Source organism: Martinezella miluonensis, assembly GCF_900094545.1.
Taxonomy (GTDB): Bacteria; Pseudomonadota; Alphaproteobacteria; order Rhizobiales; family Rhizobiaceae; genus Rhizobium; species Rhizobium miluonense.
The window spans coordinates 56,395-106,606 of record NZ_FMAH01000020.1 but is presented as its reverse complement, the minus strand read 5'-3'; the positions used below and the strand labels follow the sequence as shown (position 1 = coordinate 106,606).

Below are 50,212 nucleotides of genomic sequence, written 5' to 3'. Positions count from 1 at the left end.
GACTCGATCCAGTCGGGCGTCGGCAAGCTGGTTGACGCCAACATGGAACAGGAATCGAGCAAGCTGTCGGCTCTGCAGACGCAGCAGCAGCTCGCCGTCCAGTCGCTCTCGATCGCCAACTCCTCGAGCCAGTCGATCCTGTCGCTGTTCCGCGGCTAATAGGAAGCGTCGGCGTCCACCGCCGGCTGAAATACGCAATGACGACTTCACCGCGCCCTCCCTGGAAGGCGCGGTTTTCTTTTTTATTGGCCAATTACGTACCGCCAAAGATGATGTCGTCGGCCGCGCTCGCCGGATCTGATGTGGTCTGATTTTGTTAACTTTTGTGGCGGCATTAACCTTTTATTAACGCTATTGCTGTCAGTTGCAGCTAACGCAACGGTTGGTTAACCACTCCTAAGAGCCGGTTAACAAGCATGAGGCTGATCTCCGTTCCCGGCCACAGACCGGAATGTCCCTTCCAATTTCAGCCACAAGGGGCACCTTCAATGACCAGCATCCTGACCAACGTCGCGGCTATGTCCGCGCTCCAGACCCTGCGCTCGATCAATAACAATCTGCAGGATACCCAAAGCCGCGTTTCCTCCGGCTATCGTGTTGCCAAGGCATCCGACAACGCTGCCTATTGGTCGATCGCGACCTCCATGCGTTCCGACAACAGCGCGCTGTCCGCGGTGTCCGATGCGCTGGGTCTGGGTGCCGCCAAAGTCGACACCGCCTATACGGCGATGAGCACTGCCCTCACCGTCGTCGGGCAAATCAAGGACAAGCTCGTCGCAGCGACCGAAAACAGCGTCTCCAAGGGGGACGTGCAGCAGGAGATCTCGCAGCTTCAGCAGCAATTGGAAAGCATTGCCCAATCGGCCTCCTTCTCCGGTCAGAACTGGATGTATGCAGCCAATGGCGCCTCGGCCTCCGTCGTTTCCTCCTTCGTTCGCAACAACAACGGCACGGTTTCCGTCAACAGCACCAGCTACAGCTTCGATACCGGCTCCCATGGCAACGTCATGTTCGGCGCAAAGCCCAGCGGCGCGCTCGATACCAGTTCCGGCATTCTCGGCAGCAAGCAGACGATCGGTAGCAACTCCTATTCCGTCTTCAGCCTCGACATCACCAACATGACCAACGGCGATATCGGCAAGGCGATGAATCTCGTCCAGGGCGCGCTCAACTCCATGACGAGTACGTCTTCTCAGCTTGGCTCGCTCTCGACGCGTATCGACCTGCAGACCAACTTCGTCTCCACGCTGCGCGATACGATCGATTCGGGTGTCGGCAAGCTCGTCGATGCGAATATGGAACAGGAGTCGAGCAAGCTGTCGGCACTACAGACGCAGCAGCAGCTGGCAATCCAGTCGCTGCAGATTGCCAACACGAGCGCACAGAACGTGCTGTCGCTGTTCAAAGCTTGATCGGAGCTTGCGTTAAGATAGCGCGGCGGCATTTCTCTCTTGTCGTCGCGCCCAGGCTTTTGTTAACCTTACCGATAACTGATTTGTAGTTTTTGCGCAGGAGCTGGCTCCCGACTTTCCGCAAAGCGGGAACTGCATCTTGTTTTAGCGACGGGCCGCGCTGGGATATTTATTTCCCGCTGGTGGGCATGAGGCCAATCGTTGCTGCCGGATTTGCCCGGTTTGCCAATCCCAATGGAATTACGGATTTTTTAGATGAGCAATGTGACGGCGAATGCGGCCACGTCTGCGGCGTTGATCGTGCTGCGTGGAATCAACAAAGACCTCGGCGTCGCGCAGCAGCAGGTCTCATCCGGCTTCCGCGTCCAGAATGCGAGCGACAGCCCCACCTACTGGTCGATGGCGAACACCATGCGCTCGGACCAGAGCAGCCTTTCCACCATCAACGATGCGCTTGGCCTTGGTTCCTCCAAGGTCGATACCGCGTCGACCGCGATGGATTCGGTCGTCAGCCTGCTGACCAAGATCCAGTCCAAGCTCGTTTCGGCAAGTGAAGCGGGCACGAACAAGGATGCGGTCAACTCCGATATCCAGCAGCTCAAGGACCAGTTGCAGGCGGTCACGCAGTCGGCAGCCTTTTCCAGCGAAAACTGGCTCTACAACACCGGCGAGCAGCCCAGCACGCAACAGTCCGTGATCAGCAACTTCACCCGCGGCGCAGGTGGCCAGATAAGCCTCACGACCATCGGCTATGACAGCTCCCAGACCCTGATGATCGATACCTTCGATCCCAGCCGGGGATTGTTGACGAAGAATGTCGACGCAAGCGCGCTCGGCGCATCCGGCAGCAGCTCGACGCCTCGCAACTATTATCTTCTGGCTGCCGATGCCGGCACGCCGCCGGCCGGCGGCACGGAAATCGCCATCTCCAGCACCACGACGGACGCCCAGCTTACGGACATGCTCAATGTCACGAACTCGCTTCTGAAGTCGGCGACCACGGCGGCTTCGACGCTGGGCATGATGAAGTCTAATATCGACGACCAGTCGAACTACATTTCCAAGCTCAGCGACACCATCAAAAGCAGTGTCGGCGATCTCGTCGATACGAATATGGAAGAAGCGTCCGTGCGGCAGTCCGCGCTGCAGACGGCGCAGCAGATGGGCGTTCAGGCATTGTCGATCGCCAACAGCATGGCGAGCAAGGTGTTGATTATCCTTCAGTCGAAGTGATGTCGGGCGGCATTGCCGATCCGGCCGTGCCGCCCCGCATTCATCCTCGCACAAGTTTGACTGCCTACGGTCCAGCGCAGTGGCATGGTTGCGCCGTTTGCCGGAGATAGTCGTCATCTCCGCAGAGCGCTGCCAGAGGACGGAAACCGGAAGCGTGATGATCGACGTTTTGAGAATGGGAAATGATCGGCCCTCTTGTGGCATCTACCGCCAGCGTCCTACCGACGCAAACGAGGAGATGCGCGCTTGAGCTTGACACTATCCCGATATCTCAAGGATTTCAGCGCCGAACAGACCCCGCCCGCCGACTTCTCGGACACGGTCTTTGCGGAGCCGGCGGAATTTCCTGAGCCCGCCTTGGAGCCGCCGGTCGATGTCGAGGCCGAGCGTCGCGCCGCCTATGCGGAAGGGCATGAAGCGGCGACGCAGGATTTGTCCCAAAAGCATCAGGCAGAGCTCGATGCCGTGACCGCTTCCTTCCGCGCCGAAATGGATGCTCTTCGGGCGCAGTACGAAGAGCAGGCGGCACAGAAGATCGCTGCAGATTTGGCCCGCATCGCAACGACGCTTGGCCAGGCAATCAGCGCGGACGCCGCAGCAGTCCTTGCGCCGGTCATGACTGAAACCCTGACGACGAAGGCTGTCGCCGACCTCTCCGACTTAGTCAGGACGGCAATTCTGGATGGCAGCGCCGGCCCGGTCTCGGTGAGCGGTCCGCGCCATCTCTTCGAGGCCCTTGAAGCCCATCTTGGTGAAGAGGCTGCTTTCCTGCGCCACGTCGAGGTTGAGGATGTCGATCTCACTGTCACGATCGGTGAAAGCGTTCTTGTGACCCGCATGTCTGCCTGGGCTGCGGGCCTGAAAGAGATTCTGAAATGAGCGACGGCGATCAAAATCAAGCAAAGCATGAGATCATCATCGTCAAGCGCCACGGCGGCGGCGATCACGAAGGCGGCCATGGTGGTGCGTGGAAGATCGCCTATGCCGACTTCATGACCGCCATGATGGCCTTCTTCCTCGTCATGTGGCTGGTCAATGCCGCCAACGAGGAGACGAAGGCCTCGGTCGCTTCCTATTTCAATCCGATCAAGCTCGCCGACGAGAAGCCGACCGAGAAGGGGCTCAAGAAGCCTGTCGATCAGGCTCAGGGCGAAAAGAACCAGCAGAAGTCGGACAAGCCGCAGGACAGGCCCAATGACGGCAAGTCGGCCAAGACCGGCGAGGATCTGACGTCGACATCCGGCGATCAGACGAATTATTCCGAAGCCGATTTCTTCGAGAATCCCTACTCGGTTCTGGCCGAAATCGCACAGGAAGTCGGCCAGCAAGCCAATGTCAGCGCCAAGGGCGAGGGCGGTGCTGCGCAGTCCGGCCCGGCGACGGGTGCCGAAGGCGGTCAGGCCTATCGCGATCCCTTCGATCCGGATTTCTGGACCAAGCAGGTTCACGTTTCCAGCGCGTCGAAGATGGCGAACGAGGAACAGTCCGCCAAGTCGGATCAGTCACCCAAGGGGGAGGTTATCGCCCTGTCCAAGGCGACTGCTGCAGACAGCGGCCAGCCGGCGACGCAGCCGCAGACCCCGGAACAGCAGCCGACCCTGAGCGAGCAACAGGCTACCGGACAGCAGGCCATCGGCAAGCAGCAAGGCAAGCAAGCACAGCAGCAGGTCGCGAGCGCAACCGAACAAGGCACTGCCTCGAGCTTCCAGGATAATGCCGCCGCCTCCCAGGCCAAGGACACCCCGCCGACGAAAGCCCAGCAGCAGGAAGCCAAGGAACTGCAGCAGGAAATCCAGTCGCAGATCGGCGGCATCGCGGGCCAGCTGGCGGAGGGTCTTCAGGTAACGTCCGTCGAGGGCGGTTTGCTGGTAACGATTTCCGATCAGAGCAACGACCCGATGTTCAACATCGGCTCTGCCGTGCCGCGCCGGGAAATGGTGCTGGCGATGGAAAAGATCGGCAAGGTTCTGGCGGAGCGCAAGGGAGCAATCCTGGTCCGCGGCCATACCGACGGACGCCCCTATATGGTCGGCGGCCGCAATGACAACTGGCGTCTGTCGCTCGACCGCGCCCAGAGCGCCTACTACATGCTGACCAGTGGCGGCTTGGATGAAAAGCGGATCGCGCAGGTTTCCGGATTTGCAGACCGGCGGCTGAAGCTGCCCGATGATCCCTTCAACGACGCTAATCGCCGCATCGAGATTCTGATCGTCAGTCCGTCGAGCCAGGCTACGAAGGACCCCGTGAAGCCCACTACCCAGACCCCGGCCAAGCCGGCGACGGAAAAGGGCAAGCCGGGTCAAGGCAAGCAGGGATAGGTCATGGCGCGCAAACAGCATCGTCATCGTCTTGCGCTTGCGCTGACCCTCGGCATCCTCGTGCCGGGAGGCGCTCGTGCGGAGGGGCAGGACAACCTGCCGCTCTACAAGATGCTGCGCTCGCTTGAATTCGTGCAGGATTCCGTTGTTGCGGGCGATAGCTCGGCTGGAGAGATGCAACGCTTTCTGCTCGCCACCATCGATGCCCGCCTGCGCAATGCGGATAAATCCATCTTTGAAGATACCCGCAATGTCGATGCCGCACTGACCTATGCGATGAGCGGCGGCAATCCGCAAACGCTCGAATATCTGATGTCGCGCGACGTCAACGGCAATTTCGACAATCGCGTTGCCGATATTCTCCGGAAGTATCTCAACGGCAAGGGACTGCTGGTCGTCAACACGCTTGCCGATATTGCCAGGGAATACCGCGACAAGCCGATCGGCCCCTATCTTTCGCTGGTCGCCGGTAATGTCATGTCTGGCAAGAATGTCACGGCGGCGTTGAAGCTCTACGATTGGGCTCGTCTGCTGGCACCCGGCACGATCGTCGAGGAATCCGCGCTGCGACGCTCGCTTGCCCTAAGCACCGATGCGGGGCTCGTCCCGATGGGGCTCGACTATGCGCGGCGTTATACGAGACGCTTCCTGCATTCCCCCTATGCCAGCCAGTTCGCCGACCTCTTCGTTCAGCTGGCGGTGGATCACGATTCAGACATCAAGCAGCAGGACATCATCGACATCCTGTCCTTCATGGATCCGCCCAGGCAGCGGGAGATCTATCTGCGCATGGCGCGCCGCGCGGCGATCGCCGGCAAGTCCGATCTCGCAGCGCTGGCCGCCGGCCGTGCCCAGGCCATATCGAACGATGGCGGCGATGCCTTTGGCGCTTTGGCAGGCTTCTATGGCGGTGTCGCCGGCATATCGACGCCAGGTCTGGAAGCGGCGATCGACAACCTCAATCAGATGCCGGCCGGAGAATTGAACGCACGGGATCGCGCTCTGCGCGATGCTGCCAAGGCCGTCGCACAAGAGATCTTGCGAGCGCCGGATCCTGCAAGCCTCGGGCAAGGCAATGTTCCTAACCTGCCCAATCAACAGAATACTGAACACGATGCTGCTGTGACGAATCAAGGGGGAGGCCAATCTCCCACCACGGCGGGTGTTGAGCAGGGAGCCGCGGCAAAGGCAGCTCCCGCCCCGGAGAAGGGGAGGCAGGAGGCCGACTCTTCGTTCAACGCATTCGTCACAACGAACCGCTCGAAGCTCGATGCCATCGACGGTCTGTTGAAGCAGGGAAGTCATTGATCATGAACGACATCGGTGTATCCGGCGCCTCTTCCGGGGCGGATATTCTTGCTGCCGCCAAGGGCGCCCGCTCGTCAAAGCAAGACGAGGACGGCAAGGGCTTTCTCGACGCACTGACCAGCTCCCGCGGCAACGGGCGCAGATCGTCCGGCACGAATGCTGGCACTGGCAAGGCCGGGAATGCAGGTACTGCCGACAGCAGCAATACCGACAAGGACGCAGCGGCAACGAAGTCGGCCGAAAGTTCCGTGGCGAATGGTCTTGCCATCGACGAAAGCGCCACCATCGGAGCCGGAATGATCGATACGACTGCAGCCAATCTTGCAGGTCTCGCCGGTCTGCCGAAGGGGACGAAATCTCCGGAGGGGACCGATGCCCTGTCGCTGGCGAAATCATTGATGGAGCTTCAGAAGGCCGCTTCGGGCCCGGCTCCGGCGGACGCCGGTGCTGCGGCGACCGATCCGGCGGCGACCATGGCTGATACCGGCAAGGTGCCGGCACAGACCCGCGCGGCCGCTCAGCTTGCCGAGATCGTACAGCAATTGACGGAAGCGGCAACGCCAGGCGGCAAGCCGGCGCCAACTGACGGCAATGGCAAGACCCCGGTGAAGGGTGACAAGGATGCAGCCACCCCTGCTGAAGATGGTAAGGTCGCGCCTACGCAAAGTGGCCAGGCTGCGCCCACTATCTCCGACGCCTTGTCGCTCCTGAATATTCCTCAGGCCGCCGTCGCGGCGCAAGGCACACCAACAACAGCGGTCGGGCAGGCTTCTCGCGATACGAAGATCCAGGGCACGGTGCCTGCCAATGCCACGCTGAAGGACGACGCGACGGACACTATGCCGGCGCCGCAGGAAGACGGCAAGGTAACGGATACAGCGCAGACCTTTCGGTTGACGCGCGCAGACGGTCGAAACGGCGCGCTCGACATGTCGATCGCCAAGCGCGGTGACGATGCGGCAGATGTCACGGTAGGCGTTGGCACAGGCGGCGACGCACAGACCGTGACCGTCCTCGATTCCCGCCGCTACCTCGGGCTCGCTGCCAATTCCAATTCGGCGCTGGTCGCCGGTTCTTTAGCGGGTGACCGCGAGTGGTCGGCAGCCATGCAGCCGGGTTCGGCGCTTTCCAATGCTGCGAATCTCACCAGCACCGGCAAGGTCGTCAACACGCTCAAGATCCAGCTCCGCCCCGATAATCTCGGCGACGTTACCGCCACCATGCGGCTCTCCGGCGATCAGCTGAGTGTCGATCTGAAGGTGCAGACGGGCGAGGCCTACAGGCAGCTGCATGCTGATCAGAGCCGCATGGTCGATGCGCTACGGGCTCAAGGCTATCAGGTCGATCACATCACCGTCTCGCTGGCTTCCAATGCGGATCAGCCATCGGACAGCGGGCGGCAGTCCGGGTCGAACCAGTCGCAGCAGCAATCCCTGCCGAATCAGGGGCAGGGCGGTAGTGCAAATCAGCGAGGCCAGAACTACTCGGGACAGCAGGCAGGTGAAAACAATGGCAATCGCAGTTCGGGTGAGCGCGGCGTGGAAGATGGCGCCGCTGGTGGCGTTCAGCGTTCTCGCTCTGGCGCCGTTTACCTCTGAGGCATATGCCTCGGGGAATCCGGCACCGCCTGACAATGGTGCAGCCGGCCTCTGCGAGCGTGAAATCCAGTCGGCCGCAGTGAAATACGGAATACCGGAGGGAATTCTTTACTCGGTCGGCTTGACGGAGACGGGACGCAAGGGATCGCTCTATCCCTATGCCCTCAATGTCGAGGGACGGCCGATCTTCCCTCCGTCCGAGAATGCCGCTCTGCAGGTTTTTGCTGCTGCACGGCAGAACGGCGCCAAGCTTATCGACGTCGGCTGCATGCAGATAAACCAGTATTTCCACGGTGAGAATTTTACGTCCGTGGCTGCAATGTTCGACCCGCGCAGCAACGTAGAGTATGCTGCCAAGTTTCTCCGCAATCTCCATGACAGGCATGAAACCTGGACGATGGCGGTAGCAAGATACCACGCCGGACCGAACAACGACCCCGCCCAGAAGGTCTATGTTTGCCGCGTGATCGCCAATCTGGTGGCCACCGGTTATGGCAAATGGACGCCCAACGCGGCTACCTTCTGTCGGAATTAAACAACTCGCAGGTTGTATTGCCCGCCCGGTTAGCTGACGCTAACCGATGCGATGCGGTTGACTGCCACCAGTTTGCCCAAAATGTACGTGTTAACGATGAGCTAACTAACAGCTTTTTTATCGGTGTGAAATGAAGATGACCTACTAGATGTAGTGCAAATCGCACCCATATGGTTAATCAATTATTAATTCCCGCCACTCATTTCCGACAGTTGTTCGTGATTCGCCCGATTCGTACCCATAGGTCATCGAAACACCACACTGATTCGGAGGCGGACGAATGATCGTAGTGGTTGATGAGCGAGAGCTCGTTAAGGACGGATATACATCACTCTTTGGGCGCGAGGGCATCCCGTCCACGGGATTTGATCCACGCGAATTCGGCGAATGGGTCGCGACGGCTGCAGAGGGCGATATTGCTGCTGTTGAAGCGTTTTTGATCGGTCAGGGGCAGCATGTTCATGAGCTTCCCAGGGCGATTCGCGACCGGACGACTGCACCCGTCATCGCCGTCAGCGATCAACCTTCGCTGGAATCGACGCTTGCACTCTTTGATTGCGGCGTGGACGATGTCGTGCGCAAGCCCGTACATCCTCGCGAGATCCTGGCACGGGCCGCGGCGATCCGCCGGCGGCTCAAGGCTATCAACAACTATACGGATATCGGACCGATTCGCGTCTTTGCTGACGGTCGCGATCCGGAGATCAATGGCGAGATTTTTGCGCTGCCGCGACGGGAGCGCCGCATCCTGGAATATTTGATCGCCAACCGCGGCCGCCGGGTGACGAAGACGCAGATCTTCAACGCCATCTACGGCATTTTCGACGAAGAAGTCGAAGAAAACGTCGTCGAAAGCCATATTTCGAAGCTGCGCAAGAAGCTGCGCAAGAAGCTCGGCTTCGACCCCGTCGATTCCAAGCGCTTCCTCGGCTATTGCATCGACTGGGACTGAGCTTTCCAGTCGGCTCCTAGCCTACAGAATTCGGCCATAAGCCCGGGAATCCAGCGATTCCCGGGCTTCTTATTTGCGAAGATGCGCAGCAGTAGCCGGTACCTTATGGTGCGTTGTTCCTTACCGTCTCCCACCTCGTCAGCGTTGCGCGAGGGTCTCAAGTGGCACTCTGCGGGGTGATTTCAAGATGATCGGTCTTTTGTCCTCTCAGACAGCTTCACGCAAGGCCCGCCACCTACTCTCAGTCACATGAAGGATAACAAGGATTCCAGATGAGGAATTTCGGCAGCATGAGGACTGTGATTGCGGAAGGGGATGTGCAGACGATTCGTCTGGGCGCCATTTCCAACATCGCCGCGCATGCGAAGCCGGCTCATCGTGCAGTCCTCGCATTCCAGAGTGCTTGCAGACGGTCGTTTCGGCTCCAATCCGGTGCTTTGGCGGGCGATGCAAACGACAATCCGTTCAACTCCGCCGGCCTCATTCTGATGGGCTATCCTGACACATCCGGCGCGCCATCGGCCGATCTGCGGCGCTAAAACGAATAGGGTATCGAGTCAGTCATGTCGCTCACAACAGCTCTCAACAACGCGCAGGCAATATTCAACAATACAGGCACGCAAAGCAGTGTCGTGTCGAACAATATCGCCAATACGAATAATTCGGATTATTCGCGTCGACAGGCGATATTGACGACCAACATGTCCGGCGCGCAGGTGGTGAAGATCGCCCGCAGCGAAGAGCCGGCATTGCAGACGGCATTTCTTGCCAACTCGTCGTCGGATTCGGCACAGCAACTGCTTCTGAAAGCCTACAGCAATCTTCAGTCTACAACGATCGGTGGCAATAGCAACGAGATTGCGCCCTCGACCTACCTGACCGCCTTCCAGACGGCGATGCAGACCTATTCGGGCTCGCCGTCCAGCACCACGGCGGCGAAAGCTGCCATCAATGCGGCTCAAAGCCTGGTCACGTCGCTGAACAATGCCACGACTGCGGTGCAGAACGCGCGCACCGATGCGGACAAGCAGATCAGCTCCGACGTCGATACGCTGAATGGCCTGCTAAAGCAGTTCAAAGACGCAAACGATGCGGTGAAATCGGCGACGACGACTGCCGGACCGACGTCGAGTGCTACCGCCGATGCGCTCGACCAGCGCGATTCGATCTTGAAGCAGATCTCGCAGATCATCGGCGTGACGGCGGTGACGCGTGGCAACAGCAACGACATGGCGCTCTACACCTCGAGCGGCACGACCCTATTCGAAACCATCCCGCGCACGGTGACGTTTCAAGCGACCGGTTCGTATACGGCCTCCACGACCGGAAATAGCGTCTACGTCGACGGTGTCGCGCTGACTGTCGGCCAGGGTGCAGCGACAACGGCGCAAGGCAGCCTTCAGGCGGCACTTCAGGTTCGCGATGATGTCGCGCCCACCTATCAGAAGCAGCTCGACGAGATTGCTCGCGGCCTGGTGACGACCTTTGCGGAATCAACGAGCTCAGCCAGCCCACCCGTAACGAAGGCGGCAGGCCTATTCACCTATCCGGGTGCGACCACATGGACCAGCGGCACCGGATTAAGCAATCCGACGATCGTGACCGGCCTGGCCGGCTCCATCACGCTCAACGCGGCTGCGGTCACAAATCCGACCCTGCTGCGCGATGGCGGCATCAATGGCACGGCTTACATCACCAATCCGAGCTACGATCCGTTGAACCCGAGCAAGCCGCTGGACGCCGGCTATTCGACGCAGCTCGATGGCCTCATCACCGCGATGAATACGAAGATGAGCTTTGATAGCCATGCCGGTTCTGATACAAATGCAACCCTCATGAGCTACTCGGCCAGCTCTGTCGGCTGGCTCGAAGGCCAGCGCAGCACGGCAACGACAGCAGCGGAAAATACATCCGCAGCTCTGTCGCGTTCCTCGGGCGCCTATTCGAATGCAACCGGCGTCAGCCTCGACGAAGAGCTGAAGCTGATGATGGATATCGAACAGTCTTACAAGGCTGGAACCAAGATATTGAATGCAGTCAATGCGATGCTTCAATCGGTATTGGATATTGCGAGCTAAGCCATGAAACTTTCTTTCATTTCGAGCCAAGCCATTCAGAACGCCATGCGCCAGACGATCCGTCAGGCGCGCAATGAGATGACCGATGCCTCGACGGAGGCGACCACCGGCGTTTATGCCGACATCGGTGTCGCGCTGGGCAGCAACACCTCCCTCAGCGTCAACCTGGGGAGAGAAGTCTCGCGCATCGATTCCATTCTGGGCAGCAACTCGATTGCGAACCAGCGGATGACTTCGTCGCAGACGGCTCTGACCGGCATGAGCTCGCAGGCACAGAAGCTCATGGATCAGTTGGTGGCATTGCGCGGCAACACCGACAGCAACAGCATCGCTCTGAGCCAGCAGCTCGCCACATCGACCTTGTCGAGCGTCGTTGCCTCGGCCAACGTTATGGTCAATGGCGAATATCTTTTCGCCGGCACCAACACCGACGTGCAGCCGATGACCGACAAGTCGGCTACGACGAATACAGCGATCAAAAACGCGCTGGCGACGTACGCTACGACCAAAGGTGTGACCGTCGACAAGCTCTCCGGAGCCCAGATCAAGGATTTCATCACCACCACCGTCGAGCCGATGTTCACGACCGATGCTAATTGGGCGAGCTGGTCGAGCGCATCGGACCAGAACATGACGAGCCGGATCAGCAATACGGATGTCGTCGAAACCTCGACCAATTCGAATTCGGCCGGCATGCGCTATCTGGCGCTCGCCACAAGCGTCACCAACGCTCTGATGAGCACGACGCCGGCTCTGAGCCAGGATGCAATGAGCGCGGTTGCCGACCAGGCCATCAGCTACTCGCGCCAGGCAATTGACGGATTGAACAATCAGGCAAGCCAGCTCGGCCTCTCGCAAGCGCGCCTGTCTGACGCGAATACGTCGCTGAACGCGCAGAAGACCATTCTCACTACCAACATAGGCGACTTGACGGGTGTGGATCCCTATGAGGCTTCCACCAAGGTCAGTAACCTCCAGACACAGCTTCAGACCGCCTACACCATTGTCTCCAAGATCCAGCAGTTAAGTCTCGTAAATTACCTTTGATGATCAAAGGGAAGGAATGACCAGGAAGGATGCATGAATGTATCAGTTCTCATATGCGGAAGTCATGCAGGATGCAGTGGCCGACGCCAAGGAGCGAGAACGACAAGTTCTGGACCGGTCGATAAATCTTCTTTCTGCGGCCCGTGATGCGGAGAAGTACGGCCGCGAAACGATCGAAGCTCTCTATTATACGCGGCGCGTATGGGTGAGCTTCGTCGAGGACCTCAAAAGTCCGGAGAACCAGCTCAATGTCGAACTGCGTGCCAACCTAATCTCGATCGGCATCTGGATTCTGAAGGAGTGCGATCGGATCCAGCGGCGCCAGTCGGTAAATTATCAAGGCATCATAGATGTCACCACCATCATCAGGGATGGACTTAAATGAAAAGTACGCTTCGTATATCGCTCAAAGCCGGGGAAAAGATCTTTATCAACGGGGCCGTTCTGCGCGTCGATCGCAAGGTTGCTCTGGAGTTCCTGAATGATGTGACATTCCTGCTTGAGAACCATGTGCTCCAGCCCGAGGATGCAACGACTCCGCTGCGCCAGCTTTATTTCATCGCGCAGATGATCCTCATCAATCCGGAGGGCAAGGATCAGTCGACGGCGATGTTCCGCAAGTCGATCGTCATGCTGCTGTCGTGCTTCAACAATGAGGAAGTGCTGGCCGAGCTGAAGCGCATCGATGGCCTCGTCGCCACCGGCCGCGCCTTCGACGCGCTGAAGGCGATCCGCGGGCTCTATCCGGTCGAGGACAATATTCTGAACAATCAGGAAATGCCGGCGGCCACGATCGAGCATATCCGCCGGGAGATCGCTCCATGGCAGCGGTAAACGCCGTTACCGGCGCGAACGGCAGCTCTTCGAGCAACTCCTCGAACACAGCCGCAACTGCCGCCACAAGCGCTACCCTGAACTATAATAACTTCCTGCAGCTTCTCATCGCGCAGATGAAGAACCAGGATCCGACGAGCCCGATGGACGCCAGCCAGCAGATCTCTCAGCTGGCGAGCTTCTCCCAGGTCGAGCAGCAGATCCAGACGAATTCGCATCTGCAAACGGTGCTGCAGAACCAGTGGATCTCGCAGGCGTCCGATTATATCGGCAAGCAGATCATGAGTGCCGACGGCAAGACGACGGGTACCATCAAGGAAGTAACCGTCTATACGGACGGTGTCATCGCCCAGACCAATGCCGGCGACAAGATCCTGATCCAGGCCGGCGTAACGATCGCTCCTGCGGGCACGACCATTGATACGCCGCCCGCTTCGACGGATACTAGCAGCAGCGATTCGTCGAACACGGGTTCGACCGGCAGCTAATGAGTAGCCGCTGAACAAGGGATGACGTGCCATGAATGAAGCCGATGCGTTGGATATCTTCCAGGCGGCGATCTGGACGGTGCTTGTGGCTTCCGGTCCGGCGGTTCTTGCCGCCATGGTCGTTGGTCTGGTAATTGCCTTGATCCAGGCATTGACGCAGGTGCAGGAAGCGACATTGACCTTCGTGCCGAAGATCGTTGCCGTCATGGTGACGATCGGCGTCACGGCTCCCTTCGTCGGTTCGCAGATTTCGATCTTCACCAATCTCGTCTTCTCGCGAATCCAGTCAGGGTTCTAAACATCAGATCCGATGGCCGAAACGGCTTTCGGATCACGCGCTTTGCCGGCATAAGCCATTCTCGCGCAAGCTTCGCCTTCTAAAGATCGGTTCGAATAGGGCAGGCGGGTCAGCCGTTTGCCTCCTCTCATGAAGAGACGGAAACCGGTCGATGGCACAACCACCCGCACTAGCACTCCCAAAAGCTAATCCTAGCGTCCGTGATATCGGGTTCGCCCTCGGTATCATGGTCATCCTTTGCGTGCTGTTTCTGCCGATCCCGGCGTTTCTGATCGACCTCGGACTTGCCTTTTCGATCGCGCTTTCGGTGCTGATCCTCATGGTAGCGTTGTGGATCAAGAAGCCGCTGGAATTCTCGTCCTTCCCGACGATCCTGCTGATCGCCACGATGACTCGTCTGGCGTTGAATATCGCGACGACGCGCGTCATCCTCTCGCACGGCTATGAAGGGCATAATGCTGCCGGTGGCGTCATCGCCGGCTTTGCCAGCCTGGTGATGTCGGGCGATTTCGTCATCGGTCTGATCGTCTTCATGATCCTCATTACCATCAACTTCATCGTCATTACCAAGGGTGCGACGCGTATCGCCGAAGTCGGCGCCCGTTTCACCTTGGATGCCATCCCCGGCAAGCAGATGGCGATCGACGCCGATCTGTCGGCCGGCCTGATCGATGAGAAGGAAGCACAGCGCCGGCGCCGCGAGCTTGAAGAGGAAAGCTCCTTTTTCGGCGCGATGGACGGTGCTTCGAAATTCGTGCGTGGCGATGCGGTCGCTGGCCTTTTGATCACCTGCATCAATATTTTCGGCGGCATTATCATCGGCTATTTCCGCCACGGCATGCCGATCGGTCAGGCAGCGGATGTCTTCGTCAAGCTCTCCGTCGGCGATGGTCTGGTTTCGCAGATGCCGGCGCTTGTCGTGTCTCTCGCAGCCGGCCTCCTCGTTTCGCGCGGCGGTACGGCCGGCTCCACCGACCAGGCTGTCATCAATCAGCTGAGCGGCTATCCGCGCGCGCTTGCCGTCTCGGCCGTCCTGATGGGCATTCTCGCCGTGATGCCCGGCATGCCTTTCCTGCCTTTCGTGTTCCTTGGCGGCCTGCTGGCTTCCGGCGCTTGGTTCATTCCGCGCCAGATCGAAGCCGAAAACAAGCTTCGCCGTGATGCCGAAGAGCAGAAGGTGATGCAGACGAAGGAGATGGAGAAGGATTCGGTCAAGTCCGTTCTGAAAACGGCCGAGATCGAGCTGGCCCTCGGCAAGATCGTCTCCACCCGCCTGCTTGGCGCCCACCAGGAGCTCGCCTTCCGCGTCGGCAAGATGCGCAAGAAGTTCGCAACGCAGTATGGTTTCGTCGTGCCGGAGATCAAGGTGGTCGACGACATGGCCATTGCCGACAAGTCCTATCAGATCCGCATCCACGGCACGACGATCGCCTCCAACATGCTGCGCGTCGGCGAAGTACTTGTGGTCACCGGCTCTGGCCGCAGGCCGACCGTTCCGGGCGACGAGATTCGCGAACCCGCTTTCGGCATGCCTGCTGTCTCCGTCCTCGAAGCGTTCGTCGACGATCTGAAGCGCGAAGGCTTCCAGCCGATCGACAACGTCTCCGTCGTGCTTACCCATATGAGCGAGGTTATCCGCAACAACCTGCCGGCGCTTCTCTCCTATAAGGACGTGAAGATCCTGATCGAGCGGCTCGACCCGGAATATAAGAAGCTGGCAGACGAAATCTGCTCCTCACATATGTCCTATTCTGGCCTGCAGGCCGTGCTCAAGCTCCTGCTTGCCGAGCGCGTATCTATCCGCAACCTGCATCTCATTCTCGAAGCTGTGGCCGAACTTGCGCCGCATGTGCGCAAGACCGAGCAGATCGTCGAGCATGTGCGCGTGCGCATGGCCCAGCAGCTCTGCGGCGATCTGGCCGACAATGGCGTGCTGCGTGTCCTGCGCCTCGGCAGCAAATGGGATCTGGTCTTCCATCAGGCGCTGAAGCGCGACCAGAAGGGTGAAATCGTCGAATTCGACATCGACCCGCGCAGCCTCGAAGAGTTCAGCGAGCAGGCAGGCAAAGTTATCCGTGAATACATGGACAGAGGCATGCCCTTCGTTCTTGTCACGTCGCCGGAAACGCGCTCCTATGTGCGCATGATCATCGAACGCCTGTTCGCGACGCTTCCGGTTTTGTCGCATGTGGAGTTGGCCAAGGGGATCGAGATCAAGATTCTAGGTTCGATTTCATGATAACTGACCCCCAGGGGACCATTCTGGCGCTGTTCGTCGCCTTCTGCCGCATCGGCGGCTGCATAATGGTACTCCCGGGGTTCTCGTCGGGCCGCGTGCCGACGCAGATAAGGCTGCTTCTCGCCGCGGCCCTGTCGATGGCCATTCTGCCGCTGCTCTGGAACACGATCTACCCGGCGGTGGCGAACAGCGGCGCAAGCTATATCGTCTTGATCTTCACGGAGACGATCATCGGCCTGATGTACGGCATGATGGCCCGGATCTATACGCTGGGCTTGCAGTTTGCCGGCACGGCCATCTCGATGCTGATCGGCTTCAACGCGCCGGCCGGTGCGGATTTCATCGAAGATTCAAGCGAGACTTCGTTGACCAGCTTCATCAGCTTTTGCGGGCTGATGGTTCTCTTCATCCTGGATTTTCATCATTATGTTCTCCAGGCTCTGGTCGATTCCTATTCCGTCATCCCCTTTGGCGGCCATATCGAGCCGCGCGCCGCGCTGATTTCGATCACGGATACGCTGGCAACCACCTTCTTCATCATGTTGCGGTTGTCGAGCCCGTTTCTGCTTTACGGTCTGATGTTCCAGATTTCGATCGGCTTCATCAACAAGCTGGCGCCGCAAATTCCGATCTATTTCATCTCCACGCCGTACCTTTTGATGGGTGGCTTGTTCATGCTCTATTGGAGTATAGCGGCGGTGATCAATCAATTCTCCAATGCGTTCCTCACCGTCTTCAACGGGCATTAGTCCATGAGCAGTATGGCCGACAATCACATTTCCGAAGTGGCCGGGGACAGTCGCATGGTGGGCAGGTAGGCGATGGCGGAAAGAAACCGTTCTGAAAAATTGAAGCGCCTCGTCGCGGTGCAGCGTCATCTGGAGCGGATCGCCGAGAACGAGCTTGCGGATACCACACGCCAGCGCCTGGAAGTGACTGAGTCGATGGAAAGGGTCATGGATGCCATCGGCTCGGTCGATCCCGTGCACATGGCATTCTCCATCCATTATGCCGAACGCTACGGCCGCCTGACAATTAAGGATCAGCAGCTGGAAGGCATCCAGACGATGATTCAGATGAAGGTCCAGCAGGAACGAACCAAAGCCGAACGGCTGGAAGAACATATGAAGGACGCCCGCGCGCTCGAAGCCCGCGAGGCGGATGACAATGCGGTCTACGACGTCATCGACCAGCACTTCGCCGGCGCAACGCCAGCCTCCAGCAAGGTTCAAAATTCATAATCGCCACAATCATGGAGCATCGGGTTGCCCGCTTGCTCTGACCGTTTGATTCGACATGCCCCGCGATCGTTGCATCGAGTTTTTTGGGAGCGTGCGATAGCAGAAGGAGACGTGACGTGGCTATTTCGCCTCCGAGTGATTTGGTCCTTGATGTCGTCAAGGCCGCCAATCCGGCCGATGTCGAGGTTGCTCAGGCCAAGCTCGCCGCCAACAGAGCTGCCTTTGCCGCCACCAGCCTGGCCGAAAACGGCAATGGTTTCGGTGCGACTGTCGATGCGCTGAACAGCGCTGCAACGCAGGCCGGCCTCGGCAACGCCAATACGCATGCCGCGCAGACGAAGGTGCCGCAGGCCTATCGCAAGTTCGAAGCCATGGTGCTGCAGAACTTCGTGAAGAACATGCTGCCCAATAGCGAGACGCTCTACGGCAAGGGTTCGGCCGGCGAGATCTGGAAGGGCATGATGGCGGAGCAGTTGGGCAATACGCTCGCCAAGGACGGCGGCGTCGGCATCGCCGAGAAGATGTACAAGGAACAGGTCGACAAGATGCGCAACAGCGGCGTCGTCAACGCAACGACCGATGAGAACGACAAGAAGATGGCACTCAGCGCCATTACGGATTTTCAACGCAAGACGCTTGCGGCAACTGACGCCACCGACGGCGACAGCAGCATTACCAATCATAATACGCTGACGTCCCAGAAAGCATAAGCGAGGTAGCAACATGGAAGTGATGTCACAGGACTATCGGATCAAATCCGTCCTTGGCCGTCTGGAGATGATTATCGACAACGAGAACAACCGGATCGGCACCGACCCGGAATTCGATCTGAAGGTGTCGAACGCTCACAAGAGCCGCTGCCTTTACGAACTGTCGATGCTGTTTCGCGATACGGAACCGGCGGATCTCGCCGTTGCGCATGTCGAGCAGCTACATGGGCTGAAGAAGAAGCTGGTGGTGAATGCCCGCCGCGTGGAGGCTCATCTTGAGGCCGTGCGCGCCGTTGCCGACATTCTGAAGAATGCCGTGCAGAATGCCGACACCGATGGCACTTATTCGCAGGAACAATTCCGCGTCCGTGAGGCCGGATGATCAAGCTCGTGCTCACCGGCCTTTGGGTCTGCGCGGTAACATTGGCTTCGGTCTATTTTTCGGTGCAGACGGCGACGGCGCCTGCGATCAGCCCTGATGATGCCAAGAAGGCGCAGCAGGAACTGGTCAAGGGCGAATCGATCAATGTCCCCGTTATCGCCAACGGCCAGGTGACCGGCTATTTCCTCACCCGCATCTCCTTCATGATGGAGAAAGGCAAGGCATCTGCGCTTCAGATACCCTTGCCGGAACTGACGACCGACGAGCTCTTCTCGCTGTTGGTCGGTAACAAGACGATCGATATCGGTCACGCGCAGAATTTCGACGTTGCGGCTTTTCGCAGCGATCTGAAAAAGCGGATGAATGAGCGGCTCGGCGGCAACTATGTCGCCGAGGTCCTGGTCGAACAGCTCGACTATCTCTCCAAGGAAGAGACCCATGGCGGGGAAAGCATCGGCAAAAGGACGGTCAAGCCGGTAAAGATCGTGCAGGACGCCGCAAAGAGCAAGGTTCCAGCCGAGTAGTACCATATTGATGCGCCTTGCTGCATCAGTGGCCATTCCGGGCGAGGAGCGGCGGCCAGCGGTCTCTGCTATGCTTAAGAAAAGCTTGCTGCATTCAGATAATTGCAGCTTTTTATCCTAACAGAAGCTTGGGATTGCTTCGCTATAAACACCTCCTAGCAATGCCTCTATCGTCGCCGAACCGGTGACCAGCATAGGGGCAGGAGCTTGCATTACCGGCGCCTGTCGTGTCGACGACGCCGGCAGGAGGTTGTTGGATTGAACAAGGTTGCTGATTTCGCCGCCATCGCGTCACGCCGCATGATCTTCGATCTGCCTGTTTGCGATCTCAATTGGGAAGATGCGCTGCCCTTCGTCAATGAACTCGCGTCCCTGCCGGTCGGACAGACCTCGATCTCCTTCGTCAATGCCCACAACATGCTGGTGATGCTGCGCGATGAAAGCTATCGCGAGGTGCTGGAGCGCAACCTTGTTCTGCCCGATGGCGTCGGTCTCGATATCGCTTCCCGCGTCGCCCATGGAGAGCCGTTTCCCGCCAATCTGAACGGCACGGATTTCGTTCCGGCGCTGTTGACCTTCATGGAGCGGACGAAACGCATCGGCCTGCTGGGCGGCCGTCGCTCGGTCGTCGAAAAGGCGGCGGAAAAGCTGCGGCAGCACGCGCCATGGCACGAATTCATCGTTATTTCCGACGGCTTTTTCGATCCGGAGAAGAGCGATGCCGTCACGGCGGAAATTAGCCAGCAAAAGATTGACGTCCTGATCGTCGGCATGGGAACCCCCTTGCAGGAAAAATGGGTTGCCGAACATGTCGGACCGCAGCATGCGCGGCTGGTTCTGACCGTGGGCGCGCTCTTCGATTTCGTCTCCGGTACCGTGCCGCGTGCGCCAGCATTGGTGCGGGCAGTCCGCGGCGAGTGGCTGTTTCGCCTGGCCTTGGAGCCGAGCAGACTATGGCGGCGCTATATGGTCGGCATACCGCTTTTCTTCTATCAGGTCGTCCGGCATCAGTTCGGCCGCAAGGAGCGGATCGATCGTGCGGAAATGCCTCAAGCGAGGCCACGCCTCATACCGCCAAACAAACTGGCGAGCTGACGCTGCGGGCACAGGCGTTAACCCTTTCTTTGGTATGAAAGTTTAGAGTGGGTTAACCATTTGCGTCGGTCTCTGACCGCGCGTGCGAGATGATCCGCCATGTTTGAAAGCAAAACCGGGACCGGATTCTACCCTGACGAGGCGGAAACCTTCGAGGTTTCGCAAAGGTCGGGTAGGCGTGCTATTTCCGATCGCATCGACGATGACTTTCGCGGTCGCATTGGTCTGCGCGCGGCCAATTCCGACGACCCGCGCGATGCCGAGTTGCGCGCGATTCTGCGCAGAAGGCTGAATGGCGATCCCTATCCGGTATCGGGTGGAAAGACGTTGCAACCGGGAGAAGTTCCGCAGCACCAACCACTAGCCGAACAGATCGGCAGTATCTTGAGCCATCGGTACGGGGAGCGCGAACCCGCAGCCGGTCCGCCATCGGAGCCGGTCCCCGATCTGCTGGAATTCGTGCCCGACCTGCTTGAAAACGAGCCGCTGCAGCAGTTCTCCGAGCCGGTTCTTCCCGATCCGATGCGCCGCCGTCGCAACTGGTCCCTCAGCATCCGCTCGCTGGGCTTTGTCGTGGCAACGGCGCTGGCAGGAGCGGCCATTCCGACAGTGCTCGCGCCGCCGCCGCTTTACATGTCGCAGGCATTTCTGCATGCCGAAGGCGAGGGCAGAGTACGTCAATCCGTGCTGGACATAGCGGCGAAATGTGCAGTCGCTCCATCAGCGCTTTCCGATGTCGTCGCCAGGCTGAAGCTTGATCGCGATCCGGAATTCACCGGCAGCCGCGCGGGCGCTGTCGGGGTCGCCATGGAGCTGCTGTCGGGCAACGGCAGTGCCTCGGATGCGCCGTCGCGCGCGCAGGCAAATCTTCGCAGGAACGTCACTGTCGGCATCGACGATGCGACCGGCCTCCTGCGGCTGACGGTCATGTCGGGCGATCCGGTCAGGTCCGCCGACATCGCCAATCGGCTGGCGGTCACCACCGTCTACGATTCTGCCGTCGCGCAGGTGGCCGCAACCTCAAGCGCCGGCGATACGGCAGGCGGTCGCAGCCGCAAGGAACTCGATCGCGCCTCGGCCGCGCTCGCTGATTTCAAGGCGCGTTACGGCGAAGACAAGATCGCAGCCGCCTTGGCAATGCAGGACCAGCGCCGGCAGCTGGACAGTGAAATCAAGGCGGCGGATATGGCGGTGCGCAGCGCCCGGGCAAATGCGTCCGCGGCCAAATCGGCGACGCCTGCGTCCCTGCTGAGCGGTGCCTTGCCGGCAGATCTTGCTCCCGCCGGCTTCGATGATCTGCGCAGCCGCTATAGCGCCGCAAAGGCGCAGCTCGCCCAGCTTTCGACGCAGCTCGGCCCTCGCCACCCTCGTCTGCTTGCGCAGCAGGCGACGGTGGACGATCTGACCTCCAGCATCCGCAATCAGCTGCAGCGGCTCGTCGTCAGCAGCGACGCAGCGCTGAAGGCTGCGCTTGAAAAGCAGGGAACTCTTTCCGCGCGGATGACCGCTCTCAGTCAGAAGAGCATCGATGTCGATATCGTCCGTCTCGCGCAGTTGCAGGATGCAGTCGCCGCCGCCGCCGCCCAAAGCCGCTATGAGGCCGATCGGCAGAATACGGCTCTGGCTCCGTCGGACACCAGAGCGCCAATGACGGTGATTTCGCAGGCCGTCGCAGCGGCGGCCCCCATCGACGATCATCTCGCGGGTAATCAGGCTGCCGGCTTCCTGGCAGGCTTCGGCCTGTCGCTCTGCCTGGTTTTCCTGCGGAAATGGCTGGCCAGCGTCACGCAGGCCGAGGACCACGCAATCGTTGAAACCGCCATATCGAGGCCTGTCTCTCAGCACGAGATCGAGCCGGCATTCCTGCCGCTGCCCGATCTGACCCACGAGGCCCCCGCAGAACCGATGCCCGAGGCAGAAGCCCACACGGCCGCTAAGGATGAATGGCTGCGCATCAGGCAGGAACTTGCGGAACTGCGCTCGAAGGTCCAGACCTATGCCGCGCACAGGCATGCCGGTCTCGACTGATCGGCCGCCGTTTCTCCTTGCAATTACCGCTTTCAGACACCATAGGGCGTTGGCAGGCAATTCCGCCAGGCCGATGATTTGTAGATTGGCGTCGAATTCATATCGGGAGACCAGCGTGACGACAGTGATCGATGGCAAGGTTGCAGCGGCTTCGGTGATCGCGGCTGTGAAGGGTGCGGCGGCGGGGCTTGAGGCGGAGACCGGTGTGAAGACCGGACTTGCGGTCGTCATCGTTGGCGACGATCCGGCAAGCCACGCCTATGTGAACTCCAAGAGCAAGATGGCCAAGGAGTGCGGCTTCAATTCCATCCAGCACACGTTGCCGGCCGAGACGACGCAGGAAACGCTGGCAGGCCTTGTGGCCTCGCTGAACGAAGACCTGTCCATTCACGGCATTCTGGTGCAGCTGCCATTGCCGAAGCACCTGGATTCCGATGCGATCATCCAGTCGATCCGGCCGGAGAAGGATGTCGACGGGTTGCATGTGGTCAATGCCGGCAAACTCGCCACCGGCGATCTCGAAACCGGGCTGATCTCCTGCACGCCGGCCGGCGCCATGCTTCTGGTGCGCTCGATCCATGGCGAAGACCTGTCGGGCCTCAACGCCGTGGTCATCGGCCGCTCGAACCTGTTCGGCAAGCCGATGGCGCAATTGCTGCTCAATGCCAATGCGACTGTCACGACGGCGCACTCGCGCACCAAGGACCTGGCTTCGGTTGCCCGCGGCGCCGATATCCTGGTGGCGGCCGTCGGTCGTCCTGAGATGGTCAAGGTTGGCTGGATCAAGCCGGGCGCAACGGTCATCGACGTCGGCATCAACCGTATCGATGCGCCGGAGCGCGGCGAGGGCAAGAGCCGGTTGGTCGGCGATGTCGCCTATGCGCAGGCGTCCGAAGTCGCCAAGGCCATCACGCCGGTGCCGGGTGGCGTCGGGCCGATGACGATCGCCATGCTGATGGCCAATACCGTCATCGCCGCTCATCGCACTGCGGGTAGAAAGCCACCGAAGTTTTGATCAAGACTACTCCAGGAAAAGCGCCGAGCGGTTTTCCGTCTGCAATTGCGTAAACGCAAAGAGGGGGCGGTTCGGAAACTCCGCGAAGGGCTGAACCGCTTTCGACATCAATCGGCCGGCGCAACGCCGGTCGAGGCGCGGACGATAAGCTCCGCCTTCCACAATTCCTGTGCTGGAAACGTCTCAGTACGCTTGATCTCGCCGATCAGGCGCTCGGCGATGCGCACACCTGCCGAGCGGAGCGACGAGCGCGTCGTCGTCAGCGGCACGGTGAAGTTTTCCGGCTTGAGCAAGGTCAGCACGTCGTCATGGGCGATCATCGAGATGTCCTCGCCGAGCTTGAGCTTTGCCTGATTGATGGCGCGAACGGCGCCGAGCGCCAGCACGGTACTGGAGCAAAGTACCGCGGTCGGCCGCTGTTTCTTCTCCATCTGCAAAATGCGCTCCATCACGAGCAGACCCTGCTCGTCGGTCATCGCCGTGTGACTGACGCATGCCTCGTCCAAGGCCAGGCCGCGTTCGGCAAGCGCTGCCTCGACGCCGTTCTTCCGGCGAATGGCGAAATCGAGATAGATGGGGCCGTTCAACAGGGCAAAACGCTTGTGCCCGAGCTGTAGCAGGAGCTTCGTCGCTTCGTAGAACGCGGCTTCGTTGTCAATGTCAAGGAAGGGGTAATCCGGCTCCGAGCCGATGGAGCGCCCATGCACGAGGAAGGGCATGGAGAGCGTCTTCAGCATCTCCAGGCGCGGGTCGTGGCCGCGCATGTAGTTGACGAAAAGGGCATCGACATTGCCGCTGGCCGCTAGCCGCTTCAAGGCGCCGACCTCATCATTCGGGTCTGCCGGCGTCAGCACGAAATGGAAGTCATGGCGCAGCGCTTCCTCGCCAAGGCCGGTCAGGAACTCGCTGAAATGCACGTCTGAAGAGTTGCCTGGCGATGTTGGCATGACCAGCCCGATCGACCCGGCCTTGCCGGTCGCAAGTCTCTGTGCCGCCTTATTGGGCCGGTAGCCTGTTTCCCGAACCGCCTTGAGGACACGCTCGCGGGTTTCGCGATTGACCTCCGGATATCCGTTCAATGCTCGGCTGACTGTCGTCTGCGACAGCCCCAGCATTTGCGATAGCTGTTTCAGATTCACGGCTTTCGGCTCCTCCAACTCCTCACCTGCTAAGATGCCAACGCAACCTCCCGAGGCGTCCACGGCTTCCAAAGCGCTTTTAATATTTAGCAGGCAGAGCGCTCGAGACAAGATAATTAACAAAGATATTGGTGCTTATTTTATGCTGCAGTGCGAGATTTGCGGTGTATATTAGCCGAAAACTGAAAATCGCTTGACTTTGTCCCGTCCTCAATGGATGACAGAGGGCAGTCAAAGCGCTTTGAGGAATGGAGCGCGCAGCACGGAAGCGTGTTTGGGCTCATGGATTTCATTGTTTGGGAGGACAACCACATGAAGAAATTATTTTTGATGACCGTTGCCGCTGCGGCCCTGATGGCTGGTACGGCCATGGCTGCCGATCTGAAATTCCAGCCCGGCCAGGATTCCAAGTTCAACTGGAAGAGCTACGACGAATTCAAGGCTGCCCACGCCGATCTGAAGGGCGAGACGCTGACCATCTTCGGTCCCTGGCGCGGCGAGGACGAAGCGCTCTTCACCAGCGTCCTGAACTACTTCACCGAAGCGACAGGCGTGAACGCCAAATATTCGTCCTCGGAAAACTATGAGCAGCAGATCGTCATCGACACGCAGGCCGGTTCTCCGCCGAACGTCGCCATCCTCCCGCAGCCGGGCCTGCTCGCCAACCTCGCCAGCAAGGGCTATCTGACGCCGCTCGGCGATGATGTCGCTTCGTGGATCAAGACCAATTACGGCGCCGGCGACAGCTGGGTCGGCTACGGCACCTATAAGGGCAAGGACGGCAAGGACGCCTTCTACGCCTTCCCCTACAAGGCCGACCTGAAGTCGCTGGTCTGGTATGTGCCCGAGAATTTCGAGGAAGCCGGCTACAAGGTTCCCACAACGATGGAGGACCTGATCAAGCTTTCGGACCAGATCGTCAAGGATGGCGGCACGCCCTGGTGCATCGGCCTCGGTTCGGGCGGCGCCACCGGCTGGCCGGCAACCGACTGGGTCGAAGATCTGATGCTGCGCCTGAACACGCCGCAGGATTATGATCACTGGGTCGACAATACGCTGAAGTTCAACGATCCGAAGGTTGTTGCCGCCATCGAGGAATTCGGCAAGTTCTCCAAAAACCCGAAATATGTTGCCGGCGGCGTTGCAGCCGTTGCCTCGACGGACTTCCGCGACAGCCCGAAGGGTCTCTTCTCGGTGCCGCCGAAGTGCTACCTGCATAAGCAGGCTTCCTTTATTCCGTCCTTCTTCCCGGAAGGCACCAAGCTCGGCCAGGATGCGGACTTCTTCTACTTCCCGCCGTTTGCCTCGCATCCGGAACTCGGCAAGCCGGTCGAAGGTGCCGGCACGCTGGCGACCATCACCAAGGACTCGAAGGCTGCCCGCGCCTTCATCCAGTTCCTGCAGACGCCGATCGCCCAGGAGGTCTGGATGGCACAGTCCGGCTTCCTGACGCCGTACAAGTCTGTCAACACGGCTGCCTACGCCAACGACACGCTGCGCAAGGAAGGGGAGATTCTGACCTCCGCCACCACCTTCCGCTTCGACGGTTCCGACCTGATGCCGGGCAAGATCGGCGCAGGTTCGTTCTGGACCGGCATGGTGGACTTCGTCGGCGGCAAGTCCGCACAGGATGTTGCCGACGGCATCCAGAAGTCCTGGGACGCCATCAAGTAAGACATCACAGCTCAACCGCCGCCGGCAAATTGCCGGCGGCGCCAATAGCATCCAACGGCGCGCTCTCGCGCTGCCGATGTCGGACGGGTGGCCTCTAGCAGGTAAATTCGGGGAGGGAGTGAATGTTTTCGCAGATCCTATCGGCGATTGGCGCCATGATATTCGGTGTTGGCTTTTGCGCCGCTTATTTCTGGTTCTCCAACAAGTTCTTGGACCTGATCTTCCCGGCAAAGGAGGGGGCCGACGTTCATAAGGCCGCCGTCAATCTTCGGCGCCGCGGCCTCATCCGCCCCTGGCTGTTCCTGGGGCCGGCACTGTTCCTGCTCGTCGTCTATCTCGTCTACCCGGTCGTGGCGACGTTCATCCTGTCTTTCTATGGACCGGATGGTAACAAGTTCGTCGGCGGCGCCAACTATCTCTGGGCCATCAACGACACCGAATTCCGCCAGTCGATCTTCAACAACATCCTCTGGCTTGCCGTTGTGCCGGCAGCCTGCACCTTCTTCGGTCTCGTCATCGCGGTCATGACCGACCGTATCTGGTGGGGCAATATCGCCAAGGCCGTCATCTTCATGCCGATGGCGATCTCCTTCGTCGGCGCCTCGGTCATCTGGAAATTCATCTACGAATACCGCGGCGGCACCGACGCACAGATCGGCCTGCTGAACGCTGTAGCCCAGCTTTTCGGCGGCACTCCGGAAGTCTGGATCACCATTCCCTTCTGGAACAATTTCTTCCTGATGGTCATGCTGATCTGGATTCAGACCGGCTTTGCCATGGTCATCCTGTCGGCGGCCCTGCGCGGCATTCCGGAGGAAACCATCGAAGCGGCCGTCATCGACGGCGCCAATGGCTGGCAGATCTTCTGGAAAATCATGGTGCCCCAGGTCTGGGGCACGATCGCCACCGTCTGGACCACCATCACCATCCTCGTCCTCAAGGTTTTCGACATCGTTCTCACCATGACCAACGGTCAATGGAATACGATGGTGCTCGCCAACCTGATGTTCAACTGGCTGTTCCGAGGCGGCGGCGACAGCGGCCGAAGTGCCGTCATCGCACTCATCATCATGGCGGCGGTGACGCCGATCATGATCTGGAACATCCGTCGCGCAAACGCAGAAACGAAGGGGCGCTGATATGATTGGAAATCTCGGTCGTATCGGCCCCGCCCGCATCTTCGTCCATGCCGCGGTGCTGCTCATCGTCTTCCTCTGGCTTCTGCCGACGCTCGGAATCTTCGTCACCGCTATCCGCGACAAGGACCAGATCGTCGTCTCCGGCTGGTGGACTGCCTTTGCTGGTTCCTCACGCACGACGGCTGCCCGTCTTGATGGCCCGGACAAGGCGAAGCCAGATGGCGCAAATTTCGTGATATTAGGCAATCTTGCCGTCGAAGGCGGCGGCAAGATCCAGTCTTTCGGTCAGCGCGTGCAGGAGCCGGCCGCCTATAAGGTTGGAGCGCCAGCAGAGCTGGAGAAGGGTGAGACCCTTACCATCAATGCCGACGGCAGCTATCGCTACCAGAAGAACGGTTCATTCGGAGCCGATGCGCGCGCCAAGCGTGTCTACCTCACGGTTGCCACTCCGCCGCAATTCACGATGGACAATTATCGCACGGTTCTGGCGGGCGAGGGCATCGGTCAGTCCTTCATCAATTCGCTGACGGTGACGATCCCCGCGACTGTCATCCCGATCCTGATTGCCGCCTTTGCAGCCTATGCGCTGGCCTGGATGGAGTTTCCCGGCCGGGCGCTGCTGATTGCACTCGTCGTCGGCCTGATCGTCGTGCCGCTGCAGATGTCGCTGATCCCGCTTCTGCGCATCTATAACGAAATCGGCCAGATCTTCGGCGTGCCGTCGAAAACCTATCCGGGCATCTGGATGGCGCATACCGCTTTCGGCCTGCCGCTCGCCATTTATCTGCTGCGCAACTACATTGCCGGCCTGCCCAAGGAGATCATCGAATCCGCCCGCGTCGACGGCGCCAGCGATTTCGATATCTTCGTCAAGATCATCCTGCCGCTGTCCTTCCCGGCGCTTGCCTCCTTCGCGATCTTCCAGTTCCTCTGGGTCTGGAACGACCTGCTGATCGCCATGGTGTTCCTCGGCACCGACAAGGATCATCTGGTCCTGACTGCCGCCCTGAACGCGCTGCTCGGCTCGCGCGGCGGCAATTGGGAGATCCTGACGGCATCGGCCTTCGTTACCATCATTATTCCGCTCCTCGTCTTCTTCGGTCTGCAGCGCTATCTCGTGCGCGGTCTGCTCGCCGGGTCGGTGAAGGGGGGCTGATCCAAAACCGTATCATTCAGACAGGACCCATTCAGCATGAGCATTGCTCCTCAATCGACCCCGGCAGTTGACAAGGACTGGTGGCGCGGCGCCGTGATCTATCAGATCTATCCGCGCTCCTATCAGGACTCCAACGGCGACGGCATCGGCGATCTCAAGGGCATCGCCGTCCGCCTGCCGCATGTCGCGGCGCTCGGCGTCGATGCGATCTGGATTTCGCCGTTCTTCACGTCGCCGATGCGTGATTTCGGCTACGACGTCTCCAACTACGAGGACGTCGATCCGATCTTCGGCTCGCTGGCCGATTTCGATGCGATGATGACGGAAGCTCATCGCCTCGGCATCAAGGTGATGATCGACCTGGTGCTGTCGCACAGCTCCGATCGCCATCCCTGGTTTGTCGAAAGCCGTTCGAGCAAGGACAACCCCAAGGCTGATTGGTATGTCTGGGTCGACGCCAAGCCGGATGGCACGCCGCCCAACAACTGGCTGTCGATCTTTGGCGGCTCGGCCTGGGCCTGGGATCCCACCCGCATGCAATATTACATGCATAATTTCCTGACCTCGCAGCCGGATCTGAACCTGCACAATCCGGAAGTGCAGGATCGGTTGCTGGATGTCGTGCGTTTCTGGCTCGACCGCGGCGTCGATGGCTTCCGCCTCGATACCATCAACTTCTATTTCCACGACAAGGAACTGCGCGACAATCCGGCGCTGGAACCTTCGCGCCGCAATGCCTCCACTGCGCCGGCCGTCAATCCCTACAACTTCCAGGAACACCTCTACGACAAGAACCGTCCCGAGAACCTGGAGTTCCTAAAGCGCTTCCGCGCCGTGCTCGACGAATATCCGGCCATTGCCGCCGTCGGCGAAGTCGGCGACAGTCAGCGCGGCCTCGAAATCGTCGGCGAGTACACCTCCGGCGGCGACAAGATGCACATGTGCTATGCCTTCGAATTCCTGGCGCCGGATGCACTGTCGCCGGAGCGTGTCGAAGAAGTGATGAACGACTTCGACGCCGCAGCTCCCGAAGGCTGGGCCTGCTGGGCGTTCTCCAACCATGACGTCGTGCGCCACGTCAGCCGCTGGGGCAATCTGGTCGCCGACCGCGATGCCTTCGCCAAGCTCTATGCGGCGCTGCTGCTGACCCTGCGCGGTTCCGTCTGCATCTATCAGGGCGAGGAACTGGCGCTCACCGAAGCCGATCTCGCCTATCAGGACCTGCAGGACCCCTACGGCATCCAGTTCTGGCCGGAGTTCAAGGGTCGCGATGGCTGCCGCACGCCGATGGTTTGGGACAGCCAGGTCGCACAGGGCGGCTTCTCCACGGTGAAGCCCTGGCTGCCGGTGCCGGTGGAGCATATTCTGCGTGCCGTCAACGTTCAGCAGGGCGACGAGAATTCTGTGCTGGAGCAATACCGCCGCTTCCTTGCCTTCCGCAAGCAGCACCCGGCCTTCGCCAAGGGCGAGATCGCCTTCTCGGAACCGCAGGGCGATGTCCTCATCTACACCCGCAACTATGACGGCGAGACTATTCTCTGTGCCTTCAACATGAGCCCCGTCGAAGCTATGGCGACCTTGCCGGAGGGCAACTGGCAGGGATTGACCGGACACGGCTTTACTAGCAACAACTACGGCAACAAGATCGATATTCCGGCCTGGGGCGCTTATTTCGCGCGTCTTGCCTGAGCCTTTGGGAGGAGGAAGAATAGATGACAGGACTTGTTCTGAAGGACATCCGTAAATCCTACGGCAGCGTGCATGTGCTGCACGGCATCGATCTGGAGATCAACGAAGGCGAATTCATCGTCTTCGTTGGGCCGTCCGGTTGTGGCAAATCCACCTTGCTGCGGATGATCGCCGGGCTCGAGAGCATCACGGCGGGCGATATGCTCATTGCTGGGCAGAAGGTGAACGAAGTGCCGCCCTCAAGGCGCGGCATCGCCATGGTCTTCCAATCCTACGCGCTCTATCCGCACATGACGGTCTACGACAACATGGCCTTCGGCATGCGCATCGCTGGCGAAAGCAAGCAGGAGATCGACCGCCGCGTGCGCTCTGCAGCCGCCAGCCTGCAGCTCACCCAGTATCTCGAACGCCTGCCGAAAGCACTGTCGGGCGGCCAGCGCCAGCGCGTCGCCATCGGCCGCGCCATCTGCCGCAACCCGAAGGTCTTCCTGTTTGACGAACCGTTGTCGAACCTGGATGCCGCGCTGCGTGTCGCGACCCGCATCGAGATCGCCAAGCTCAGCGACTCCATGCCCGAGACGACCATGATCTACGTCACCCACGACCAGGTGGAGGCGATGACGCTGGCAGACCGCATCGTCGTGCTGTCTGCTGGCCGCGTGGAGCAGGTCGGCGCCCCGCTCGATCTCTACGAGCGCCCGGCCAATCTGTTCGTCGCAAAGTTCATCGGCTCGCCGGCAATGAACATCATTCCGGCCACGGTGACCGAGACCGGAGCGACGACGACCGTAACGCTGACGGGCGGCAAGTCGGTGACGCTCGACGTGCCGACGGCAGCCTCCGAGAAAGGCAAGACGGCAAGCTTCGGCGTACGTCCGGAAGATCTGCGTCTCGCGACGGGTGACGATTATCTCTTCGAAGGCGAGGTTGCCATCGTCGAAGCGCTCGGCGAAGTGACCCAGCTCTATATCGAAGGTCTGGTCGACGGCGAGCCGATCATCGTCAAGATCCCCGGTATTGCCAATATTCACCGCGGCCAGAAGATGCGTTTTGCTGCCGATCGGCAGAAGCTGCACCTCTTCGACGCCGGCGGTCATTCCTACCGCAAGCAGTAATATAATACCGCTTATGAGCGGCGCCGGCACAGACAAGTATGAAGAATAAAATTCATCTTGAACCGGCGCGCTCAAACCTTCTGTTAAAGACCAGCTGATAATCTCGCTTTCATAATATACCCTAGGGGTTTACTAAGATGGCCGCTTTCAGCAGTGCTAATAATTCGGGTCAGCATTTCCTAAACAAAGAAGAGTCCTTCATGTATGACCGCGAGGTGCGGTTTCGCATGGAAGACACGATGAATGCAGCACGGCTCGAATACACCGAAAAGGGTGTGATGAACCTTGCGTCCCGCCGCTGCGATATCATCCGCATCTCGCAGAGCAGCGCTGTCCTCGCGATCCTCACCCAGTATAATCTGCCGAAGCAGTTCTATCTGGATATCCCGGACGCCCGCATCACCAAGATCGGCTGCGTGCTCATGAAGGTATTCCCCAACAACACGGTGGAAGTTCGTTTCCTGCGTCTCCTCACGGACAAGGAAATGAACAAGATCTTCGTCTACAGCTCGCATCCGGCCCATAAGAATCGCGTGCTCGACATTAAGGCCTGAGACCCTACCGGGCGCATCGCGAAATTTGCGGCGTAGCCCTCGATTGGGAATGCACGGCGCAAGTAGCAATCATGCGATTGGGAATGGCGAAGCTCCGAGCATGATCCGCAATGACGGTGTTCGTCTCTTGCGGATCATGCTCATCAACACTCAAGAGCGAAATTCCCCTGCGGACTGAAGGGAGGATGCTCTGAAGGCGTTATCCAGCGGCCAGCGCGTCGAGGACCGTCTGCTTCAGCTTCATATCTGCAACTTCCGTGAAAACGAGATCCTCGCGGCCGAAATAGCTCTTCTGATTGATGGCCGACCAATCGTTGCAGACGAGCGTATAGCGCTCCTTCTTCGACGGGTTGACCGGTGCGGCGTGGAGATAATCGCCTGTGCGCGTCGCAAGCGGTATCTCACTCTCCTGATTGCAGCGAGCAAGGATGGCGGCGAGCACCGTCGCATCGATTTCCGTCCGCATGAGCTTGCCGTCGAAACGCACTGACGAGTTGAAGCTGTAGCGGCTGACTTCACCCTGAAGCAGACCCGCGCCGAACGACGTATGGCCAACGAAGCCGACATCCGCTTTCGCCTTTTTTGCCATCACGTCAGCGACGAACCGTCCCACTTCGTCCACCGTCATCGTCTTGTCGGCTTTGCCGATGATAGCGCGATCTTCGTCCTTCAAATGGCGGGCAAAGACGGCGGCGATGAGATCCTGGAGGGCGGAGGAGGCGGCGCCGGTAGCATCGATATCGACGCGCTGAAGCGCAGCCGCTGCGCCCGCGGCGGCAATGGTCGCGACCGTGATCGCCGTCGACCAAGAGCCGGTGTGAACATAGCGCGTGGCGCCCTGTTCATGGGTCAGGTTGAGGTGGTCGTGCCCGCCAATGATGAGCGTGCCGTCGGGAAGGATCGGCAGGATATCGCGATCCGCGACCACGCCGGCATGGCTGAGCACGATATTGATGCTGTCGCTGCCGAGAATGACAGGCAGATTTTTCTTGGCCCACTCCACCGGCTGCGGAATGTCGAGCACCTCTCGGGTTGCCTTGGGATAGGTTTTGATCGCATCGGTCGCAAAGCCGGCGATGGTGACCGCCTGACCGTCAAGCGTCAGATGGGCGGAGGCTTGCGTGTAGGGTGCGCCGGTGCGCTTGTCGACGATATTGCTGAGGACGGTGACGCCGAGTGCGCGGGCGCGCGTGACGAAATTGGCAAGATCATTGTCCAGATCCGGCTCATGATTGCCGATATTGACGACCGTCGGCGCCAGCTTGGCGAGCGCGGCAAGAAAGGCCCAATCGATCTCGCCACCCGAACGTGAGGCAACGACATTGCCAGACTCGAACAGGTCGCCGTTCAGAACAACGAGATGGCGGCCCTCGTTGGCAGCGACCTGCTTTTCGATCGCCGCCAGCAATTGCCCCAAGCGTTCGTAAGCCGAATGCAGATCCGACAAGATGACAACACGCAAAGGCTTCTGCGCCGCTTGGGCAGGCATAGCTGAAATAAGCGCCGGCAAAACAGCGGTGCCGGCGAGAAGTTTCAACGCCTGGCGGCGTCCGAGCAATGACTTGAACATGAATTTCTACCCTTGGGAATTGCCAGCAATGCCCAAGGGATTAGTCAATTCCGTTGTCAGTCCTATGACGCGCTGGTCATAAACTACACTTAAATCAATACGCTAGCGCCTTGGTCCGCCGGCCCTGCAGCGCGGCGGAAGGGGGCGAAGAGCTCGCGGCCCATGCCAAACTCATTTTCCGAGAGGTCGACGACGACGGGCTCGCGCTCCGCCATGTCAGCGGCATCGACAAGCACTTCCAGCGTGCCGGCGACCGCGTCGATACGGATGATATCGCCTTCGCGGATGCGGGCAATCGGGCCGCCATCGATGGCTTCCGGCGTCACATGGATCGCGGCAGGCACCTTGCCCGATGCGCCCGACATGCGCCCATCGGTCAAAAGTGCTACTCGGAAGCCGCGATCCTGCAGCACGCCGAGCGCCGGCGTCAGCTTGTGCAGCTCCGGCATGCCATTGGCCTTCGGTCCCTGGAAGCGGACGACGGCGACGAAATCGCGGTTCAGCTTGCCGTCCTTGAAGGCCTGCTGCATTTCCAGCTGGTCGTGGAAGATCACGGCCGGCGCTTCGACGATATGGCGCTCTGGCTTGACGGCGGAAATCTTGATGACAGCCTTGCCGATATTGCCGCGCAGCATCTTCAGGCCGCCGGTGCTTTGGAAGGGCGTCTCGACGCTGGCTAGCACCTTCGGGTCGTGGCTCTTTTCCGGTGCCGGCTCGCGCAGGACATTGCCGTCGGCGCCGAGCTTGACGTCGATGGAGTAGCCGCTGAGGCCTTGGCCGTAAACGGTGCGCACGTCGTCGTGCAGCAGCCCTTTCTTCAAGAGTTCCTTGATGAGGAAGCCCATGCCGCCGGCGGCATGGAAGTGGTTCACGTCGGCAAGCCCGTTCGGATAGACGCGGGCCAGCAGCGGGATGATGTCGGACAGCTCGGAAATATCCTGCCAGGTGAGCACGATGCCGGCCGCGCGCGCCATGGCGACGATGTGCATCGTGTGGTTCGTCGAGCCGCCGGTGGCATGCAGGCCGACGACGCCGTTGACGATCGAGCGCTCGTCGATCATCTCGCCGGCCGGCGTGAATTCATTGCCCATGGCGGTGATCGCGAGCGCGCGTTTGGTCGCTTCGCGGGTCAAGGCCTCGCGCAGCGGTGTGCCCGGATTGACGAAAGAGGCGCCCGGCATATGAAAGCCCATGATTTCCATCAGCATCTGGTTGGAATTGGCCGTGCCGTAGAAGGTACAGGTGCCGGGGCCGTGATAGGACTTCGATTCCGCCTCGAGCAGTTCGTCGCGGCCGACCTTGCCCTCGGCATAGAGCTGGCGCACGCGCGACTTTTCGTCGTTCGGCAAGCCCGAGGTCATCGGTCCTGCCGGAATGAAGACGGCAGGCAGATGGCCGAAGGAGAGGGCGGCGATGACGAGGCCGGGTACGATCTTGTCGCAGACGCCAAGGAACACGGCCGCATCGAACATGTTGTGCGAGAGACCGACACCGGCGGACATGGCGATCAGGTCGCGCGAGAAGAGCGAGAGCTCCATGCCCGGCTGGCCCTGCGTGACACCGTCGCACATGGCCGGCACGCCGCCGGCAACCTGGGCGATGCCGCCCACCTCGGCCGCCGCCTGACGGATGATGGCCGGATAGGTCTCGAAGGGCTGGTGCGCCGAGAGCATGTCGTTATAGGAGGTGATGATCCCGAGATTGGGCACATGATCCCCCGCTAGCGCCTCTTTCTCGGACGGGGAACAGATGGCAAAGCCATGCGCAAGATTGGCGCAGCCGAGCACGGAGCGCTGCGCTCCCTTTGTCGCGGCATTGCGCAGGCGGTCCAGATAGCGTTCGCGTGTCGGCCTCGAACGCTCGACGATGCGTGCGGTAATCTTGGAAATGCGGGCGTCAGCGGCCATGGTCGATCTGCCTCCGTCTGTTTTGCGCAGTGCCCGTAAGATCGTCCCGATCTGTCCTGGTCGATGGCATCGCGCGAGGGTCAAAAGTCAATGCTTTGCCGGTACGCCCTTGCGGGCGCATGGCGCAGCACATGTTGCTGTGTCTATCAGGGTTCGAAGACGAGGCCTGTCGGCTGCGTCAGGGAGCCCAATAAATCTCGACCGGAGAGGCGGCCCGACGCAGCATGGCGCGGATCGGCATCTCGGTTTCCTCGCCCGCCGCTTCGGCCTTGGCGAGGACATTCTTCTTGCCTTCTCCCTCGATATGGAGCACCAGCAATCTGGCATCCTGAAGGCTGGAGAAGGTGAATGTCAGCCGCGGCTCACCGGCACCTTCCGCTTCCATCGTAATGATGCCACGCGGGGTGTTCGGATCCAGTGCGGTCCGGAGATTGCTGCCGCCCGGAAAGAAGGAAGCCGTGTGGCCGTCATTGCCCATGCCGAGGATGGCGACATCGAAGGGATGGCCGACAGCCCTGGTTTTTTCCGTGGCGATGGCGGCAGCCTCCTCGACGGAAGCCGCAGCCTGATAGAGCGGAAGGAATTTGGCGGCAGTCGCCTTGTCCTTCAGCAGGTTTTCCTGGACGAGCAGGTGGTTCGAGCGGGGGTTGTCCGCCGCCACGAAGCGTTCGTCGACGAGCGTGATCGTCACCTTGGCCCAGTCGATCGAGCGCGATGACAGCGCCTGGAAGAAAGCCTTCGGCGTGGAGCCGCCGGAGACCGCGATGCTTGCGGAGCCGCGTGCGGCGACAGCGGCCGAGAGGGTCTCGGCCACCTTGTCCGCGAGCTTGCCGGCGAGTTCGGCACCATTGGCAAATGCATGCATGTTCGCTGTCATCGTCATCGTCCCAGGTTTTAGATATCGTCGTGCCAGGTGCGGCCGTCACGCTCGATGAGCGCGATAGCCTGGCTCGGACCCCAGGTGCCGGCCGTATAGCCCTGCACCTGCTGCCCTGCCTCTTCCCAACCCTTGAGGATCGGATCCACCCACTTCCATGCGGCTTCCACTTCGTCGCGGCGCATGAACAGCGTCTGGTTGGAGCGCACCACGTCCATCAGCAGACGCTCGTAGGCGTCCGGGTTGCGAACGTTGAAGGCCGAGGCGAAGCTCATATCGAGCGAGACGTTTCGCAGGCGCATGCCGCCCGGACCCGGATCCTTGATCATCAGCGACTGCTTGACGCCTTCGTCCGGCTGCAGGCGGATGATGAGCTGGTTGGCGACGATGCGGCCGGCGGCCTGATCGAAGATGGTGTGCGGAATGTGCTTGAAGGTGATGACGATTTCCGACACGCGGCCGGCGAGACGCTTGCCGGTGCGGATGTAGAAGGGAACGCCTGCCCAGCGCCAGTTGCCGATCTCGGCCTTGATGGCGACGAAGGTTTCGGTGTTGGAAACGCCGCCTTCCAGCTCATCGAGATAGCCCTTGACCGGGCCGCCAGCCGAAGCGCCGGCACGATACTGGCCGCGAACGGTCGCCTGTTCGGCATTAGAAGCGTCGATCGGCTTCAGCGCGCGCAGAACCTTCAGCTTCTCGTCGCGAACGGCTTCCGAATCCATGGAGGAGGGGATTTCCATCGCAGTCAAGCAAAGCAGCTGCAGGATGTGATTCTGCACCATGTCGCGCAGGGCGCCGGCGGTGTCGTAGTAACCGGCACGGCCTTCCAGACCGACCGACTCCGCGACCGTGATCTGCACATGGTCGATATAGTTGGCGTTCCACAGCGGCTCGTAGAGAGCATTGGCAAAGCGCAGCGCCATCAGGTTCTGCACGGTTTCCTTGCCGAGATAGTGGTCGATACGGAAGATCTGCTCTTCCTTGAAGACCTTGCCGATCGTGTCATTGAGCTGCAGGGCAGATGCGAGGTCGCGGCCGATCGGCTTTTCGACGACGATGCGGGTCTGCTTCGTGATCAGCTTGTGCTCGTGGATCTTTTGCGAGATGTCGCCGAAGATGCCCGGAGCGACGGCGAGGTAGAAAGCGCGGACGCGCTCCTTGCCCTCGTCCAGGATCTTCTTGAGCTGATCCCAGCCGGCATCGCTGCGTGCGTCGACCGGCACGTAGAACAGGCGAGCCAGGAATTTCTTGACTTCGGCATCGTCATACTCGCCCTTCTTCAGGTGCTCCTTGAGGGCGGCATCGGCAAATTTACGGTATTCTTCGTTGGAGAGCGCACTGCGCGAAGCGCCGATAATGCGCGTCGGTTCGGAAAACTGGCCTTCGACCTGACGGTGATAAAGGGCGGGCAGAAGCTTGCGTTCCGCGAGGTCGCCGCTGCCGCCGAAAACGACATAATCAAATGGTTCAACGGGAATGATTTGGCTGCTCATGAGCTATCTCTCAATCGGTCTTGGTTGAGGCCTCTTTTAATCTAATCGATTTAAAAAGGCCAGTGTGCATCGCAAAATTCAGACTCGGCTTTTTAGAGCGGATTGCTGGCGGAAGAAATCATCTTCCGGTTTCTAAAACCTGTCGCGCAACGCAAACCACGAGAGCGCCAGGAACAGCAGAGGCGCCCGCATGCGCGCACCGCCGGGGAAGGGCGGGACGTTCAACTCCTTGAAGAGGCGTAGCTCGTCCGCGTTCCCGAGAACCGTTTTCGCATAGAGTTTACCGCAATAATTTGACAGCATGACCCCATGGCCGGAATAGCCGCCGATGGTGGTGACGCCAGGCATGACCTCGCGTACGAAGGGTTGCCGCGGCATGGTGATGCCGACCGAGCCACCCCAGGCATAGTCGATCTTGATGTCCGCGAGGGCGGGATAGATTTCGGCGATTTGCCGGCGGATGTGCTGCGTTATGTCGCGCGGATTGTCTGATGTATAGGCTTCACGTCCGCCGAACAGCAGCCGCCCGTCCTTCGATTTGCGGAAGTAGCGCACCACGAATCGCGAATCCGCGACCGCCTCATTGCCGGGAATCACGGTCGGAAAGCGATCGAGTGGTTCGGTGGTGCCGATGAAGGAGCGGATCGGCATGACGTGGCTCGAGGTCACCGGCTCGAGGTTGCCGATATAGCCGTCGCAGGCGATCAGCACCCGGTCGGCGCTGATGTCTCCGCCATCCGTTTCGATGATGGTCTTGCCGCCCGATTGGCGAAAGGTCTTCGCCTTCGTCATTTCGAAGAGAGCTGCCCCGGCTTCAGCTGCGACACGGGCAAGGCCGATGAGCAGCTTCAGCGGGTGGATATGGCCCGTTCCCATATCCCTGACGCCATAGAGATAGAATTGCGAACCCAGCCGCTCCTGAGTTTCCGCCTGGTCCATGAACTTCATGTGCGGATAGCCGTAGCGGGTCGCTGCAATCTCCGCATTGTCCATGTAGTCGCGTTTGTAGCTGCGCTTGTGCGTGACGTTCATCTGGCCGGGCAGGAAGTCGATGTCGATGCCGTGATCGGAGGCGAAGTCGAGCAGATGGTGCTTGGCATCCTCGGCAAGATCGAAGAGGGCCTTCGAGCGCTCATAGCCGATCTTCTCTTCCATCTCCTCCGGCCACCAGCGCTGGCCGGTGCCGAGTTGCCCGCCGTTGCGTCCGGAGGCTCCGTCGCCGAAGCGGTTGGCGTCGATCAGCACGACTTCGACGCCGCCCTTGGCAAGATTGCAGGCCGCTTGGAGGCCAGTGTAGCCGCCGCCGATGATCGCGACGTCAGCCCGGCGCGAGCCGTCGAGCTTCGGATAGGTCGCACGAGGGCCGACGGTCGCCTGATAGAAGGAAAGGCCCGGCGCGATCGGGCTCTGCCATGTTTTCTGCAGCATCATGGGCGGCTCGCTTCACACGTTGAGCAGAAGGAATTCCCGCTCCCACGGGCTGATCACCTGCATGAAGGTCTCGAACTCGCCGCGTTTGACACCGGCATAGATGTCGATGAAGTCCTTGCCAAGAACCTCTTCGAAAGCCGGTTCGTCTTCGAGAAGGGCAATCGCTTCCAGCAGGCCGCGCGGCAGGTCGATCGAGCCTTCATTGGCGGAATCTTCCGTCGGCGCGGTTGGTTCGACTTGCTTCATGATACCGAGCAGGCCGGATGCGAGCGAGGCGGCAAGCGCCAGATAGGGATTGGCATCGGAGCTCGGCAACCGGTTCTCGACACGGCGGGCCTGCGGATCGGAGACCGGCACACGGAACGCCGTTGTGCGGTTGTCGTAGCCCCAGGCATTGTTGACCGGGCAGGACATGTTCGGTGCCAGCCGCCGATAGGAATTCACATAGGGCGCGAGCATGGCAAGCGCATTGGGTACATAGCGCTGCATGCCGCCGATGAAATAGAAGAATTCCTGAGACGGGCTGCCGTCCGGATTGGTGAAGACGTTCTTGCCGGTCTCGATGTTCACGACCGACTGATGGATATGCATGGCCGAACCCGCCTGGCTTTGCATCGGCTTGGCCATGAAGGTTGCGTAGATGCCGTGCTTCAGCGCTGCCTCGCGAATGGTGCGCTTGAACATGAACACCTGGTCGGCAAGCTCGATCGGGTCGCCATGGCGCAGGTTGATTTCGAGCTGCGCCGGACCTTCTTCATGGATCAGCGTGTCGATTTCCAGACCCTGCTTCTCCGAGAAATGGTAGATATCGTCGATCAATTCGTCGAACTCGTTGATGCCGGCGATCGAATAGCCCTGACCGCCGAGGATAGAGCGGCCGGAGCGGCCTTTCGGCGGATGCAGCGGATAGTCGGGGTCGTCATTCTTGGCGACCAGATAGAACTCGATCTCGGGGGCGACCACAGGCTTCCAGCCGCGATCGCGATAGAGCCCCATGATCCGCTTCAGCAGGTTCCGCGGTGTATAGGACACCGCGTGTCCCTCGGAATTGACGATATCGCAGATCACCTGCGCCGTCGGGTCGGTTTCCCAGGGCACGACGGAAAGCGTCGAAAGGTCCGGCACCAGCTTCAGATCGCTGTCGCGCGGCTCGTAACGGAAGCTCTCGGTCTCCTCCGGATATTCGCCCGAAATCGTATGGCGATAGATCGCCGAAGGCAGCGCCAGCGACGTATTCGAGGTGAATTTCGAAGTCGGCATCATCTTGCCGCGCGGCACGCCCGCAAGGTCCGGTGTAATGCATTCGATGTCTTCGATCCCGCGCGCCCGCAGCCATTGCGCCGCTTCCTTCCAGTTTGCCACGCCGCGTGCCGATCTCAAGCTGGGAGGTACCGTAGGGATTTTCGAGGCAGGCACTGAAGCTTTCAGCGGGGTCTTTCTAGCAGGCATAAAACACCGTATTTGGGTTGATCGGTGATTGCATCATAACCGCAGTTTGCCAATTGGCGAGGGGGAAAACCGCTCGGACTTTCGCCGTATGATGGAAAAACGACGAGACAGGGCGGCGCAGAATGAAGGACTGAAACGTGGCTGGCAGATATGATGTGATCGTCCTTGGTGCGGGTGCGGCAGGCATGATGTGCGCCATCCGTGCCGGCCGGCGCGGGCGGTCCGTCGTCGTGCTCGATCATGCCGGTGCGCCCGGCGAAAAGATCCGCATTTCCGGCGGCGGCCGCTGCAACTTCACCAATATCCATGCCGGCCCGAAGAACTTCCTGTCCGCCAATCCGCATTTCGCCAAATCGGCGCTCGCCCGCTTCACGCCGCAGGATTTCATCGCCATGGTCGAGCGCCACGGCATCGCCTGGCATGAGAAGACGCTCGGCCAGCTCTTCTGCGACAACAGCGCCAAGGACATCATCCGCATGCTGACCGACGAGATGCGGACGGCCGGAGCGCAGCTGCGATTGCGGACGGAGATCGGCGACATCCAGCAGACCGCCGGCGGCTATCGCGTCAGCACCTCCGAAGGCGTTTTCGAGGCCGCTTCGCTGGTCGTTGCCACCGGCGGCAAGTCGATCCCCAAGATGGGCGCCACCGGCTTTGCCTACCGCATCGCCGAGCAATTCAGATTGCCTGTTGTCGAAACCCGACCGGGCCTCGTCCCCCTTACGCTCGATCCGCAATTGCTTCAGCGCCTGGCCCCGCTCTCGGGCATCGCCGCGCCCGCCGAGATCCGCCATGGCAGGACGGCATTCCGCGAAGCCTTGCTCTTCACCCATCGGGGCCTCAGCGGCCCCGCGATCCTGCAGATCTCCTCCTATTGGCGGGAAGGCGAGGACGTCACCGTCGTGATCGAGCCCGACATCGATGTCTTTACGCTTCTCAAGAAAGCCAAGCAGGCCAATGGCCGGCAATCGGCGCAAACAGCCCTTGCGGAGATCCTGCCGAAACGGCTGGCGCAGCACTTTGTTGAAAGCGAAGGTGTGGCCGGCAACATGGCCGATCAATCCGACAACCGCCTGCAGAAGCTCGCGGCAACTATCCAGTCCTGGCCGGTCAAACCATCGGGTTCGGAAGGCTATCGCACGGCGGAGGTAACGCTTGGCGGCATCGACACGGCCTGCCTCGATTCGCGGACGATGGAGGTGAAGACTGTGCCGGGGCTCTTCTTCATCGGCGAATGCGTCGACGTTACGGGCTGGCTCGGCGGTTATAATTTCCAATGGGCCTGGGCCTCCGGCCATGTCACCGGCGAGGCGGCTTGAATTCACCTTGCCAACAGGCAGCAAATGGGCAAAGAACATCTCCAACGCGAAAATACTCGATGGAGGCAATCATGACGTTTAAGGCTCGGATATCCCGCCAAGCGGTTCTTTCAGGCATCGCTGCGGCCGTGACGATCTCGCTTGGCATATTTGCAGTCACAGCATCGGGTGCCGCCGCCGCTTCCGCGCAGTGTAAGAAGCTGGACCCGAACGGCCGTGATGTGGGTGGCGATACGAATTTCGCCATTGCCATCCGCGACAAGAAAGCCGATGTCGTCAAGAAGATGCTGGCCTGCGACGCCAAGGTAAACCTGAAGACGACGGAGGGCTGGTTTCCGCTGCACACCGCCGCCTATTACGGCCCCGCGGACATCATCGATCTTCTGGTCTCCAAAGGTGCTGACGTAAATGCGCGCGGCGATTACGATGGCTGGACGCCGTTGCACATGGCGACCCAGCAGCACGATCCGGCCGTCGTCAAGGCGTTGTTGAAGGATGGCGCCGACAAGACCATCAAGTCCACCACCGGCAAGACTGCCGCCGAAATGGCGACCGATCCCGCCATCGCGGCCTTGCTGAAGTAGCGCGCTGCCGTCGCGCGATCTCGGGCCAATGACCGGTGGGTGCGACACTTTCGGCCCGCCTCTGTTACTCGCGTTTTCCTTTCCTACATCTTTCTTGAATACATTGGCAGTTGCCGAATGCACCTTTTGCCGGTTATCGTGTCAGTGCGAAAATGGGAATATGCTCATGAACAGAACAAAGCGTCGTGCTCGCGCCATTGCAATCGCTCAGACCCGGGATAATGCTAAGCTCGTGGTCGCAAGATTTCTGATGCTCGCAACAGGCGTTACCGCTGCTTGCATCGCACTGCTGGCAGTACGCGGCTACTGATCAGCCGTTTCGGCCCTATTTCGACCGTCGCCTGACGGCGATTTTCTTCCGCGCGAAACACTTGGAGCGCAGGCTGTTTTTGAGCGTTTTCTTGAGCGCGACAAGCTGCGCTGGGCCTTATCTGAAAATTAATTAATCAGACCCACAATCTCCGACGATTTCATGGGGAGCTCTACTGCAAGTTGGAGCCGAAGCAATGATTGCTTCCTGACCGGTCTCGGGAAACCCCGCCTGCGCATATTTCAAGAACGATGGTTATACATCCGGTCAGCGCCGTGGCGGCGTCGATGGGGAGCGGTGTGAGAGGTTAGGGCCACAATGTTCATTGATAAGATACTGTCGCGTTTCAAGATCAAGACGAAGGTTCTCATATTCGTCCTGCCATTCGTCATCAGCATTTCCGCGGTTGGCCTCACCGGGCTCTATGCTTCCGGGCTTCTGCAGGGCCGTATGGAAATCTCCAACAGCGTGCTGCAATCGCTGACTGGCTTCAAGAACCTCTACGGCTCCATGGACGACTTCCTGCGCATCACCAACACGCAGCAGCGCGACAAGCTTTATGAGGATATCAAGTCGCAGCAGGGCGTGCTCAAAGCGACGCTCGGCCAGCTTGGTCAGGAGGCCGATGGCCGCAGCAATCTGAACGATGCGATCGCCAAGAACGCTGACATGGCCAATCTCGTTGGCAGATTGTGGTCGCTGCACGAGCAGGAGCTGTCGTTCCGCAAGACGATCGACGACGCACAGAGAGCGCTTATCAGTGCCCGCTTCAACGTCAACTTCAACAGCCAGCAGCTTGAAGATCGGATGCGGCAAGACCAGGCCGACGCGACTTCGACGCTGCGCTCCGCCGACCGCCTGCTGAAGGGCGGCGACCTGCTGGTTTCCGTGGCGGAGGATTTCAGCAAAGCCGCGACGCCGGCCGACAAGATGAAGCTTCTCAAGGATCGGCTGCCGGATCTGAACAAGGCCCAGCGCTCCATCGATCTCGCATTGCCGCAGAACCAGAAGAGCGTCGTCCAGTCCCTGATCGGCACGATCAAGGATCTGACGGCTGCCACCGAAAGCGCCGATGCGCCGACCGACGACAGCGTCGCCACTGTCGGACGTCTCCTCTCGCGCTTCCGCCAGACGTCGACCTACACGCAGCTGACGGCAACGCAGATGATGCGTCAGGCGACGACGACCTTCGTATCGCTCGACGCCCGCGTCGCGCAGACCAATTCCATCCTGCAGGATACGCGTCGTCTGCAGGATTCGATCTATTCGCTGCAGCTCGTCCTTGCCGAGTTCAACGCGAATACCAACAAGGACAACCTCGTCCGCCTGCGTCAGGAAATCTCCAAGCTCAACGGCGATATCGATACGCTGAACCAGAGCGCCCAGAGCATGGATTTTGCCGGCGATATCGATGCAGCCATTCGTCCATCGCTCAAGTCGATGGACGGTGCCGGCATCAAGCTGGTCGATGTTATCACGCAGCGGATCGGCGAATATGCAAGCGCCCGGCAGCAGCTTGATCAGGTATGGGGCCAGCTCACCGCATTTGCAGAGACGCAGAAGCAGAGTGCCGGCACGGAGCGTAACCAGGCAAACTACATCTCCATCCTGGCGACGGCTCTTGGCATCATCCTCTCGGTCGCCGGCGGCATCGCACTGGTTCTGACCCTGCAGCGCCCGATCGGCCAGATCACCGCCGCCATGCGCCGCATCGCCGATGGCATGCTGGAGACAGCAATCTCCGGCGAACAGCGGCATGACGAAATCGGCGACATGGCCCGCGCCCTCGGCATCTTCAAGGAAAACGCAATCTCGAAGATCCGCATCGAGGAACAGAGCGACGAGGAGCGTACGGCTGCCGAACACGAGCGCCAGCGCAACGACACCGAAAAGCGCGAGCTTGACCGGCAGATCGATTTTGCCGTCAGCGAACTGGCAGCCGGTCTCGAACGTCTCGCACAGGGCGACATCTCAGCCACGATCGAGACGCCCTTCATCGGTCGTCTCGAGCAGCTCCGCCAGGACTTCAACAGCTCGCTGTCACGCCTGCAGGAGACGCTGAGCCAGGTGCGCAGCAATGTCGAGATGATCCAGAGCAACGGCAACCAGATGGCTGCTTCCGCAGAGGATCTGTCGAAGCGCACGGAGCAGCAGGCGGCTTCGCTCGAACAGACCGCTGCCGCCGTCGAAGAAATCACGGTCACTGTTCGTTCCTCGGCCGAACGCGCCAAGGATGCGGACTCCATCGTGCGCGAAGCCAAGCGCAGTGCCGATGACAGTTCCGTCGTCGTCGGCAACGCCATCGACGCGATGGCGCGCATCGAAGACGCATCCCGCAAGATCGAGCAGATCATCGGCGTCATCGACGAGATCGCCTTCCAGACGAACCTGCTGGCGCTCAATGCCGGCATCGAAGCTGCCCGCGCCGGCGATGCCGGCAAGGGCTTCGCGGTCGTCGCCATGGAAGTGCGGGAACTTGCACAGCGTTCCGCTGCCGCCGCCAAGGAGATCAAGGGGCTGATCAACAAGTCGACCCAGGAAGTCAATTCCGGTTCGCAATTCGTGCAGGAGGCCGGGGCCGTCCTGGCGCAGATCAGCAGCCAGATCGTCACGATCAGCCAGCATGTGGAAGGCATTGCCCGCGCAAGCCACGATCAGGCGAGCGCACTGCAGGAAGTCAACGCTTCGGTCAACCACATGGATCAGATGACCCAGCAGAATGCCGGCATGGTCGAGGAAACCACGGCAGCAAGCCGCGAACTCGCCACCGAAGCCGATGCGCTTCTGCATCTCATCCTGCAGTTCAAGATCGATGCCGGCTACGCGGCGGGCTATACACGGCAAGAAGCGGCTTGATCGCAGCAGCCATTATCATCGCAGGCGGACTGGCGAATCTCTCGCCGGTCCGCCTTTTTCGTTGGCTTGCGAAGGGAGCATAACCCGGCGATCATCTTTCCGATCCAGATGAGAGGGGCGGGCGGATCCAGGCCGTAATCGCGGTAGAAAAGATCTTCATTTCTCCGCCATTGTTCTTCGCGTGCTTGGTTTTGCAATTCAATGGCCTTGGCCAAAGCGATGCTGTCCATCATGAGACATCTCCATGTTATGGGGCATCCCTTCAACTACACATCGGAATCTGCTTTATAAACACCCGTTTTCGCCCTATGCTTTTCATGCATGAAAAACACCGGTTGGGATTCCTATCAGCTTTTTCTCGATGTTGCCCGGGGAGGCGGGTTGACGGGCGCTGTCGCTTCGAGCGGCTTGAGCCCGGCGACGATCGGCCGACGCATGCTTGAGCTGGAAGGACAGATCGGCCGGCCGCTGTTCGAGCGCAGCCAGGCCGGCTATTCGCTGACCGGCGACGGCCAGGCACTGTTCGATCAGCTTTTGGAGATGGAGGCCGCCGCCCGCAAGGTGGATAGCTGGCAGCGCGATGCGCAGGGGGCTGCGATCGTACGCATCGCCGCCGGCACCTGGGTCGGCTGGCTGCTCAGCCAGAACATGCCGTCGATCTGCTCGGAGCGGGACCGCTTTCGCATCGACCTGCATCTCGGCGAACGTCGCGCCAGCCTCGCCCATCGCGAAAGCGATATCGGCATCCGCGCATTCGAGCCGGAGGAGGCCAATCTCGCTGCCATCAAGACCGGCGATGTCGCCTATGCTGCCTATCAGGCCCGCAACATGCGCTTTGCCGGGCCACAGCGTTGGATCGCGGTGGCGGAGGAGGAGGCCATCTCCGCCTATCTGCGCTGGCCGCATCAGAACAGGCGGGAGGAAATCGCCTTCACCGTCAGTCGGCCGCGATCGCTTCATGACCTGGTGCTCGCCGGATCGGGCATCGCCGTTCTGCCCTGTTTCGTCGGCGATCAGGAGCCGAGGCTGGGGCGGGTCGGCGAAGAGATCGCCTCTCTCCGTCATCGGCAATGGATCGTCATGAACGACGCAGATCGACATCGCAGGGAAATCCGCACCGTTGTCAACCGCATGGCCCGACTGCTGAAAAGCCACTCGGAGTTGTTTGCCGGCAAGCGGCCGACATATGCATGAGCTTTCGGCTCGGTGGTCTCCCTTGCTTGTACGAGGCTTCCATGCCGGTCGCCGACAAACCTGCGAAAGAGGGCAAGGCCATGCTTTTCCCCTTGTCGCGTTTCGATTTCCTTTCTAGTCTAACGGGAAAAACAGAGGGTTGGGTGTCGCCGCGATACCCTTGAACGAAGCAGGAGAGATTATGAAGTCCATGTTCGCTAAGCTTGCGGCAACGGCTTTCGCAGCCGTTTCGCTTGCAACGGTCGCTCACGCAGAAGACAAGGTCGTCAATATCTACAACTGGTCGGATTATATCGATGATTCGATCCTGTCCGATTTCACCAAGGAAACCGGCATCAAGGTCGTCTACGATACCTTCGACCAGAACGAGACGGTGGAAACCAAGCTTCTGGCTGGCAAGACCGGTTATGACATCGTCGTCCCGACGGCATATTTCCTGCAGCGCCAGATCAAGGCCGGGGTCTTCCAGAAGCTCGACAAATCCAAGCTGCCGAACATTACCAACATGTGGGATACGGTGCAGCAGCGCATCGCCACCTACGATCCCGGCAACCAGTACGCGATCGATTACATGTGGGGAACCAGCGGCGTCGGCTACAATGTCGACAAGGTGAAGCAGATTCTCGGCTCCGATGAGGCGCCTGACATCGACATCATCTTCGATCCCAAGCTCGCCGCCAAGTTCAAGGATTGCGGCATCTATATGCTGGACTCGCCGACCGACGTCATTCCGGCCGCCTTGCGCTATCTGGGCCTCGATCCGAATTCGACCAAGCAGGAAGACTTCAAGAAGGCCGAAGATCTCTTGACGTCGATCCGTCCCTTCGTTCGCAAGTTCCATTCCTCCGAATATATCAACGCGCTCGCCAACGGCGACATCTGCGTTGCCTTCGGCTATTCCGGCGACGTGCTACAGGCGCGCAACCGCGCCGCAGAAGCAAAGAACGGCGTGAAGATCAGCTATTCGATCCCCAAGAAGGGCGCGCAGATGTGGTTCGACGTCATGGCGGTCCCCGCCGACGCGCCGCATGTCGCCGAAGCCCATGCCTTCCTCAACTACATCATGAAGCCGGAAGTTATCGCCAAGGCCAGCAACTTCACCGCCTATGCCAACGGTAACAAGGCATCGCAGCAGTTCGTGAGCAAGGACGTGCTGGATGATCCGGCCGTTTATCCGACCGATACGGTCCGCGAGAAACTGTTCACGCTGACCCCTTGGGACTCGAAAACGCAGCGAGTGGCAACGCGCCTGTGGACAAAGGTCACCACGGGCCAATAATTCCAAGCGGCCCGGACGGCAACGTCCGGGCCTTTTCTTAAGAGGATAGCTTAAGAATCACGAGCGTGCCGGGAAGGGGAAGAGCCGGCGCCTCAGCATTTCCAGGAAAAGTGCGCAGCGGTTTTCCGTCCGGAATGCGGAAAGAAACAAAAAAGACGGAGCATTTCCGCGATTCGAAGAAAAGCGGAAATGCTCCAGGAAAGCCCGCCCGGGCGTCCATTTGGGGATAGATGATGAAGTCACTCGGCAATATCCGGCGTTCCTTTGCTCCGTGGACCGATCCTTCGGCCAAGCCGTACATTTCCTTCAAGAACGTGACGAAGACGTTCGGTGATTTCACCGCCGTCGACGACCTCTCCCTCGATATCTACAATCGTGAATTTTTCGCTCTTCTCGGCGCATCGGGTTGCGGCAAGTCTACGCTACTGCGCATGCTGGCAGGCTTCGAGCAGCCGACGACAGGCGAGATCGTGCTCGATGGCCAGGATCTTGCCGGCACGCCGCCCTATCGCCGCCCCGTCAACATGATGTTCCAGTCCTACGCGCTATTTCCTCATATGACGGTGGAAAAGAATATCGCCTTCGGCCTGCGGCAGGACGGCATGCCGAAAGCCGAGATCGAGGATCGCGTCGCCCAGATGCTGAAGCTCGTCAAGCTCGAGCAATTCGCCAAGCGCAAGCCCAACCAGCTTTCCGGCGGCCAGCGCCAGCGCGTGGCTCTGGCGCGCTCGCTCGCCAAGCGGCCGAAGGTGCTGCTGCTTGACGAGCCGCTCGGCGCTCTCGACAAGAAACTGCGCGAAGAGACGCAGTTCGAACTCATGGATCTGCAGCAGAGCCTGGGTCTCACCTTCGTCGTCGTCACCCACGACCAGGAAGAGGCGATGACCATGGCCGACCGCATCGCGGTCATGAGCCACGGCAAAGTAGTGCAGGTGGCGACGGCGGCGGAAATTTACGAGGCGCCCAATTGCCGTTTCGTGGCAGACTTCATCGGCGATGTGAACATACTCGACGGTAACGTCACCTCTGCGCAGTCCGGCATCGTCGAAATATCAGTCGATTCCGCCCTTACGCTGCGCACCGCCTCCAGCGACGCACCGGCCGCTGGAAGCCGCGCCAGCCTCGCCATCCGGCCGGAGAAGCTGAGGGTAACGCCACGCCCGCCCGCCAACGCCTCTGTCAATGCCACCGAGGGAGAAATCTGGGACATCGCCTATCTTGGCGACATGACCGTCTTCCACGTCAAGTTGAAAAGCGGACAGGTGCTCAAAGCCTCGTCGCTGAATGCGGTTCGCGTCGTGGAAGAACCCTTCGCCTACGACCAGAACGTCTGGGTGTCCTTCGACGAAAATGCCGGCGTGTTGCTGAAGGACTGATCATGAAAGCGCTCGGTCCCTCCATTTATCAGCGCCTTGTCATCATCGTTCCCTATGCTTGGCTGCTGATCTTCTTTCTTGCGCCCTTCCTCATCGTCTTCCGCATCTCGCTGGCGACGAAGGCGCTGTCCGTCCCCCCTTACGATCCGTCCTTCGCATGGGCGGACAGTTTCGGCGACTGGTGGGACAAGCTGCAGACCATGTCGTTCGACAACTACGTATGGCTGACCGGCGATCCGCTTTACATAAACGCCTACATTCAGAGCCTTCAGATCGCCGGCATCTCGACGCTGCTGACGCTGATCATCGCCTATCCCATCGCCTATGGTATGGCGCAAGCGCCGCGCACGATCCGTCCCACCTTGCTGATGCTGGTCATTCTGCCCTTCTGGACGAGCTTCCTGATCCGCGTCTATTCCTGGATGTCGATCCTCAGCACGACAGGCCTGCTGAACCAGTTGCTGATGGGCCTTGGCATCATCCACCAGCCGCTCGTCATCCTGAATACCAATACCGCCGTCTATATCGGCATGGTCTATTCCTATCTGCCCTTCATGGTGCTGCCGCTCTATTCCGCGCTGGAAAAGATGGACGGCACGCTGATCGAGGTGGCGCAGGATCTCGGCTGTACGCCGATCGGCGCCTTCTGGCGCGTCACCTTTCCGCTCTCCCTTCCCGGTGTCATCGCCGGCTGCATGCTGGTCTTCATTCCCGCTGTCGGCGAGTTCGTCATTCCCGACCTGCTCGGCGGCTCGGAAACCCTGAT

47 protein-coding genes (1 of these 47 cut by a window edge) are annotated in these 50,212 nt (G+C 59.9%); 39 read left to right on the top strand and 8 right to left on the bottom strand.

Annotated features, from left to right (window positions below; all coding sequences use genetic code 11):
• The 25 genes from GA0061102_RS17355 to GA0061102_RS17235 form a co-directional block, all read left to right on the top strand.
• A partial coding sequence (locus tag GA0061102_RS17355; protein ID WP_280949828.1) for a flagellin occupies positions 1-159 on the top strand: 159 nt, incomplete at its 5' end.
• 329 nt (positions 160-488) lie between these two features.
• Positions 489-1,412 carry a flagellin N-terminal helical domain-containing protein gene (locus GA0061102_RS17350; RefSeq protein ID WP_092851355.1) on the top strand — a complete coding sequence of 308 codons (924 nt, stop codon included), beginning with the start codon at positions 489-491 and terminating at the stop codon, positions 1,410-1,412.
• A 255-nt stretch (positions 1,413-1,667) separates the two neighbouring features.
• Positions 1,668-2,645, top strand: a complete 978-nt coding sequence (locus tag GA0061102_RS17345; RefSeq protein ID WP_092851353.1) for a flagellin N-terminal helical domain-containing protein — start codon at positions 1,668-1,670, stop codon at positions 2,643-2,645.
• A gap of 246 nt (positions 2,646-2,891) precedes the next feature.
• Positions 2,892-3,524, top strand: coding sequence for a FliH/SctL family protein (locus GA0061102_RS17340; protein ID WP_092851349.1), 633 nt, complete (start codon positions 2,892-2,894; stop codon positions 3,522-3,524).
• Entirely contained in the window at positions 3,521-4,963 is a 1,443-nt protein-coding gene (locus GA0061102_RS17335; protein ID WP_092851344.1) for a MotB family protein, read from the top strand. The genes GA0061102_RS17340 and GA0061102_RS17335 overlap by 4 nt, the downstream gene beginning before the upstream one ends.
• A gap of 3 nt (positions 4,964-4,966) precedes the next feature.
• A complete protein-coding gene (gene motC, locus GA0061102_RS17330; RefSeq protein WP_092851341.1) occupies positions 4,967-6,271 on the top strand; it encodes a chemotaxis protein MotC in 1,305 nt (434 codons plus the stop codon).
• A gap of 2 nt (positions 6,272-6,273) precedes the next feature.
• Positions 6,274-7,869: a flagellar hook-length control protein FliK gene (locus GA0061102_RS17325; RefSeq protein WP_092851337.1), complete on the top strand. Its 1,596-nt coding sequence runs from the start codon at positions 6,274-6,276 to the stop codon at positions 7,867-7,869.
• Positions 7,817-8,404, top strand: a complete 588-nt coding sequence (locus tag GA0061102_RS17320; RefSeq protein ID WP_092851335.1) for a lytic transglycosylase domain-containing protein — start codon at positions 7,817-7,819, stop codon at positions 8,402-8,404. Before GA0061102_RS17325 ends, GA0061102_RS17320 begins: the two co-directional genes overlap by 53 nt.
• Before the next feature lie 280 nt (positions 8,405-8,684).
• A complete protein-coding gene (rem, locus tag GA0061102_RS17315; RefSeq protein ID WP_092851334.1) occupies positions 8,685-9,356 on the top strand; it encodes a transcriptional activator Rem in 672 nt (223 codons plus the stop codon).
• Between the two features lie 290 nt (positions 9,357-9,646).
• Complete coding sequence (locus GA0061102_RS17310; protein ID WP_139115069.1) at positions 9,647-9,895, top strand: hypothetical protein; 249 nt, start codon at positions 9,647-9,649, stop codon at positions 9,893-9,895.
• A 24-nt stretch (positions 9,896-9,919) separates the two neighbouring features.
• Positions 9,920-11,434, top strand: coding sequence for a flagellar hook-associated protein FlgK (gene flgK / locus GA0061102_RS17305; RefSeq protein WP_092851329.1), 1,515 nt, complete (start codon positions 9,920-9,922; stop codon positions 11,432-11,434).
• A gap of 3 nt (positions 11,435-11,437) precedes the next feature.
• Complete coding sequence (locus GA0061102_RS17300) at positions 11,438-12,481, top strand: flagellar hook-associated family protein (protein WP_092851327.1); 1,044 nt, start codon at positions 11,438-11,440, stop codon at positions 12,479-12,481.
• 37 nt (positions 12,482-12,518) lie between these two features.
• Positions 12,519-12,866: a flagellar biosynthesis regulator FlaF gene (gene flaF, locus GA0061102_RS17295; RefSeq protein WP_004114928.1), complete on the top strand. Its 348-nt coding sequence runs from the start codon at positions 12,519-12,521 to the stop codon at positions 12,864-12,866.
• On the top strand, positions 12,863-13,315 hold the full coding sequence (gene flbT / locus GA0061102_RS17290) for a flagellar biosynthesis repressor FlbT (protein WP_092851325.1): 453 nt from the start codon (positions 12,863-12,865) through the stop codon (positions 13,313-13,315). Before flaF ends, flbT begins: the two co-directional genes overlap by 4 nt.
• Positions 13,303-13,803 (top strand): flagellar hook assembly protein FlgD, encoded by a 501-nt coding sequence (flgD, locus tag GA0061102_RS17285; RefSeq protein WP_092851322.1) that lies wholly within the window; start codon positions 13,303-13,305, stop codon positions 13,801-13,803. Before flbT ends, flgD begins: the two co-directional genes overlap by 13 nt.
• A 31-nt stretch (positions 13,804-13,834) precedes the next feature.
• On the top strand, positions 13,835-14,101 hold the full coding sequence (fliQ, locus tag GA0061102_RS17280; protein ID WP_004114921.1) for a flagellar biosynthesis protein FliQ: 267 nt from the start codon (positions 13,835-13,837) through the stop codon (positions 14,099-14,101).
• 151 nt (positions 14,102-14,252) lie between these two features.
• Positions 14,253-16,340: a flagellar biosynthesis protein FlhA gene (gene flhA, locus GA0061102_RS17275; protein ID WP_092851317.1), complete on the top strand. Its 2,088-nt coding sequence runs from the start codon at positions 14,253-14,255 to the stop codon at positions 16,338-16,340.
• Positions 16,337-17,089, top strand: coding sequence for a flagellar biosynthetic protein FliR (gene fliR / locus GA0061102_RS17270; protein WP_092851313.1), 753 nt, complete (start codon positions 16,337-16,339; stop codon positions 17,087-17,089). Before flhA ends, fliR begins: the two co-directional genes overlap by 4 nt.
• 72 nt (positions 17,090-17,161) lie before the next feature.
• Positions 17,162-17,581 (top strand): hypothetical protein, encoded by a 420-nt coding sequence (locus GA0061102_RS17265; protein WP_092851311.1) that lies wholly within the window; start codon positions 17,162-17,164, stop codon positions 17,579-17,581.
• Between the two features lie 116 nt (positions 17,582-17,697).
• Complete coding sequence (locus GA0061102_RS17260; RefSeq protein WP_092851307.1) at positions 17,698-18,291, top strand: rod-binding protein; 594 nt, start codon at positions 17,698-17,700, stop codon at positions 18,289-18,291.
• A 13-nt stretch (positions 18,292-18,304) separates the two neighbouring features.
• Positions 18,305-18,673, top strand: coding sequence for a hypothetical protein (locus GA0061102_RS17255; protein WP_092851303.1), 369 nt, complete (start codon positions 18,305-18,307; stop codon positions 18,671-18,673).
• The gene (locus tag GA0061102_RS17250; protein WP_092851298.1) at positions 18,670-19,197 is read left to right on the top strand and encodes a hypothetical protein; all 528 of its coding nucleotides are present in this window, start codon (positions 18,670-18,672) and stop codon (positions 19,195-19,197) included. The genes GA0061102_RS17255 and GA0061102_RS17250 overlap by 4 nt, the downstream gene beginning before the upstream one ends.
• A 258-nt stretch (positions 19,198-19,455) precedes the next feature.
• Positions 19,456-20,292, top strand: a complete 837-nt coding sequence (locus tag GA0061102_RS17245; RefSeq protein WP_092851295.1) for a WecB/TagA/CpsF family glycosyltransferase — start codon at positions 19,456-19,458, stop codon at positions 20,290-20,292.
• A gap of 99 nt (positions 20,293-20,391) precedes the next feature.
• On the top strand, positions 20,392-22,320 hold the full coding sequence (locus GA0061102_RS17240) for a GumC domain-containing protein (RefSeq protein WP_092851294.1): 1,929 nt from the start codon (positions 20,392-20,394) through the stop codon (positions 22,318-22,320).
• Between the two features lie 115 nt (positions 22,321-22,435).
• A complete protein-coding gene (locus tag GA0061102_RS17235) occupies positions 22,436-23,335 on the top strand; it encodes a bifunctional methylenetetrahydrofolate dehydrogenase/methenyltetrahydrofolate cyclohydrolase (RefSeq protein ID WP_092851292.1) in 900 nt (299 codons plus the stop codon).
• 107 nt (positions 23,336-23,442) lie between these two features.
• Here GA0061102_RS17235 and GA0061102_RS17230 read toward each other — a convergent pair whose 3' ends face one another.
• Positions 23,443-24,474, bottom strand: coding sequence for a substrate-binding domain-containing protein (locus tag GA0061102_RS17230; protein WP_092851373.1), 1,032 nt, complete (start codon positions 24,472-24,474; stop codon positions 23,443-23,445).
• Between the two features lie 312 nt (positions 24,475-24,786).
• Here GA0061102_RS17230 and GA0061102_RS17225 point away from each other — a divergent pair, with 312 nt between their 5' ends.
• The 6 genes from GA0061102_RS17225 to GA0061102_RS17200 all read left to right on the top strand — a co-directional run bounded on the left by GA0061102_RS17225 (position 24,787) and on the right by GA0061102_RS17200 (position 31,801).
• Complete coding sequence (locus GA0061102_RS17225) at positions 24,787-26,148, top strand: ABC transporter substrate-binding protein (RefSeq protein ID WP_092851371.1); 1,362 nt, start codon at positions 24,787-24,789, stop codon at positions 26,146-26,148.
• A 122-nt stretch (positions 26,149-26,270) separates the two neighbouring features.
• Positions 26,271-27,287: a carbohydrate ABC transporter permease gene (locus GA0061102_RS17220; RefSeq protein WP_092851290.1), complete on the top strand. Its 1,017-nt coding sequence runs from the start codon at positions 26,271-26,273 to the stop codon at positions 27,285-27,287.
• A 1-nt stretch (position 27,288) separates the two neighbouring features.
• A complete protein-coding gene (locus GA0061102_RS17215; protein WP_092851289.1) occupies positions 27,289-28,443 on the top strand; it encodes a carbohydrate ABC transporter permease in 1,155 nt (384 codons plus the stop codon).
• 36 nt (positions 28,444-28,479) lie between these two features.
• Positions 28,480-30,132, top strand: a complete 1,653-nt coding sequence (gene bglA / locus GA0061102_RS17210) for a beta-galactosidase BglA (protein ID WP_092851287.1) — start codon at positions 28,480-28,482, stop codon at positions 30,130-30,132.
• A 23-nt stretch (positions 30,133-30,155) separates the two neighbouring features.
• Positions 30,156-31,247, top strand: coding sequence for an ABC transporter ATP-binding protein (locus tag GA0061102_RS17205; RefSeq protein WP_092851286.1), 1,092 nt, complete (start codon positions 30,156-30,158; stop codon positions 31,245-31,247).
• 200 nt (positions 31,248-31,447) lie between these two features.
• The gene (locus tag GA0061102_RS17200; protein WP_092851284.1) at positions 31,448-31,801 is read left to right on the top strand and encodes a hypothetical protein; all 354 of its coding nucleotides are present in this window, start codon (positions 31,448-31,450) and stop codon (positions 31,799-31,801) included.
• A 199-nt stretch (positions 31,802-32,000) separates the two neighbouring features.
• Here the strand turns inward: GA0061102_RS17200 and GA0061102_RS17195 are convergent, their stop codons facing one another.
• The 6 genes from GA0061102_RS17195 to GA0061102_RS17170 form a co-directional block, all read right to left on the bottom strand.
• Positions 32,001-33,371: a metallophosphoesterase gene (locus GA0061102_RS17195; protein ID WP_092851282.1), complete on the bottom strand. Its 1,371-nt coding sequence runs from the start codon at positions 33,369-33,371 to the stop codon at positions 32,001-32,003.
• Between the two features lie 89 nt (positions 33,372-33,460).
• Positions 33,461-35,278, bottom strand: coding sequence for a phosphogluconate dehydratase (gene edd / locus GA0061102_RS17190; RefSeq protein ID WP_092851281.1), 1,818 nt, complete (start codon positions 35,276-35,278; stop codon positions 33,461-33,463).
• Positions 35,279-35,456: 178 nt separating this feature from the next.
• Positions 35,457-36,155 (bottom strand): 6-phosphogluconolactonase, encoded by a 699-nt coding sequence (pgl, locus tag GA0061102_RS17185; protein WP_092851369.1) that lies wholly within the window; start codon positions 36,153-36,155, stop codon positions 35,457-35,459.
• A 17-nt stretch (positions 36,156-36,172) separates the two neighbouring features.
• Positions 36,173-37,648 (bottom strand): glucose-6-phosphate dehydrogenase, encoded by a 1,476-nt coding sequence (gene zwf, locus GA0061102_RS17180; protein WP_092851276.1) that lies wholly within the window; start codon positions 37,646-37,648, stop codon positions 36,173-36,175.
• Positions 37,649-37,780: 132 nt separating this feature from the next.
• The gene (locus GA0061102_RS17175; protein ID WP_092851275.1) at positions 37,781-39,079 is read right to left on the bottom strand and encodes an NAD(P)/FAD-dependent oxidoreductase; all 1,299 of its coding nucleotides are present in this window, start codon (positions 39,077-39,079) and stop codon (positions 37,781-37,783) included.
• A 12-nt stretch (positions 39,080-39,091) separates the two neighbouring features.
• Complete coding sequence (locus GA0061102_RS17170) at positions 39,092-40,528, bottom strand: glutamine synthetase family protein (protein ID WP_092851272.1); 1,437 nt, start codon at positions 40,526-40,528, stop codon at positions 39,092-39,094.
• A gap of 137 nt (positions 40,529-40,665) precedes the next feature.
• Here GA0061102_RS17170 and GA0061102_RS17165 point away from each other — a divergent pair, with 137 nt between their 5' ends.
• The 4 genes from GA0061102_RS17165 (at position 40,666) to GA0061102_RS17155 (ending at position 45,597) form a co-directional block, all read left to right on the top strand.
• Complete coding sequence (locus GA0061102_RS17165) at positions 40,666-41,847, top strand: BaiN/RdsA family NAD(P)/FAD-dependent oxidoreductase (protein WP_092851270.1); 1,182 nt, start codon at positions 40,666-40,668, stop codon at positions 41,845-41,847.
• Between the two features lie 71 nt (positions 41,848-41,918).
• Positions 41,919-42,431 (top strand): ankyrin repeat domain-containing protein, encoded by a 513-nt coding sequence (locus GA0061102_RS17160; protein ID WP_167668004.1) that lies wholly within the window; start codon positions 41,919-41,921, stop codon positions 42,429-42,431.
• A gap of 166 nt (positions 42,432-42,597) precedes the next feature.
• Entirely contained in the window at positions 42,598-42,741 is a 144-nt protein-coding gene (locus tag GA0061102_RS33190; RefSeq protein WP_167668002.1) for a hypothetical protein, read from the top strand.
• A gap of 318 nt (positions 42,742-43,059) precedes the next feature.
• Positions 43,060-45,597, top strand: coding sequence for a methyl-accepting chemotaxis protein (locus tag GA0061102_RS17155; protein ID WP_092851265.1), 2,538 nt, complete (start codon positions 43,060-43,062; stop codon positions 45,595-45,597).
• On the opposite strand, the gene GA0061102_RS17150 is transcribed toward GA0061102_RS17155, so the two are convergent.
• Entirely contained in the window at positions 45,573-45,830 is a 258-nt protein-coding gene (locus tag GA0061102_RS17150; RefSeq protein ID WP_092851260.1) for a hypothetical protein, read from the bottom strand. The two genes, GA0061102_RS17155 and GA0061102_RS17150, sit on opposite strands and share 25 nt — an antisense overlap.
• 88 nt (positions 45,831-45,918) lie before the next feature.
• On the opposite strand from GA0061102_RS17150, the gene GA0061102_RS17145 reads away from it, so the two are divergent.
• From GA0061102_RS17145 to GA0061102_RS17125, 4 genes are all read left to right on the top strand, one after another.
• Entirely contained in the window at positions 45,919-46,791 is an 873-nt protein-coding gene (locus tag GA0061102_RS17145; RefSeq protein WP_092851256.1) for a LysR family transcriptional regulator, read from the top strand.
• Between the two features lie 181 nt (positions 46,792-46,972).
• A complete protein-coding gene (locus GA0061102_RS17140) occupies positions 46,973-48,070 on the top strand; it encodes a polyamine ABC transporter substrate-binding protein (RefSeq protein WP_092851252.1) in 1,098 nt (365 codons plus the stop codon).
• A 233-nt stretch (positions 48,071-48,303) separates the two neighbouring features.
• The gene (locus tag GA0061102_RS17130) at positions 48,304-49,446 is read left to right on the top strand and encodes an ABC transporter ATP-binding protein (RefSeq protein WP_092851367.1); all 1,143 of its coding nucleotides are present in this window, start codon (positions 48,304-48,306) and stop codon (positions 49,444-49,446) included.
• A 2-nt stretch (positions 49,447-49,448) separates the two neighbouring features.
• Positions 49,449-50,212, top strand: the 5' portion of a protein-coding gene (locus GA0061102_RS17125) for an ABC transporter permease subunit (protein WP_092851246.1). 148 nt of this gene lie beyond the right edge of the window; 764 of the gene's 912 nt are visible here — the first part of the coding sequence; it begins with the start codon at positions 49,449-49,451; the stop codon falls past the right edge of the window.

Bases quoted from the DNA above. Each gene is read 5' to 3' on its own strand.
- GA0061102_RS17350 (WP_092851355.1), top strand. From the start codon at position 489: ATGACCAGCATCCTGACCAACGTCGCGGCTATGTCCGCGCTCCAGACC.
- GA0061102_RS17345 (WP_092851353.1), top strand. From the start codon at position 1,668: ATGAGCAATGTGACGGCGAATGCGGCCACGTCTGCGGCGTTGATCGTG.
- GA0061102_RS17335 (WP_092851344.1), top strand. From the start codon at position 3,521: ATGAGCGACGGCGATCAAAATCAAGCAAAGCATGAGATCATCATCGTC.
- motC (WP_092851341.1), top strand. From the start codon at position 4,967: ATGGCGCGCAAACAGCATCGTCATCGTCTTGCGCTTGCGCTGACCCTC.
- GA0061102_RS17325 (WP_092851337.1), top strand. From the start codon at position 6,274: ATGAACGACATCGGTGTATCCGGCGCCTCTTCCGGGGCGGATATTCTT.
- GA0061102_RS17320 (WP_092851335.1), top strand. From the start codon at position 7,817: ATGGCGCCGCTGGTGGCGTTCAGCGTTCTCGCTCTGGCGCCGTTTACC.
- rem (WP_092851334.1), top strand. From the start codon at position 8,685: ATGATCGTAGTGGTTGATGAGCGAGAGCTCGTTAAGGACGGATATACA.
- GA0061102_RS17310 (WP_139115069.1), top strand. From the start codon at position 9,647: ATGAGGACTGTGATTGCGGAAGGGGATGTGCAGACGATTCGTCTGGGC.
- flgK (WP_092851329.1), top strand. From the start codon at position 9,920: ATGTCGCTCACAACAGCTCTCAACAACGCGCAGGCAATATTCAACAAT.
- GA0061102_RS17300 (WP_092851327.1), top strand. From the start codon at position 11,438: ATGAAACTTTCTTTCATTTCGAGCCAAGCCATTCAGAACGCCATGCGC.
- flaF (WP_004114928.1), top strand. From the start codon at position 12,519: ATGTATCAGTTCTCATATGCGGAAGTCATGCAGGATGCAGTGGCCGAC.
- flbT (WP_092851325.1), top strand. From the start codon at position 12,863: ATGAAAAGTACGCTTCGTATATCGCTCAAAGCCGGGGAAAAGATCTTT.
- flgD (WP_092851322.1), top strand. From the start codon at position 13,303: ATGGCAGCGGTAAACGCCGTTACCGGCGCGAACGGCAGCTCTTCGAGC.
- fliQ (WP_004114921.1), top strand. From the start codon at position 13,835: ATGAATGAAGCCGATGCGTTGGATATCTTCCAGGCGGCGATCTGGACG.
- flhA (WP_092851317.1), top strand. From the start codon at position 14,253: ATGGCACAACCACCCGCACTAGCACTCCCAAAAGCTAATCCTAGCGTC.
- fliR (WP_092851313.1), top strand. From the start codon at position 16,337: ATGATAACTGACCCCCAGGGGACCATTCTGGCGCTGTTCGTCGCCTTC.
- GA0061102_RS17265 (WP_092851311.1), top strand. From the start codon at position 17,162: ATGGCGGAAAGAAACCGTTCTGAAAAATTGAAGCGCCTCGTCGCGGTG.
- GA0061102_RS17255 (WP_092851303.1), top strand. From the start codon at position 18,305: ATGGAAGTGATGTCACAGGACTATCGGATCAAATCCGTCCTTGGCCGT.
- GA0061102_RS17250 (WP_092851298.1), top strand. From the start codon at position 18,670: ATGATCAAGCTCGTGCTCACCGGCCTTTGGGTCTGCGCGGTAACATTG.
- GA0061102_RS17240 (WP_092851294.1), top strand. From the start codon at position 20,392: ATGTTTGAAAGCAAAACCGGGACCGGATTCTACCCTGACGAGGCGGAA.
- GA0061102_RS17225 (WP_092851371.1), top strand. From the start codon at position 24,787: ATGAAGAAATTATTTTTGATGACCGTTGCCGCTGCGGCCCTGATGGCT.
- GA0061102_RS17220 (WP_092851290.1), top strand. From the start codon at position 26,271: ATGTTTTCGCAGATCCTATCGGCGATTGGCGCCATGATATTCGGTGTT.
- GA0061102_RS17215 (WP_092851289.1), top strand. From the start codon at position 27,289: ATGATTGGAAATCTCGGTCGTATCGGCCCCGCCCGCATCTTCGTCCAT.
- bglA (WP_092851287.1), top strand. From the start codon at position 28,480: ATGAGCATTGCTCCTCAATCGACCCCGGCAGTTGACAAGGACTGGTGG.
- GA0061102_RS17205 (WP_092851286.1), top strand. From the start codon at position 30,156: ATGACAGGACTTGTTCTGAAGGACATCCGTAAATCCTACGGCAGCGTG.
- GA0061102_RS17200 (WP_092851284.1), top strand. From the start codon at position 31,448: ATGTATGACCGCGAGGTGCGGTTTCGCATGGAAGACACGATGAATGCA.
- GA0061102_RS17195 (WP_092851282.1), bottom strand. From the start codon at position 33,371: ATGTTCAAGTCATTGCTCGGACGCCGCCAGGCGTTGAAACTTCTCGCC.
- edd (WP_092851281.1), bottom strand. From the start codon at position 35,278: ATGGCCGCTGACGCCCGCATTTCCAAGATTACCGCACGCATCGTCGAG.
- pgl (WP_092851369.1), bottom strand. From the start codon at position 36,155: ATGACAGCGAACATGCATGCATTTGCCAATGGTGCCGAACTCGCCGGC.
- zwf (WP_092851276.1), bottom strand. From the start codon at position 37,648: ATGAGCAGCCAAATCATTCCCGTTGAACCATTTGATTATGTCGTTTTC.
- GA0061102_RS17175 (WP_092851275.1), bottom strand. From the start codon at position 39,079: ATGATGCTGCAGAAAACATGGCAGAGCCCGATCGCGCCGGGCCTTTCC.
- GA0061102_RS17170 (WP_092851272.1), bottom strand. From the start codon at position 40,528: ATGCCTGCTAGAAAGACCCCGCTGAAAGCTTCAGTGCCTGCCTCGAAA.
- GA0061102_RS17160 (WP_167668004.1), top strand. From the start codon at position 41,919: ATGACGTTTAAGGCTCGGATATCCCGCCAAGCGGTTCTTTCAGGCATC.
- GA0061102_RS33190 (WP_167668002.1), top strand. From the start codon at position 42,598: ATGAACAGAACAAAGCGTCGTGCTCGCGCCATTGCAATCGCTCAGACC.
- GA0061102_RS17155 (WP_092851265.1), top strand. From the start codon at position 43,060: ATGTTCATTGATAAGATACTGTCGCGTTTCAAGATCAAGACGAAGGTT.
- GA0061102_RS17150 (WP_092851260.1), bottom strand. From the start codon at position 45,830: ATGATGGACAGCATCGCTTTGGCCAAGGCCATTGAATTGCAAAACCAA.
- GA0061102_RS17145 (WP_092851256.1), top strand. From the start codon at position 45,919: ATGAAAAACACCGGTTGGGATTCCTATCAGCTTTTTCTCGATGTTGCC.
- GA0061102_RS17140 (WP_092851252.1), top strand. From the start codon at position 46,973: ATGAAGTCCATGTTCGCTAAGCTTGCGGCAACGGCTTTCGCAGCCGTT.
- GA0061102_RS17130 (WP_092851367.1), top strand. From the start codon at position 48,304: ATGAAGTCACTCGGCAATATCCGGCGTTCCTTTGCTCCGTGGACCGAT.